The sequence below is a fragment of the Mesorhizobium sp. P2_F8 genome (genome assembly GCF_056403655.1).
Genome location: NZ_JBFUFB010000011.1, coordinates 1 through 57225 on the forward strand (window position 1 = coordinate 1; position 57225 = coordinate 57225).

Genomic DNA, 57225 nt, shown 5'->3' on the forward strand with positions numbered 1-57225 from the left:
GGGGCAGTCGACGTGAGCGTAGTGGCGGTTGGCCGTCTCGTATTCGACATGCGCCGTCGAGATCGTGATGCCGCGCGCCTTCTCCTCAGGTGCCGCGTCGATCTGGTCATAGCGCTTGTATTCGCCAAAATACTTCGTGATCGCCGCCGTCAGCGACGTCTTGCCATGGTCAACGTGACCAATCGTGCCGATGTTCACATGAGGCTTGTTACGCTCGAATTTACCTTTTGCCATAGTCTCTTTCCTTGGACGGCCTGGACCTTCAGTTCAGTCGAATGCGGGGCGATTAGCGACAAAGGCCAAAAAACACAAGCGTCTTTTGGCCGGGTGCCGTCTCACTCAGTCCGAACCATTGATCCGATTGCGGGGATAAGGCGCTGATATAGGAACGGACGAGACAAAATGAAATGGGTGGCAGGCCTGTCGATCGAAGCCGCCACAACGCTGTCTTGCCTGCCCGATGCTGTCCGATTCACCGCCAGGTCATGGCCCATTGCGGTCGTCATCGAGGTCTGATTTCCTCGCCGGATGCATTTCATTCCGACCGCCATCCGCGGCCCCCTGTTCATGATCGTCTCGACCGGATCGTATCTCGTCAACGATACGATGATGAAACTCGCGACATCGGGCCTGCCGTCCTACGAAGTGCTGTTTCTGCGCGGTGCGGCGGCAACGCTCTGGGGTTTCCCGCTGTTGTTCGCGCTGGGCTATGGCAAGCAGATTCCGCTGATCTTCGACAGGCACGTGCTGCGCAGGAACCTGCTCGAGCTGGCGGCGATCCTCTGCTACGTGGTGGCGCTCGCCAACATGCAGATCGCGGATTCGACGGCACTCGGACAGATCACGCCGCTGTTGATGCTGGTCGGCTCCTCGATCCTGTTTGGCGAGCGGATCGGCGGCCAGCGCATGGCGCTGATCGGGCTCGGCTTCATCGGCGCGCTGATGGTGGCGCAACCGACCATGCAAGGCATTTCGGTCTACGCCTTGCTGGCGCTCGGCAACGCGACGCTGTCGGCGGCAAGCGACCTTGCCGGCCGGCGGGTTACAGCAGAGGTGCCGGGGATGATCGTGGCGATCTCCGCCGTCGTGGTGGTGCTGGTCGGCGCCGGCGCCGCGCATCTGGTTTCCGAGCGCTGGGTCATGCCCGAGGCGCGCCATCTGCTGCTGATGGCCGGCGCCGGATTTTTCCTGATCTTCGGCCACTTCTTCATCTTCATGGCCTATCGCGTCGGGCCGACCAGTGCGGTGGCGCCGTTTTACTATTGCTTCACCGTCTGGGCGGTCATTTCGGGCTTGCTGGTGTTCGGGCAATTCCCCAATGCGCTGGCGGTCTGCGGCATCCTGCTGGTTGTGGGCAGCGGACTTGCCATCGTCTCGCTGGACCAGCGCAAGCGCCGACTGACCGTCGTCGCCTAGCCCCAGCCAAGCAGGTCAAGAGGGCGCTCACCCACGTCTTTCCGCGCGCTGTTGCCGAGCCGAAAAAGATCGTCTAATCGGCGAAGACCGTCCAATCCAGGACGCCATGATCAATCAGCCAAGGGAGTTTCCCCATGACGGATTTTGACCAGAACAGGAACTCCGACGCCGAGCACAAGGCCGCCATCCGCAAGTCGCTCATCGGCTGGGCGGTGTTTATTGCGGGAACGCTGATCTTTTTCGCAGCAGCAGACGCAGTGTTGATGCCATAGGCTGGTATCGCGTACCGGCCCGGAGCTGGTCTTTAGCGAAATTCGAAATTTCAGATTCCAGGGCTTAGAGTGGTTCATCGTTCACGGAAACGCAGAACCGCTCTACCTCTTTGTTCCTACGCCCGTCCTCCGCTGAACTGGTGGTAGGCCCACAGCACGACCACCGCGCCGATCACGGCGACGATCAGGCTGTAGATGTTGAGGCCGGTGACGCCCGACGCGCCGAAGGCGCTGAAGATCAGGCCGCCGACAATGGCGCCGACGATCCCGAGCACGATGTCCATCAAAATGCCCTGGCCGCTCTTGTTGACGATCTTGCTGCCCAGGAAGCCGGCGATGACGCCGAGTATGATCCAGCTGATGATTGACATTTTTTCCTCTCCATCCCCCCGCCAGCCAACATTTTCATACGATTGTCAAAAGCTCAAGCCAGCTTGAAATTCCGCCCGCACGCCCCATTGTTGAGGAGGTGTTGGGCTTGTCGTTATGGAGGATCCACTATGGGACTTTTTGACAACGCCGTTCCAGGCGGCAACATCACCAAACCGCTGATGATCGCGCTTGGCGCGCTGCTGGTCGGAAAAATGCTGAGCGGCAGAAGTGCCGAACAACCGGACCAGACCGAGACCCCGGCCCCGACCGGACCCGCTTCCACCGGAACGACCTCCGCCGACGGCGGCCTGCTCGGCGGATTGGGCGGCCTGCTCGACAAGCTCAGGGATGCCGGCCACGGCAATGTCGCCGACTCCTGGGTCGGCACCGGGCAGAACCAGTCGATCAACGCCAATGATCTCGGCGCCGCACTCGGGCCGCAGGTCATTCACGAGATCGCGCAGCGGACGGGGATGGACGAGCAGGAACTGCTCAAGCAGCTATCCACGGCCCTGCCCGGCGTCATCGACAAGCTGACGCCGAACGGCCAGGTGCCACAGCAGCATCAGGTTGCGTCCGCGTTCAACAGCTAGCGCGGGCGCAGACATCTGCACAGTGGAGGAGCGCTGCGCGGCTTGCCGCGCGGTGTTTCGACCCGGAGATCGTGCGGACGGAGGTCTGGAGCGGGTAGCGGGAATCGAACCCGCATATTCAGCTTGGGAGACTTCCAAGAATGTAATGAAATCAACAGGCCGTGTCACTCACCTTGTCAAAAACGGGCAGAATTGTGCGGCGTAGTGTCATCAGAACCTCATGCAAAATGATTGGGGCATACCTCAAACACAGTGGTCTGTCTGGGTGAACACTCCAAGGTCAAACCGTCACCCTGAAAGACCGATTTTTGACCCGGAGCAGACTCTCGCAGGCGAAGGTGCGCATGATCGCTTTGCGCCGCATTTCGGACACTACGACGGTCCCGTCCATTCACCAAAAGCGGACATCGATGGAGCAGAGGCAACAGACAGCTTTGCGCCAAGTCCGGTCGTTCTTGGCGTAATCCCAAGCGAACATTCCATTTTCCGGGCAACGCCAAACTGCCACGTGCGGAGCACCGTCGTCCCGAACTTGTACGCTGTCCTTGCGCGTGATATCGATACTGATGCGTGGACTGCTGATACTTGTCGTATTGGCGCTTGCCGCGACCGATGCAGCGGCGGGCGACGTGTTGTTCGACGCTATAGCTGCCGGCGACAAAGTGGGTGTCGAGCAAGCTGTCGCGAGCGGTGCCGACGTCGATAGTCGGGCGCGCGACCGGGCAACCCTCCTCATCGCTGCAGCCCTTGATAACCAGCCGGAAATCGCCGAATTCCTGCTGAGCAAGGGGGCCGACGTCATGGCCCGGAACTCGGGCGGCTTCACCCCGCTACATGCGGCCGCCTTCTCGGGCAGCCTGCCGATCGCCAGGCTGCTGCTGGAAAAAGGCGCGGTGCTCGACGATACCGCCAACAAGGCGGGTGCTACGCCGTTGTTGGTGGCCGGCGAGGAAAACCACGTTGAACTGGCGGAATTCCTTATTGCGAAAGGTGCCGATGTGAACCATCCCGAGGGTCATGGCTACATGCCGACAACGCGCGCATTCTGGAAGGGCAACACGGATATCATACGACTGTTCAAACGCCATGGTGCTACCTGCCAAGCCAAGATCCTTGGCGAGGCGAACGCGGCGAAGTGCGCAGAGATCCACGATTAACGGAGGATGCAGATGAGCACGATGATCAAGTCACGACTGGTTCGGAATTTGGGGGCGGCTGCCCTAGTCGCGGTAGCTGCGGTCGCCGGCGCGGGATCGGCCTGGGCCGACGATTCGGTAAACACCGGCTATTTCGGCGGTGTGGCGATCATGGGCTACGACACGGTAGCTTACTTCACTGACGGCAAGGCCGTGAAGGGCTCCGAAGAGTTCACCTATGACTGGCTGGGGACACCCTGGCATTTCGCCAGCAAGAAACACCTGGAAATGTTCATGAGCGAACCGGTCAAGTACGCTCCTCAATATGGCGGCTACTGTGCTGCCGAAGTCGTGGGTGGAGGGGTCACGATCAATGTCGATCCGGAAGCATTCAAGATTATCGACGGCAAGCTCTACCTGATCTACGACGTCGGCAATGCGAACGATTTCGCCGCGCATGCAGCTGAAAATATACCGAAAGCCGATGCCAACTGGCCGAAGGTCGCGGCCAATTTGGAGCTCGACAAGTATCACTGAGACGCGTGCATCTACTGAACCACCGCGAAGTGGAACACCTTGCTTGAGTTGACGAAGGAATAGCCGTTGCCGGCGTCGTCGCGGCGTTTGTAGACAGGTCCGCAGTCGGGGCGCCCGAACATATTCTCACTCTGCTCGCACAATAGATCGCCATCGACATAGACGGTCTCGGTGACCAGTCGCGTCGTCGAGCGGAACGCGGCCTTGCCGTCCTTTCCGACCTGCAGGATGGCTGGCTGGAGACCGGGCTCAAGTTGACCTTGCAAGGTATGGCCTAGGACGAGGGCGTTAATCTCGCCTCCCTTCAACTGGTCGTGTTGGTCGGCGGTGAAGCCGAACGGCCATTCGGGCAAGCCCGCCTGCTGCAGCGCGTCAATGATGAGAGCCGAATCCCGGGGGTTACGATATTGGACACCGTTGAGCCGCACTGCCGACAATGAATCGAACCCCGGTGTCGACATGGAACCTAGTCCCTCGGCGATCGCCGCCCTCGCATCCTGCAAGCGGCCGGCGCGGACGTAGGCGGCAGCGAGGGTAATTCTGAAATCTCCGACCGACGGCGCATCGTCTCGCGTGCGTTCGAGCGCCTCGATCGCCTTCTCGTTGCTGCCCTGGACAAGAAAGACCAGACCGGCAATTTGCCGGTTGATGGCCGAAAGGTTGGGATCGAGCCTGAGCGCTGTCTCGACCGCTGCGGCTGCCTCGGCATGATTGCCGGCGAACAGTTGCACGTATCCTAGAGCTATTTGCGTCTCCGCATCGCCAGGGCCGAGTGCGACGGCTCGCTCGGCCGAAGCGATGGCTTCCTGGTAGCGGCGATCCACGACCTGCATGATGCCAAGAATCGCATAAGGCGACGAAAGGTCCGGGTCGAGTTGCAGCGCACGGCTTGCCTTCTCATAGGCGCGCTTGCGCGCGGGCGCGCTCTGCATGATGTCGTTGAACGATTCGCGCCAGATATAGACTGTCGTGCTTGCATCCGCCGCGAAGGCTTCGGCAAAGGCGGGGTCGAGCTCCTCCGCCTTGTCGTAGAGCGGAAGCGACTCCCGCAGCCCGGCCCGTCCTCCGGTGCGTACCGCCTGCTCGGCTCTGAGATAGTAGTCGTACGCCTCTAGATCTTCGGTCGGCGGACGCGCCATCCGCTCGCTTTCCACCGTTGACGGTTGCAAGCCGAGCGCCTTGGCGATCTCCCGGCTCATCTCGTCCTGGACGCCAAACACGCCGGCCATACCGCGATCGAACCGGTTGGCCCACAGATTGTCGCCCGTTGTCGTATCGATGAGCTGGGCATTGAGGCGGATCTGCTCGCCGGTGCGGCGGACGCTCCCCTCGACGACGAAGCGGACGCCAAGGTCGCGCGCGACGTCCGCCAGCGCTGCAGGCTTGCCCTTGTAGGCGAACACCGAGTTGCGCGCGATGACGTCCAGACCGGAAAGCTTGGTGAGGTCGGTGATCAGATCTTCGGTGATGCCGTCAGCGAAATAGTCCTGGCCTGGATCGCCGCCGAGGTTTGCAAACGGTAGCACGGCAACCGATGGCCGCGATGGCACCGAGAACTTCTGCCACGCAAAAATGCCGGCAATCGCGGCAATCGCCAGGACGGCGGCGCCCGCCAGGATCATGACGCGCGGGCGCGGCCGGTGGGGCGCGGCCGTGACCTTTCCCGATGCCGCGGGATCGAGCAAGAGTCGATAGGCGCGAACCGGATCGGCGATATTCTTGAGGCGCTGCTCTCCCAGACTGGCAAAGCCGACGTCCACCTTGTGGACGGCATGATCGAATGCGGTGCCGGAGATGCAGACTCCGCCTGGCTCGGCCATAGCCTCGAGGCGAGCGGCGATGTTAACGCCATCTCCGTAGATATCGTTTTCGTCCACGATGACGTCGCCGAGATTGACGCCGATGCGAAACCGGATCTGCCGGGCATCAGTGGTGCCCTTGTTGCGCTCCGCCATTCGGCGCTGGATCACGGCAGCGCAATGGACGGCGTCGACGACACTGGCGAACTCGACGAGCGCGCCGTCGCCCATGAGCTTGATAATGCGGCCGTGGAATTCCTCGATCGCGGGGTCGACCAGTTCGCGACGGCAACCCTTCAATCGCTCGAGTGTGCCTACCTCGTCCTCGCCCATGAGGCGGCTGTAGCCAACCACATCGGCAGCAAGTATCGCGGTAAGCCTTCGCTCCATACTTGCCTGCGCCCTCCCCGGTCGATCAAGCGGCTTCGCTGCAGCCTATTCTAGTCCCGCGTCGGACGCGAGCGTGCGCTTAGGTCAACAGCGCCGACTTGGCTGAGTGTCCGTTTGGAGACACCGAAATGCGGCGGGAATGACCAGATCGGGTCAGCTCACGACATCGGACCTTGGAGGTGCAACGTCCGCCATCGCTCTTCCCCACACAACAAATGGACGGCCCACGGCGGTCGTCTGAGAACTAGAGGCGGATGGCCGCTTCTGTTTGCTCATTCTGGCAGATGAGCAGAAGGGAGCTTCCACCTATTTCGCGCACGTCAGTGCCGCCTTCTGTCGAGGGTAAGGTTAGCAAGCTGAATATCTGCAGCGGACTTTTAGGAATAACAGCGCAGCACTGACAGGCGCAGTGACACGGCACTATCGATCCTAGGAAAAAGTTTGTATAAATATCAAATGGTTAATGGAGCGGGTAGCGGGAATCGAACCCGCATATTCAGCTTGGAAGGCTGCTGCTCTACCACTGAGCTATACCCGCGCCTTGCACTGAAGTACCGGATTCCCCCGAAAAGCGCCATGCACTTTTCGGTCCGATGCTTTCGCGTTTCAGGGCTTCCGGGCCGGCAGTGGTGGAGAGGGTTGGATTCGAACCAACGTAGGCTAAGCCAACGGATTTACAGTCCGTCCCCTTTAACCACTCGGGCACCTCTCCAGTTCTGCCGCCGGAGCCATGCAACGAGGCATTCACGCCAATCCGGACCCGAGTTAAGTCTTCTCCGAAACCAGCGAAGCGCCTTATGGCGGCAAGGCCATTGGGTGTCAACCGCGCAACCGGCGTTTTTCGATGTTGTTCGCCGGCTGCGGCGACGAGCCATATCCTTGGCCTGAGGAGACGGCTATAGAAGCCGGCCATGAGCGACAAAACCAACACCCCGAAAGACACCCACTACGCGAAGTTGCGGCGCGCCTATCGCGACGAGAAAAGCGGCGGCGCACCGGCGTTCAGGCCCCGGCAGCCGGTTCCGCCCGGCGAACATGCCGCGGACGGCCTTGTGCGGCTCTATGGCCTGCACACGGTGCGGGCGGCACTCGACAATCCGCGCCGCAAGATCAGAAAGATGCTGGTGACGCGCAATGCGGCCGAGCGCCTGGAAATCGCCGATCTCGCCGCCCTGCCTTTCAAGGCGGAACTGGTCGAACCCAGGGATATCGACAAGGTCACCGGCTCGGACGCCGTGCATCAGGGCGTGCTGATCGAGGCCGAACCGCTGAAGCCGAAGCGGCTTGATGCACTTGGCGATGCCAGACTGGTGCTGGTGCTCGACCAGGTCACAGATCCGCACAATGTCGGCGCCATCCTGCGCTCGGCGGTCGCCTTTGGCGCCGGCGCGCTGATCACGACCGCGCGCCACAGCCCGCAGGAAACGGGCGTGCTGGCAAAATCGGCCTCCGGCGCACTGGAGCATATCGACCAGATCGAGGTGAAGAACCTCGCCGACGCGCTCGGCCAGTTGCACGAGGCCGGGTTCCAGACCATCGGGCTCGATTCGGACGGGCCGTCGGAACTCGAAACGAGTTTTGCCGGTGACAGAATAGCGCTGGTGCTCGGCGCCGAGGGCAAGGGCCTGCGCCAGAAGACGCGCGAGACCGTGACGACGCTGGCGCGGCTCGACATGCCCGGCGCCATCCGGTCGCTCAATGTGTCGAACGCTGCGGCGATCAGCCTCTATGCGGCGCGGGCATTCTTGAAGCGCGGCTGAGCCTCACGCCAAACATCTCGAAATGCGAAACGGGCTCCGGCGACAGACGCAGGAGCCCGCTCTTCGACAGTCACGAGTTGGCGGCTTGGGAACGTTGCGCCGCCCTCTCCTGACCTATGCCGCCTTGCCTTTGATTTCGGCTGCGTTGCCGCCAACCTCGAAATTGGCCATCCGCTCCAGGGCCCTGACCAGCGCCGAGTGATCCTCCCTGGCGCCGCCATTGGCGGCGCAGGAATTGAACAGCTGCTGCGTGGTCGAGGTGTTGGGCAGCGACACGCCGAGTGCTTTTGCCCCTTCCAGCGCCAGGTTGAGGTCCTTCTGGTGCAGCTCGATGCGGAAGCCCGGCGCGAAGGTGCGCTTGACCATGCGCTCGCCATGCACTTCGAGAATGCGCGAGGCCGCCAGCCCGCCCATCAGCGCTTGCCTGACCTTGGCCGGGTCGGCACCGGCTTTCGATGCAAAAACAAGTGCTTCGGCGACAGCTTCAATGGTCAGCGCGACAACGATCTGGTTGGCCACCTTGGTGGTCTGGCCGACGCCGTTCGGCCCGACCAGGGTGATGTTCTTGCCCATCTTCTCGAACACAGGCCTGGCGCGCTCGAACGCCTTGTCCTCGCCGCCGACCATGATSGTCAGSSWCGCCGCCTTGGCGCCGACTTCGCCGCCCGARACCGGCGCATCGAGATAGTCGCAGCCCAGCTCATTGATCTTTCTGGCGAACACCTTGGTTTCGATCGGCGAGATCGAGCTCATGTCGATCACCAGCTTGCCCTTGGTCAGGCCGGATGCAACGCCGTTGTCGCCGAACAGCACATCGGCAACCTGTGGTGTATCGGGCACCATCAGGATGATGATATCGACCGCCTTGGCCACCGCGGCATGGCCGGAGACTGACTTCAGTCCCTTGGCGACGAGGTCAGCCGGCGGCTTCGAGCGATGGTCGCTGGCGATGACCGTATAGCCAGCATCCAGCAGATGCCCCGCCATCGGCGCGCCCATGATGCCGAGGCCGATGAAACCGATGGTTTCCATTGTTTTTCTCCGTAGTATATCTTTGTCGAGGCTGCGTTCCCTCGCGCCCCCCTTTGGCCTGCCGGCCATCTCCCCCACGGGTGGGGAGATTGGCAGCTTCAGCGTCGGCAGCTAAGCCGCCGCGCTTCCCTGCCCGGCCAGTTCCCTGAACCAATCCAGCCCGGCCTCTGTGCCGGCCTTCGGCTTGTATTCCGCGCCGACCCAGCCGGAATAGCCGATGCGGTCGATATGCTCGTAGAGGAAGGGATAGTTGATCTCGCCCGTCCCCGGCTCGTGACGGCCGGGATTGTCCGCAAGCTGGATATGCGCGATGCGGCCGAGGTTTGCCTCGATGGCACGGGCGAGATCCCCCTCCATGATCTGCATGTGATAGATGTCATATTGCAGGAACAGGTTCTTCGAACCGATACGGTCGATCAGCGCCAGCGCCTGGTCGGAGTAGTTGAGGAAGAAGCCGGGAATATCGCGGGTGTTGATCGGCTCGATCAGCAGCCGGATGCCGGCCTGCTCCAGCTTTTCCGCCGCAAAGGCGAGGTTTTCGGCAAAGACGTCCTCCAGCACCTTGCGGTCGGCGCCCGCGGGCGCGATGCCGGCAAGGCAATTGACCTGCTCGCAGCCGAGCGCCTGCGCGTAGGTGATCGCCTTGGCGATGCCCTGGCGGAATTCCGGCACGCGATCCGGCAGCACGGCGATGCCGCGCTCGCCCTTGCTCCAGTCGCCCACCGGCAGATTGAACAGCACCTGCGTCAGGCCGTTCTTCTTCAGCCGGGCGGCGACCACCTCGGGCGCGTGATCGTAGGGGCCGATATATTCAACGCCCTTGAAGCCCGCGCGGGCAGCCGCGTCAAAACGGTCGAGGAACTCATGCTCGCCAAAGAGCATCGAAAGATTGGCTGAGAAACGCGGCATTTCTTTTTCTCCTTTTCCGCTGATCTAATCCAGCATCACGATCGCTGTCGGGGCGTCCTCCTGATGTTCGGCAAGGTCCTCGAATTCGGTGATCTTGTCGATCTCGGTGCCCATGGAGATGTTGGTGACACGCTCGAGGATGAATTCGAGCACGACCGGAACCTGGTGTTCCTTCATCAGCCGCTGCGCTTCCTTGAAAGCGGCGGCGAATTCCTCGGGCTTGCGCACCCTGACCGCCTTGCAGCCCATCGCCTCGGCAACGGCAACATGGTCGACGCCATAGCCGGCCTCGGGATCGCCTGAGCGGTTGATGTTCTCGAACGCGAGATTGACCTCGAAATCCATCGAAAAGCCGCGCTGCGCTTGGCGGATCAGCCCGAGATAGGCGTTGTTCACCACGACATGGAGATAGGGCAGCTTGTGCTGCGCACCGACCGCCAGTTCCTCGATCATGAACTGGAAATCATAGTCGCCCGACAGCGCCACGATGGTGCGGTCGGGATCGGCGGCGCGGACGCCAAGGGCTGCCGGCAAGGTCCAGCCGAGCGGGCCGGCCTGGCCGCAATTGATCCAGTTGCGCGGCTTGTAGACATGCAGGAACTGCGCGCCGGCGATCTGCGACAGGCCGATCGTGGTGACATAGGTGACATCGCGGCCGAACGCCTTGTTCATCTCCTCGTAGACACGCTGCGGCTTGAGCGGCACCTGGTCGAAATGCGTCTTGCGCTTCATCGTCTTCTTGCGGCCCTGGCACTCCTTCGCCCAGCCCGACCAATCGCGCAGCTTGCCCGCCGTCTTCCACTCCGTGGCGACGTCGAGCAGCACCTTCAGCGCGGCGCCCGCATCCGAGACGACGCCGAGATCCGGCGCGAAAACACGGCCGATCTGAGTGGGTTCGATGTCGACATGGATGAATTTCTTGCCCTTGGTGTAGACGTCGACCGAGCCGGTGTGGCGGTTGGCCCAGCGGTTGCCGATGCCGAAGACGAAGTCTGCCTCCAGCATCGTCGCATTGCCGTAGCGGTGCGAGGTCTGCAGTCCGCACATGCCGGCCATCAGCCGGTGGTCGTCGGGGATGGCGCCCCAACCCATCAGGGTCGGGATGACCGGCACGCCTGAAATCTCGGCGAATTCGATGAGCAGATCCGATGCATCGGCGTTGATGATGCCGCCGCCGGCGACGATCAGCGGCTTTTCGGCCGCGTTGAGCATCGCCAGCGCCTTTTCGGCCTGCGCGCGCGTCATTGCCGGCTTGAACGGCGTCAACGGCTCGTAGGCATCGATGTCGAACTCGATCTCGGCCAACTGCACGTCGACCGGCAGGTCGATCAGCACCGGCCCCGGCCGCGACGAGCGCATCAGGTGGAATGCCTTCTGCAGCGTCATCGGCACCAGATAGGGCTCCATGACGGTGACCGCCCATTTGGCGACCGGCGCGGCGATGGCGGCGATGTCGACCGCCTGGAAATCCTCCTTGTTCAGCCGCGCACGCGGCGCCTGGCCGGTGATGCACAGGATCGGGATGGAATCCGCCGCGGCTGAATAAAGCCCGGTGATCATGTCGGTGCCGGCCGGGCCCGAGGTGCCGATGCACAGGCCGATATTGCCAGCCTTGGCGCGGGTAAAACCTTCCGCCATATGCGAGGCGCCCTCGACGTGGCGGGCAAGGACATGGCGGATCGTTCCCCTCGCCTTCATCGCCGAATAGAACGGGTTGATCGCCGCGCCCGGCACGCCGAAAGCGCAGGAAATGCCTTCCTTTTCGAGAACGAGAACCGCAGCATCGACAGCGCGCATCCTGGCCATTTTCCGGCCCTCCACAGGGGTTGTCATTGTTGGATGGCTGAGAATGTCACCAAGCCGGCTATTTTTCAATTTTTTCAGAATATTTTTTCATTTATAGGAAACGGCGATTAGCCAATGAATTTGAACGGCTTTTCGTTTTCCACCGATTTCACCGCCTCGCACAATGAAAAACTTTTTCATTGCCTATTGCGCCGAATTGCCGACAATGCGGCCATGGAAACCACCGAGAAACGCCAGCGCGGTCGGCCGCGCGCCTTCAACGGGCCATCCGAGCCGACTTCGGTCCAGTCGCTCGACCGGGCACTGCGCATCCTAGCCATTGTCGCCGAAGGCAGCGGCCTGTCCCTAAGCGAGATATCAGCGCAAAGCGGCCTTGCCGCCTCCACCGCTTACCGCATGCTGACGACACTCGAAAACCACGGCATGGTCGAATTCGACACCAGCGACCAGCTCTGGTCGATCGGCGTCGAGACCTACCGCATGGGCGCGGCGTTCCTGCGCCGCCGCAAGCTGGTCGACCGCGCCCGTATCGTCATGCAGGAGTTGATGGAAAGGACCGGCGAGACCGCCAATCTCGGCGTTGCCGAGGATGATTGCGTGGTCTTTGTCAGCCAGGTCGAGACGCACCAGGCGATCCGCGCCTTCTTCCGGCCGGGGACGCGCAGCCCGTTCCATGCGTCCGGCATCGGCAAGGCAGTGCTGGCGCATCTTGAGCCGGAGCGTGTCGGCACCATCCTGCGCAAGGCTGGACTGCAGCGCTTCACCGACAGGACGCTTTCCGACATTCCCGCCCTTGCCCATGACCTAGCAACGATCAAACGGCGTGGCTGGTCGGTGGACGACGAGGAGCGGCACCCCGGCATGCGTTGCGTGGCAGCCGCCATCTTCAATGAATTCGGCGAGCCGATCGGTGGTGTCTCGGTCTCGGGGCCGACAGTGCGGGTGACGCCGGAGCGGCTGGCCGAGATCGGCCCTTTGGTGCGCGATGCCGCGGCCGAGGTGACCAGGATGATCGGCGGCGCTCTCTCAGCCTGATGCGGCGCGGGAAGACTCAACTCCGCGAGTAGGCCAATCGGGCAAAGAACAGGCAAGCAAGCAGACAGCCGATGGCGAACATGCCCCACACCAGCCCGGCCTGTTCAAGAAAAACCTCGCCGCTTTCGGAATTGTAGCAGCGGCCAAGTTCGTTGAAGCAATCCCGCCACAACCAGTAGCGGTCATGCCACGCGAGCGCGAACAGCAACGCGCCGGCTCCCGTGGCGATCGCGAGAACGGCATAGATTGCTGTCTTCATCGGATCGTTGTCTCGCCGCAATGTCTCGAAATCAAGGCCTCGGTACCCGGCCGGGACCCGATCCCATCCCCCTCCCCCCGAACATCTTGCGAACAGCAAAGAGGGGCGGCGGGGGCGCCCCTCCTGCAGTTGATTGAGACGCCACCCCTCTCAGAGCCGGYAGTAGTGACGGTAGCCGTCGTAGCCGACATAGGTGTCTGAGTCCGGATCGTAGCTTCCGTAGCGGTCGAAGCAGCGGCGGACGTGCCACGAGCCGCCGTCTTCGTCGACATAGACGGTGCGGGGCTGCTGGGCGAGCAGGGTGCCCAGGACAAAGCCGCCAACGCCGGCGGCGATGCCGATGCCGAGGTCGTGGTGATGATGCGAATGCGCGGCCGAGGGCTGGACGGTGCCGACCAGCATGGTGGCGGCGACGGTGGTGGCGATGAGGCCGGAAACGATTGTGCGCGTGAACATGATGATCTCCTTGCTTCGTTGAACGAGGCGATCCATCCGCCTCTTGATCATCTGTCGTGACGGCAAGGAGAAAGGTTCGAAACTTTTTTCGATTTTCCTGGAGCCGCAGAAATCAACCAGTGTGGAGGCCTGCCGGCGCTATGCCTCCGCGTATCGACGGAAGTCTGGACCTTGGTGTCGAGGCCGGGGGCTCAGCGACCTGGCGCATAACGCAAAAAGGGCGGCCGAAGCCGCCCTTTGGGGAATTGGGTCCCTCCATCAAAGGAAAATGATCACCCGGCCATGGTGGTGGTGATGATGATGGTTGTGGTGCCACCACCAATGCTCGAAATGCCTGTAATGATGATGGTGATAATGCATGCCGTGGGCTGACGACGTGCCGACGGTGCCGGCGAGCGCGCCGGTGGCGACGAAAATGGCAACGAGGCCTGACGTGAGAGTGCGCTTGAACATGATGATCTCCTGGATCCTTGATCGAGGCGACCCATTCGCCTCTGACCATCAGTCGGCGCGGTGCGGCAAATGGTTCGAAAGGTTTCGGAGATTTTTCGGCGGCGCCGGAAGGCGAGTGAATAGCGAATAGGGAGTAGCGAGTAGCGAAAGAGCCGCACTCGCCACCTGGACTATTCGCTATTCGCTACTCCCTACCGCTCACCCCATGCCGGTGACATGGCGAAGCCAGAAGGCGAGTGCGATAAAGCCGATGATGGTGGTGACGCCGGTCCAGTCGACATTGGCCTTCTTCACATCGCTGATGATTTTCACCAGCAGCATCCAGACTACCAAGATGATGGGGAGAATGATGACAAACCTGATCATGCGGCACCCCTGCTCGAAGCGATTGCACCTGCCAGATATGTAGGAAGCGATTTGGCGCTTTTCAGGATGCCCCTCCCCGGCGGTCCACTCGATGCCGGGTAACCGAAAATGGAGTTTTGTCTTTACTGGCGCAACAAATATGCTAACCGGAGCGCCGTGCCCTTGTAGCTCAGCTGGTAGAGCAGCGGTTTTGTAAACCGAAGGTCGGCGGTTCGATTCCGTCCGGGGGCACCAGCTTCCCGGCAATATGTCAATTCATTTAATAGTCTCAGAGCCTTAGGCATTTTCAGCGCTTTGGGCCGCCGTTCTTGCCGCAGCACCTCGATCAAGGCCTGCGCCCCATTGGTGGCCCGACTTGTGGCGTGTAGTCCACGTGCCAATGCGGCCCGCCGGTTGCATCTCCTTCCAGGATGACGTGTGCACCCCAATTTTGCAGCGCGCGGTGCACTTCGGCTTGCTCGTGAGGATTTCCATGTGGAATGGAAATATCGCGGGCGCGGTCATCCAGATGGTTGCTAACCGGAGCCCCGCGTCCGCGAGCTCGGTGTATTATCTGTTCGAACGCCTCGGTCGTTTGCGATCGGGTAGCGCGAGGATGTTGAGTGACCCACTCGTCCATCTCGGTAATATGCTGGGCTTGACGATATACCCTCAGGAATTGCGCCCGGTTCGAAAGCCGCCGCTCCGCCATCAATTCGGCTTGGCGGCGGACCGTCCGCACTCCGCCGGTCGCATGTATGGCCATATGGGGAAATTGGCGCTGCAGTTCTCGAACAAGCCCGTCAATGGTCGTCGGCGGCGAGACACGTTCCCATGTTTCGAGGCTCGGCCGTTGAACACCGTGTCGAATATGGCCGCCGCCAAAATCGGGACGAAGCTCAACCGGCGCACGGGTCGACCCGCCATGGAGAAGAGTTCCCGAAATTCTAAGCATTGATGAAATGGCAGCACGGTTTGACTGCTGCTTATCCTAGCATTTTGCGACGGGATCAGCGAGCGGTTTCAGGAATGACCGAGAGCGCTCGCGCTCCAAAATATTCGAATTGCCCCGCTTCTATGCCGCGTTCGCGACCTGGGCGGACGCTTTCACTCTGGTGAACGTGTTGCGCACCCTGACCGATCTGTAGACGTAGGCGACCCAGAGTCCGACCAGGACAAACGAGGTTATGGACGTCGCAAGCGCCTCTCCGGTGACCACTTGCCCAGCCGGGACGCCGAAAACCGTGGAAACCCAGATCGCGTCCAGGATGAATACCACCGGGATTGCTAGCCATTGGGTGAGGAAGAGCTGCTTGAACCTTAGGCTCCGCCTCAGCATGGCAACGAGCACGACCACTTGAAGCACCAGAAATGCCAGCACCAGCCCAACCTCGCCGTAGACCACCATGGGTCCGTTCGGCACCAGCATGAGCTGGTTGTAACCATCGCTCGAGGAACCCAATGTGGCGAGCGTACGCAATGGAGCCATGGCCTGACCAATCGCGAGAAGCATCAGCCACCCTCCAATTCCGACGAGCTCCGCCGGATTCTGGACGGGCTTGTAGGCAGATCGAACCGCAAAGAAGACGGGCACTCCGATCAACAACAGAAGTATTGCCCAATGCCAGATGGAAAACTGCATTCACCCCTCCCCTAGAAATACACTCATGGGTTGTAGCAGATTTCAGATTCGACTCAAGGGGGTTGAGCCGCGGCTTGGTCCAAAAATCGATTCTGCTGCCTGCTCCTGACAATCAGACCGCAATCGCCGCCACCAGAATCCGGTTCTGCCGGCGTATCGCGGCGCGCAATTCCGATATCCTCGCCTCGTCGCGTTTCACGAACTCGATGAACATCATGTTCATGTTGTTGAAGATCAGTTCGCCGAGTGCTGCCCCGTCGATGTCCTGCCGCACCAGGCCGAGCGCCTGCAGGCGGGAGATCAGCGCGCGGATCTGTTCGGTCAGCGAACGGTCGAGCGCGGTGTAGGCCTGGCCGAACGGGCTGTCTGGCAGTTGCGTCGAGATCGCCATTGCCTGCCGCCACATCTCCTTGCTGAGATAGTGCAGCGAGTGTTCGATATAGATGCCGATCAGCGTGTCCAGCGCGTCGCCGACATTGGCCGGCGGCTTGGCGACGACACCTTGCCCGGCATTCAGCACCTCGTTGACTTCGAGCGAGACGATGGCGCCGAGGATGTCGCCCTTGTTCTGGTAGTAATTGTAGATCGTGCCAACCGAGACTTCGGCCTGCTCGGCGATCGCCTCGATCTTGGCGCCTTCATAGCCAGYCTCGCGGAAAAGCTCTGCCGCCGCCTCGATGATGCGCCTTTGGCGATCCGCCTTTTGCCTTGCCCGCAATCCGCTCATATCAGTCTCTTGCCATAAAAACAGAATTGACTCAATTTTAGAATTGGTTCAATTTTTTACAAGAAGCCACAAAGGCAGGGGAGAACACTCGATGTCCGCTGAATCTGCATCCCGGAATCCGCTTTCCATCCTGAAGAGCCACCTGCACGCCGCGTGCGCCGCCACGGCGCTGCTGCTCGGTGCGGGCAGCGTCGCGCAAGGCGCCGATCTCAACGCGCTGATCTGGTGCGATCATGCCGATCCCACACTTCTGCAGCCCTTCGAGGAGGCCAACAACGTCAAGGTCAACGTCAAGGAGTTCGAGGGCACCGGCGCCGGGCTCGCCATCGTCGAGCAGTCGCAGCCAGGCGACTGGGACGTGATGGTGATTGACTCGATCGACGTGCCGCGCGGCGTCGAAAAGGGCCTGTTCGAGCCGCTGCCCGACGACAAGCTGCCCCTGGCGGACATGTTTCCCCAGGTGAAGATGGACGGCTCCACCGTGGTCGGCGGCAAGCGCTACGGCATCACCGAAAAGTTCGGCTACAACACGATCGGCTACAACAAGACCAAGGTCGACCCGGCCGACATGCAGTCGATGGCGGCGCTGACCGGCGACAAATACAAGGGCAAGGTCGCCATCTACGATTATTATCTGCCGGTCATCGGCATGGCCGCACTCGCCATCGGCAAGAAGACGGCTGATCTGACCGAAGCCGACCTGCCCGCCCTCAAGGACGAGCTTCTCAAGATGAAGGCCAATGCCAAGCTGGTCGGCGAGGTGACCGCCAGCCAGACGGCGCTGGCGACCGGCGAGGTTGATATACTGGTTGGCGGCGGCGAATGGGTGACGGCCGGGCTGGCCAAGGAGAACCCGGCGCTGGACTTCTCCATCCCAAAGGAAGGGGCTGTGCTGTGGTCGCAGTCGCTGGCCATGTTCAAGGATTCCAAGAACAAGGACATGGCGCTGAAATTCATCCAGTACATCATGAGCCCGGAGGGCCAGGCGCGGCTTGCCACCTCGTCCTGCTACTGGGGCATGGCGGCGAACACCAAGGCGGCTTTGACCGACGACCAGAAGAAGATCCTGCGCTTCGACGAACAGCCGGGCTTCCTCGCCCGCGCCCAGGCCTACCCGGCGCCGAACGCCGACCTCGACAAGAAGATGCAGGATATGTGGACCGAAATGCTGCAGGCAAAGTGAGCGATCACCGCTGATGACCGCTGCAAACAACGGGCGTGCCTTGCCACGGGCGGGCCGCGCCCTGCCCTGGGCGCTGGTCACGCCGGCGCTCGGCTGGACCCTTTTGTTCTTCGTGCTGCCTTTCATCGCCATGGGGCTGTCCAGCCTGACGGCGCATGAGGGCAGCGGCTTCACGGTGTCCAACTACAGCCAGTTCTTCACCAACCCTTCCTACTGGCAGGCGATGGTGAATTCGCTCGAGGTGACGGCGATCGTCACAGTCGTCTCGGTGTTGCTCGCCTATCCCTTCGCCTGGATCCTGGCCGAACAGGTGCCGGAACGCTGGCAAAGGCTGGCGCTGATGCTGGCCGTGCTGCCATTCTGGACCTCCTATGTCGTGCGCTCCTATTCCTGGCTGCTGGTACTGGCGCAGAACGGCGTCATCAACCGGGCACTGACGGGCATCGGCGTGGTCGCCGAACCCCTGCAACTCGCCAACACACGTTTCGCCACCGTCACGGGCTTCGTGCATTTCTTCGTCATGCTTTTGACGCTGACGATCTTCGCCAACCTGAAGCAGTTGTGCCCGAGCTATCGCAAGGCGGCCGCCGATCTCGGCGCCGGGCCGGTGCGCACCTTCCTGCATGTCATCCTGCCGCTGACCTTGCCCGGCATCATGGTCGGCGCCTTCCTCACCTTCGTGCTGTGCATCGGTGACTACATCACGCCGCAGATCCTCGGCGGCAACAACGAGCTTCTGATGCCGCAGCTGGTGATGATGCAGATCGGCCGGCGCGGCGACTTTCCGCTGGCGTCGGCGCTGTCGATCATCCTCATGGCGGTGGTCACCATCGCCTATCTTGCCTGCGCCCGCTGGCTCAAGATCGAGCGGGCGTGAGATGCGCAGGATTGTCCGCATCGTATCCTGGCTCTATGCGCTAGCCGTCTACGGCTTCATCTTCCTGCCTGTGGTCGTGCTGGTCCTGTTCTCGCTCCAGTCGACCTCCTTTCCGATCCCGCCCTTCACCGGCCCGTCGCTGCGCTGGTACGACGCGGTTCTCTCGGACACACGGCTGACCTCGGCGCTGGTCAATTCGCTGCTGGTTGCCTCGATCTCGTCGCTGGCCGCCGTCACGCTCGGCTTCCTTTCCGCCTGGAGCTTCGCCCGCTTCGTCCTGCCCGGCTCCGGCCTGCTGCGCGGACTGATCACCCTACCCCTGACGGTCAGCTATCTCATCATCGGCATGGGGCTGCTGGTGCTGTTCAACTGGGCCGGCGTGCCGAAATCATTGCTTGCCGCCGGCATCGGCCATGTCGTGATCAACCTGCCGCTGTGCTTTGCCATCATCTATAGCCAGATGGGCGACCACCAGATCAACATCGAACGGGCGGCGCGCGACCTCGGCGCGCCGGAATGGAAGGTGCTGCTCCTGATCACCGTGCCGGTCATGGCGCCTGCCATATTCGCCGGCTTCTTCCTGTCGATGACCTTCTCCTGGGACGAGTTCGTCATCTCCTTCCTTTTGACCCGCTTCGACACGACCTTGCCCGTGGAAATCTGGAACCTGCTGCGCTCCGGCCTCAATCCCAAGACCAACGCCGTCGGCTCGCTGGTCTTTGCCGTCTCCATTGTGCTGGTCGTGCTGTTCGAACTGACATTGCTGCGCCGGAGAAAAGCATGACCGCGCCTTTGGTCGACATAGACTCGGTCTCGCATCGCTTCGGCCAACAGACGGTGCTCAAGAGCGTTTCGCTCAAGATCGAACCGGGCAGCTACACCATCCTGCTCGGACCGTCAGGCTCGGGCAAGACGACGCTGCTGTCCATTCTCGGCGGCTTCGTCACCCCGAGCGAAGGCAAGGTTTTCATCCGCGGCGTGGACTGCACCTCGGTGCCGCCGGCAAAACGCCCGACGACGACGGTGTTCCAGGATTACGCGCTGTTCCCGCATATGAGCGTCGGCAGCAATGTCGGCTTCGGCCTGCGCATGCAGGGCGTCGATGGCTCGACGCGGGCCGCACGGGCGCGCAAGGCGCTGGCGCTGGTCGGCCTCGCCTCTTCTTTCGACAAGAAACCGCACCAGCTCTCCGGCGGCCAGCGGCAGCGCGTGGCGCTGGCGCGTGCGCTGGTGATCGAACCGGCGGTGCTTTTACTCGACGAGCCGCTTGGCGCGCTCGATCTGAAATTGCGGCGCCAGATGCAGGACGAGCTGAAGGCGATCCAGAAGCGCGTCGGCACCGCCTTCATCCATGTTACGCACGACCAGGAAGAGGCGATGGCGCTCGCCGACCACTGCGTGGTGATGAATGACGGGCGCATCGAGGACGAAGGGCCACCTGAACGTGTCTACGCCAGGCCGGCGACGCGCTTTTCCGCCACCTTCATGGGCGAAAGCACGATCCTGGCTGGCACCGTCACGGAGGCCAGTGACAGGACCAGCACTGTCGCGACGCCGGTCGGGCAGGTTTCGTTGCCGAGCGCGTTGCCGGTGGGCTCGGCTGTCGGGCTCGCCATACGACCGGAGCACCTCGTCCTCGGCGCGGCCGGCGGCGGTGTCAGGCTTGGTAGCGCCGAGGTCAGCGACGTCGTCTTCCAGGGGAGCTTCAAGCGCGTGCTGGCGGTTTCCGTCGAAGACCCTTCGCTGCAGTTCATCGCCAGGCTCCCGGCATGGGCGGCAGTCCAGCCGGGCGACACGGTTGCGGTTTCGTGCGATACCGACCAGATCATCCTGTTGATGGACTGAACATGGGCACGCTTCCGGTCATCGGAGCTCCGGACTGGTACGAGACCATCCGCATGAGCGATGGCGTGACGCTGATCCATGAGCCGTGGATCAAGCCGTTCTTCCGCTGCAACATGTGGCATGTGCGCGGCCGCGACCGTGATCTCCTGTTCGATACCGGCCTCGGCCATTTCAGCCTCAGGCGCCATGTACCGCTGGTGACGGAGCGCAAGCTGACCTGCGTCGCCAGCCACACGCATTTCGATCATATCGGGTGCCATCACGAATTTCCCGACCGCTGCGTGCACGCCGCCGAGGCGGAAATCCTCGCCGATCCGCGCAACGAATGGACGGCTGCCGGCACCTACGCGACCGACGAGATGTTCGACGGGATGCCGCAAGGTTGGAACACGGCGAACTACCACGTCCCGCCTGCCCCGGCCGACCGCCTGCTCGCGCATGGCGATGTCGTCGATCTCGGCGACCGTGCCTTCGAGGTGATCCACACGCCCGGCCATTCGCCCGGCGGCATCGCGCTCCACGAGAAGAAGACCGGTATCATGCTTTCAGGCGACATCATCTATGACGGCCCGCTGATCGACGACGTCTACCACTCGGATATTTCCGACTACATGGCGACGCTGCTCGGCATGCGCGACCTCGATGTCGCGGTCGTGCATGGCGGCCATTTTCCGAGCTTCGGCAAGGTGCGTTACCGCCAGCTTGTCGACGAATATCTGGCGCAGAAGCGGCAGGCCGGCTGCCATCTGCGACGGCCTTAGCAAGCGAGTTAGCGCATCAATTCGAAATGTCGCGGAAACGACTGATGCAGCAGCATCAGCATCGTCTTCCTCAGCACATCGGAATTGCCCGCCGGGGGATTGAGATGATCCCAGATCCATGCCCCATGGACGAGATAGTTGAGGCTTTCAGCCAATGTATCGGGGTCGACATCGGTGTAGCCGCCGCTGCGCTTGATTTCGATGAGCAGGTCGCGCGCCTCGGCATTGTAGCTGAGATCGCTGGGCAGGCCGATCTCGTTATAGATCTGCATGCTCTTGCGGTCGCTGGAGAACACGACAAAGACCGAGACCCATTTTGGATGCTGCCGCGCGAATCTTTGCGCGCATTCGACCGCGCCCATCAGCCGCTCGACCGGCGATAGGCCGGGCACGCGCACCAGCGTCGCCCACAATTCATCGTACTGATCGCTGAGATACTGCAGCACGGCGCGAAACAGGTTCTCCTTGCTGCGAAAGTGGAAAACCACCAGTGCGTTGGAGGATCCGACATGCTCGGCGATGCGCTGCATAGTGACGCTCGCCAGGCCTTCGTCGGCGATGAGATCGATGGTGGCGTCGATGATGCGCTGGATGCTGGCTTCGCCGCGCTCGCGCCGGCGATCCCTGGGGGCCGGCTCGAGCCGGCCGTCGCCAGCCTCGGCGACCATTGCCTTCGCGACTGCCTTGCGTTGCGCCATTTTCTGTCCAGCCTTTCAAACCTCGCGGCGGAGCTTTCCAGCCCCGCGCGCCGGCTCACCATAACCGAAGCCGGAGATCAAGCACCAGCGCGGCAAGGGCCACATGGCTATCACAGCGACGGTCGCGTTTCGGTGTTTGCGTACCATTTTCCCTGAGCCGTCTCATAGGCCAGCGCCGCCCGGAAGACATCGGCGTCGCAATAGGTGCGGCCGACAATCTGGATCCCGGTCGGCACGCCATTTGTCGCGCGGCCCGACGGCATGGACAGAACCGGGCAACGGCTCAGCATGTTGAACGGTGTCGTCATCACCCAGCCAAGCGAAGGGTTCACCTGCTTTCCGTTGATCTCGACCGTGTCCCTGGTGTGGTCGAACTCCGCCGCCACAGAGGGAAGCGCATTGGTCGGGCAGATCAGCACATCATATGTCTCCAGCAACGGTCCGAGCGTCTGGTACATCCTGGCCGCCACGTCGAGGGTAGCGACAAAATCCGTGGCCTTCGACTTTTGCCCATCTTCGGCAAATTGCCGTGCATAGCTGGTCATATCCCCACCGTGCTGCTTGAGCAGTTGCGCCAGCGAAGCGCCGAAGAGGTGCTCCAGATAGGCAATGCCGGCCTTGAGCACCTCGTCGCCCCAGCCCAGATCGACCTCCTCTACGGTGGCGCCAAGTGAGCGGAACACGTCGCAGGCAGCGAGTGTGTTTTTGCGCACCTCGGCATCCACTTCGAAGGAGCCGAGGTCCATCGAGAGAGCAATCTTCCAGCCCTTGATTGGCTTGTAGTCGAGTGGCAGGCGCAATTTCGGACGCAGCGTGGCGATGTCGAGCGGACTTGGTCCCGCCATGACATTCTGCAACAGGATCGCATCCCCGACGTTTCGCGCCAGCGGGCCGGTGTGGCAATAGAAGTCGAGATTGAACGGCGGCTCGTCCGGGTTGCGCCCATAGGGCGGCTTGAAGCCGACGAGACCGCAAGCGGACGCCGGAATGCGGATCGAGCCTGCAATGTCCGAACCGGTGGCGATCGCCGATGTGCCCGAGGCCAGCGTTGCCGCCGCRCCGCCGGACGAACCACCCGGCGTGAAGTCCGGGTTCCACGGATTGCGCGTGACGCCCCACCGCCTCGACCAGGTATAGCCGGCGCAGCTAAATTCGGGCGTTGCCGTGCGTGCATGGACGATGCCTCCGGCCTTGATGATGCGCTCGTTCATCGTCGAAGTGTGGCCGCCAATGGCGTCCTTCGACAGCAGCGAGCCGTGCGATGTCGGCTTACCCTTGATGTAGCTCTCGTCCTTGATGCCGATCGGCAGGCCCTCGAGCGCGCCGGTCCTGGCCCCCCTGGCGTATTTCGCCTCAGCTTTTTTGGCCAGCTCCATCGCCTCGTCGAAATGCGTGAAGGTGAAGCAGTTGATCGCCGCTTTCGTCACCTCGGCGCGGTCGATGGTCGCCTGCATCAATTCGACGGGCGAGAGTTTCTTCGCCTTGAACAGCCGCAGCGCCTCGCTGGCCGGCATGTAGCAAAGGTCGAGATCGGTCATGGGAAGTCTCCTGCGATCGCCGGATCGCCTTTGGCATGGACGGGAGGTGGCCGCGCCGCGATATCGCGGCGCGAGGAACCCGGGTCGGGCTATTTCTGGAGATCGGTCCAGATTTTCGTGTAGAGCGCCTGCACATCAGGCGGACAGGCCGGCATGAATTGTCCCTTGGCAGCGAATTCGGCCGGAACGTTCACTTCCGGCGCGTTCTTCATGTCGTCCGGCATGAAGGCTTCTGAGCCTTTGATGCCGTTCGAATAGCGCGCGAAGGCCGAGATCAGTGCGGCGTTCTGCGGGTCCATGATGAAGTTCTGGAAGAGCTTGGCGTTCTCGACGTTCCTGGCGTCCTTGAGGACGGCGACGTTGTCCATCCAGATCGGGTAGCCCTCCTTGGGATACCCATAGACGATCTTGTCGTTTTGCAGCCGCTGGCGGAGCGAAATGCCGTTCCAGTTGACGCCGGCGGCAACGTCGCCCTTGCCGAGGCCGTCGACGGCGCCATAGTCGAAGGACAGCCATTTCGCCTTGGCCTCGACCAGCTTGTCGCGCACCTTCTTCAGCACGACCTTGTCGTCAGTGCAGTATTGGCCGCCTTCGTAGGCGATGGCGAGGAACATGACGTCACCCATTTCGGGAACGACATTGATCTTGCCGACGAGTTCGGGCGGCGGATCGAGGAAGATCGCGGACGTGTTCACGTCACCCGAATAGACCGACTTGTTGACCGACACGCCTGTCGAGCCCCACTGCCACGGAACGGTGTATTTGCGACCCGGATCGAAGGGGACATCGATCCATTTGGGATCGACGTTCTTGAAATTCTCCATCTGGTCCGGGCGCGATTCAAACAGCAGCCCCTCGCTGATCCAGATCGGAACGACGCTTGCCGAAGGCACGACGATGTCGAAACCGGCACCCCCCTGGCGGATCTTGGCGAGTGCTGTGTCGTTGGAATCGAAGTCGGTGACGGTGACCTTGACCTTGTAGGTCTCCTCGAATTTCTTGATGAGATCGGGGTTGGTGTAATTGCCCCAATTGTAGATGTTGAGCTCACCCTCGGCGCGAGCGGCACCCGTCACGGCCAGCAGCGACAGCCCGATCGCCGTCGCGGTCAGTTTCCAGTTCATGCTCCATGCTCCCATTGTTGGGACCGTCGGGCGTTACCGCCTCAGGTCCGTTTCCTGCTGATGAAAAAGAAAGCCGTGACGATGCCGATCGACAGCACGAGGAAAGCCGTCGAGATCGCATTGACTTCCGGCGTGACGGTACGCCGGAGCTGGCCGAGCATGTAGGTGGGCAGCGTGTCCTGGCCGCCCGATTTGACGAATTCGGTTATGACGACGTCATCCAGCGAGACGACGAAGGCGAGCATCAGTCCGGCGAGAATGCCCGGCCAGAGCAACGGCAAGGTCACGTGCAGGAATGTCTTCCACTTCGTTGCGTAGAGATCGGCCGCCGCGGTCTCGAGTGCCAGGTCCATGCTTTCAAGCCGCGCCCGGATCGGCAGATAGGCGAACGGGATGCAGAAGGCGGTGTGCGCGGCGACGAGGTAGCCGAGCCCGGAATACCCAGTCCAGATCTTGATGCGCGAGAACACGATCAGCAGCGCCACCGCGGTGACGATCTCCGGCACCATCAGCGGCTGGTTGATGAAGGCGTATTTGAGGGTCAGCCCCGGATATGGTTTGGTCCTGGTCGTCGCCAGCGCCGCCATCGTGGCGGTGATCGTCGCCAGTATGGCGGCGACAGCGGCGATCTGGAACGAGCGGATCGACGCCTCGATGACCAGCCCATTGTTCCAGGCGATGTGAAACCAGCGCAGCGAAAAGCCTTTCCAGATCACAATGGAATCATTGTCGTTGAAGGCGTAGACCACGAGCGTGGCGATCGGCAGGTAAAGCAGGAAGAAACACAGCATCGCCACGCTGACGAAGCCGTTCTGCCGCCGGACGTCGAAGCGATTAGCCATGGGCGCCATCCGACCTGGTCGTGTTGCGGACATAGAACAGCAGCGCCACCATGACGATCGCCATCAAGGTGATCGACAGCGCCGCACCGAGGGGCCAGTTTCTGCCCTGGCCAAACTGCAGCTCGATCAGGTTGCCAATCATCAGATTGGTGCCGCCGCCGAGCACCCTTGGCGTCACATAGGCGCCGAGCGAGGGGATGAAGACGAGGATCGAGCCGGCGACGATGCCTGGCGTGACCAGCGGGACGATGATGCGCCTCAGCACCTGGGACCGCGTCGCGTAGAGGTCGTAGCCCGCCTCGACCAGGCGGAAGTCGATCTTCTCCATGCTGGCGTATAGCGGCAGCACCATCAGCGGCAGGAACACGTAGACCATGCCGGCCAGGACGGCGAAATTGGTGTACATAAGCTGCACTGGATGGTCGGTGATCCCAAGCAGTTGCAGCACCGAATTGATGATGCCGTCATTGCGCAGCACCTGTTGCATGGCGAAGGTGCGGATCAGAAGGTTGGTCCAGAACGGGATGGTGATCAGGAATAGCCAGATGTCGCGCCGATGATCCGGCCGTGTGGCAATGAAATAGGCGGTGGGGAAGCCGAGGATCAAGGTCAGCACAGTGGTTGCCAGCGACAGCGACACCGAGCGCCAGAAGATCGACAGATAGGCGGTGGCCAACGACAGCGTATCGTCGAAGACGTCACGCTCGAACAGCACGCTCACCCAGGCATCGGTCGAGAACTGCCATTTCACATCGCCGTAATTGCCTGGCGTCAGGAAGGAATAGACGACCACGATCAGCAGCGGCCCCAGGGCCGCGACGAACACGATCAGCAGCGCCGGGGTGGAAAGCAGCCAGCGTGACCTGATATCGTCACGTTCAGCCTTTTCGGCTACCTCTATCGCGGTCGCCATGGCCCTAGTCCTTCAGCACTTGGGCAGCGTCGTCGCCGATCGATATGCCGACCTTGTCGCCGTTTTCGAAGCCGCAGCTGGCGCTGCGCGAGTTCTGCTGGCGCACCATGAAGACGTTGCCTTCATCCAGCCGGACATGGATGTGCGTGTCGGTGCCGAAATAGACGATGGTCTCGATCGTGCCGGTCAAGTCGCCGCGGCCTTTGACGAGCTTGGCATGCTCAGGCCGGACCATCAGCGTTGCGTTTCCGCCTGCGCGGAAATCCGCGGCGGCGGTCGCGCAGATCTTCGCACCCGAGCGCAAGGCAATCCGCGCCCGGCCATCGCCTGCACTTTCGACCATGCCGGTCAGGAAGTTGGTCTCGCCGATAAAGTCGGCGACGAACCGTTCCGCCGGGTGGTCATAGACGTCCCAGGGCGTGCCGACCTGTAGGATGTTTCCCGCCGACATCACCGCGATGCGGTCCGACATCGTCAGCGCTTCCTCCTGGTCATGGGTGACGAAGATGAAGGTGATGCCGGTCTCGTGCTGTAGCCGCTTCAGCTCGATCTGCATTTCCTTGCGCAGCTTGTAGTCGAGCGCCGACAAGGGTTCGTCGAGCAGCAGCACTTTCGGCTGCGGTGCGAGCGCCCTGGCGAGCGCCACACGCTGCTGCTGGCCGCCGGAGATCTGGCTGGTGCGGCGCGCGCTGAGCGCTTCCATCTTGACCAGCTTCAACATCGCGTCGACGCGCGCCTTGATCTCGGCCTTCGGCTTGCCCAGCATCTCCAGGCCAAAGCCGATATTCTCGGCCACCGTCATGTGCGGAAACAGCGCATAGGACTGGAAGACGGTGTTGACCGGCCGCTTGAACGGCGGCAGCGGCGCGATGTCCTGGCCGTAGAGCAGGATTTCGCCGGCGGTTGGAAAGTCGAAGCCGGCGATCAGCCGCAGCAACGTCGTCTTTCCGCAGCCCGACGGGCCGAGCAGTGTGAAGAATTCATTTTCGCGGATCGCGACGGAGACGTTGTCGAGTGCTCTGACCTGGTCCTGACCGGTTCCCCGAAAGATCCTGGTGACGCCCTTCGCCTCAACGGCGGGCCGTATGGCTGTCAAGATATTCCCCTCTCCTCCGTGGTCATTCACCAGCGCAAACCGGCTGACCAACTTGATCCTCACCACTAGGGATAACTATGACTAAACATACAGTCAATATCTTTTTGTGACCACGAGCAGGGCATCAACCGTTGAGGATGCGGCCGATGCGTCGGTGAACCCATCATGATATGCTCGGGACGAGGCCGTTGATGAATTTGGGGCAAGTCGTGGCGTGACCGCCGCGGCCTGCAGGGTTGGATCAAGCTCATGCGCCTGTTTCTGGCGGCCGTGCTGCTGATGACCATGGCGCTCTTCTCCGCTGCGCGCGGCGAGGAGCGCATCGCTTTGGTTGTCGCCAATCCGGTCTATGAGGGCGCGTCGGCCATCGACAACGCCGAGATGAGCGCAGAGCTCGTTGCAACAACCCTGCGGTCTCTCGGCTTCACCGTCCAGCAAGTGGCTGACGGCGACCGCGCCGAAGTGGCGCACGCCATGTATGGCTTCGCCAAGTCTCTGAGTGCCGCCGATTCCGTCGGCATCTTCTACTATGTCGGCCATACGGCCCAGGCCAATGGCAGGAGCTATCTGCTGACGCGCGGCACGCGAATCGATTCGAAGGAAGCGATCGACCAGACGGCGCTGCCTCTCGATCTGTTCATGCAGGCGCTCGAGGCCACACCGACTTTGAAGGTGGTTGTGCTGGACAATCCTGGCGACGGGCACGACCCCACTCCGGGCGTGATGCAAGGTCTGGCGGAGGTTGACCCGCCCTCTCACGCCATCGTCGCCCTCTCGGCCAAGCCGGGAAGCGTCGCGCTGAAGGAAGCCACACCCGTCACGGTGTTTGCCGATGCGCTGACGGCCGCGCTGACCAGGCGAGGTGTGGGTATACGCACCGTCCTCGCCTCGGTCAGGCAATCCGTTTTCGACAGGACAGTCGGTACTCAATGGCCGTGGGTGGCCTATGGCCGTTCGGCAGACACAAATTTTGTGCTGACGCCGGACGAGCCGGCCACCGCCGCGCCGGCACCGACCGAGGCGCCGCCTGAGGCGACCGCGCCAGAGCCCGCACCGGCGCCGCCGATGAGCGCAGGCGGTAGCGGCTATGACAGCCCGGCCAGTGGCTACGATTTGCCAAGCGGCGGCTCGGCGATCGACGGTAGTGAGTACGGCTCAGGCGGCTACGATGGCAGCATCCAGGAGCCGCCCGCGATGGATGTCGCGCCGGGGTCCGGCAGTCCCGACGCAGGGACGGGAAACAGCACCGACGAAGCCGCTCAATATGAGGAATACAAGCGGCAGGAGCTGCAGCGTCAACAATATGAGGAGCAGGCCCGACAGAAGTACGAGGAGCAGGCCCGACAGAAGTACGAGGAGCAGCGAAAGTATCAGGAGGACGCGGCCAAGGCGGCAGCCGCGGCGCAGAACAATCTCGGCGATACCTATCCGGGTGACGGCGGAGCCGCCGGCATGGAACCCAGCCCGCCTTCCGACGCGCCATCGACCATGACGCCACCTGCCCCGTTGCCTGACACGGCGACATCCGAAGAGCCTCCGGCGTTGCCGCCTGTCCCGTCGCCAGCGCCCGCCCCACCGCCTGTCATAAAGCCGCTTTACCCGTTACCCGATTTGCCGACGGCCGAAGCGCCTTCCGTGCCGCCGTTGGAGGCGCCTCCCGACGCCGTTCCTCCACCGGCGGACAACAATGCGGTTGAGGTCGTGCGCCATCCGACCATCGACGCGCCCGACGAGGTCGTGGCAGGAGAGACCGTGACGGTGTCGATCGCACTGACCGAGGAGCAATTGACGCCCGAGGTGAAAGTGAAGGCGGCGCCCGGCTCGTCGGTGACGGCCGACGGTGCACTTTCAATGACGATGCCGGCGGGAACCGATTCCTGGCCCATCGACATCGATCTCTTCGCCTCCGGCTTCGACCTCGCCGATGGCGGCAAATGGAGCCGGCAAACGACGCTCTACCGCGAAGGCGACAGCGATTTCATCCGCTTCGAACTCAAGGCGCGGCCCATTGCAAAAGACAGCAAGCCCGCCCAGTTCATCGCCCGCATCTACAGCGCCGGACGGTACCTCGGATCGGCATCGCGACCCGTCACTGTTCGTCGAAAGACGCCCGTCGAGGCCGGCGCCCAGGACACGACAGCCAATCGCGCTGCCGCACCTGCCATGCTCATGCTCGCCTCTGCCCCTCCGGAGCCGGCGCTGACCGGCAGCGTCCAACTTGGCAATGCCGGTCCCGACGACGTCCCCGATCTCGATGTCACCATCCTTTATGACGATCCGAGCGGACTGGGTCCTGGCCAGATCATCATCCATTCGCCGCATCTGGCCGGCCCGGTGACCGACACCTTCTCGACGCCACCGCAAATGGCGGCATGGCTGGATTCTGAATACCGGCGGCTGCTGCAGCTCGGGTTGAGCTTGCGCGGCGCGGCGTCGTTGCAGCAGCCGGCCGCAACCAGCGACCCGGATGCGCAAAAGCGCTTTGTCACACTGGCCGCCGAGGGTTTTGGCGACGTGCTCTACCGCGATTATGTGCCCGCGGCGTTCAAGGATGTGTTCTGGTCGCTGCGCGACAAGGGCGAACTGCATTCGATCCAGGTCACCTCCAACAGCCCCACGCTGCCGTGGGAGCTGATCCGCCCGCAAAGTGCCGACGGTGCAACCCGCGACGGCTTCCTCGGCATGAGGTACCGGCTGGCCCGCTGGGCGCCGCGCAGCACCTCCTCGCAGGTCGACAATCCACTCGACCGCATGGCTTTCACCGGCGTCGCGGCCGTCGCTCCCTCCTATATCGACAAGCAGTCGCTGCCATTCCAGGAGGTCGAAATCGACGCGTTGAGCAAGCTCGCCGGCTATCGCCGCTTCGATGGCGATTTCGTCTCTTTCGAAAAACTGGTCGGTGAGGTCTCGACCGGCTTCATCCATTTTTCCGGCCACGGCGAGGTCAACCAGCCGAGTAGCGGCCGGCCAGTGTTTGCTATCGACCTGGTCGACCAGTCGCTCGATCCCGATACCTGGCGTGCGCTGGTCAGCGCCGCGCATGGCAAGGGCAATCCGTTCTATTTCTTCAACGCCTGCGACACGGGCAAGTCCCAGCTGCTCGGCGGCTTCGTGCAGGGCTGGGGCCCGGCGGTGCTGGCCGGTGGTGCGTCGGGCTTCATCGGCGGCATGTGGCCGTTGACCGACCGCGCGGCCGCAGCCTTCTCAAGTGACTTCTATGGCGGCATCAGCGCGCGGCTCAAGGACGGACCGGTTTACCTCGCCGAGATGTTGCAAGTGGTTCGCAAGCGCTTCTATGAAACCGGCGACCCGACCTATCTTGCCTATACATTCTACGGCAACGCCAATTTGCAGGTGGTGGCGCAGTGAGCGGCCGACTTTTGCGTCACGTCCTGGTCGCGGCGATCTGCTGGCGAAACCACTCGAACGTCCGCTCGATGCCTTCCCGGTAGCCGACTTTCGCTTCCCAACCGGGAAGGACATGCATCGCCAAAGTCAGGTCCGGACATCGGTTGGTTGGATCCTGGGGAACCGGAGGCTGGTGCTCGATGCGGCTGCCAGGAACAAGCGAGCTGACGAACTCAGCGATGCGCAGAACCGAAACCTCTTGATTGTTGCCGATGTTGAGCGGACCGCGGTGCGAGATGCTGTCGCGCCAGAACAAACGTTCCAGTCCCTCGACGATGTCGTCGACATAACCCCAGCTGCGCGATTGGGAGCCGTCGCCGTAAACCGTCAGGACCCCTGTCGTCAGAGCCTGGATGACAAAGTTCGAAATGGCGCGGCCGTCGTCCATCCGGGTTCGCGGCCCATAGGTGTTGAAGATCCTGACGACACGAACATCAAGACCGCTGACCCGCTGCTGCTCGAACAGCAATGCCTCGGTGCAGCGCTTGCTTTCATCATAGGCGGCCCTGGGACCTGTGCAGTCCACCGATCCCCTGTAACTTTCGGATTGCGGGGAAACCTGGGGATCGCCGTAAATCTCCGAGGTCGAGGCAAAGCAGAAACGACCGCCGGGCTTGAGCAGCGTCAGAAGATTGAGCGCACCACCTATGTTGGCCTTGATCGTGCGTATCGGCTCGCGCATGTACCATATCGGCGAAGCGGGCGACGCGAGATGGATGATCTCGTCAAAGAGCTGACTGGATGAAAAGCTTTCGGCGTCGGCAACCTGGAGGCTGAAACGCGGGTCGGTGACATGCGCAATGTTGTCTCGCGTGCCGGTCCATAGATTGTCGACGACGACCAGTCTTTCCAGATCGCTTCGCCGCAGCAGACGGTCGATCAGATGTGAGCCCAAGAAACCGCAGCCACCTGAAACCAACACGCTGCGCGACATGGAAAATTCCCGCTCCAGACACCCGGCCAGTCAACGCGCCGCAGGGCTTGTTTCCCAAGAACATCGGATAGCTGCTACCGCTACCGACCCAAAGTTCATCCGCCAATCAAGGTTCTCATCTACGTCGCGAAGGGCCGCAGGCGCAACGAGCAAGCTTTGTCGCACGCCACCGACGCGCGCGGGCCACCGGCCTCGGCTCAGGGAGAAACAACAATATGTCTTCGGGAGTTACAGCGCCCGTTGCGGGCATGGCGTTCCGGCTGCGTCGCCGCAGCGCGACGCCGTAGGCTGAGGCCGGAAGCTCATCTCTTCGGACTGGCGCACCAGTGCGGCGAAGACAAGAGCGAAACTTCCCAGCATCAGGAAGACGATGATAAGGCGTGCTACCGGCAATATGTCGGCCTCGACTGGCTAGGCCCCCGCCACCATCCACTGTCGGCTAACATGACCGATGCGGCTTTACGATAGTTTAACCCTCGTCTTAACCATCACATTCGCGTTGCCTTTGACATGATGCGCGAACTGCATGTCCGCATTTCGCCGTTTTGCGATCGCCTCGCCGGCCGGAACAACGGCTCTCTTTGCAGACGTACCCTGCCCATGCTACCCCGGCGCTGGCGCGGCCCCGGTAACCGGCTGCCGCCAATCGGTCGTCATCGGGGAGCCATGAGCCAAACCGCCAGCCGCATCGCCTTCGTCTCGTCTGACACCGCTGACGCCAAGACGGCGCTGGAAAGCCTGTCGGCGCGCTATGGACAGTCCTCCATCGAGGATGCCGGGATCGTCGTCGCCCTTGGCGGCGACGGCTTCCTGCTGCAGACCCTTCGCGACACGATGGGGACGGGCAAGAAGGTCTACGGCATGAACCGTGGCACCATCGGTTTCCTGATGAACGAATATCGCTCCGGTGGACTTACCGAGCGTCTCGCGGCCGCCGTCGCCGAAACGATCCGCCCGCTGGAGATGCTGGCGGTGACCTCGGAAGGCGAAACGGTTTCGGCGCTGGCGATCAACGAGGTGGCGCTTTGGCGCCAATCCTATCAGACGGCCAAGATCCGCATCACCGTCGACGAGCAGGTACGCCTCGAGGAACTGAGTTGCGACGGAGTGATGATCGCGACGCCTGCCGGGTCCACCGCCTACAATCTTTCCGCGCATGGGCCGATCCTGCCGCTAGACGCGCCGCTGCTGGCGCTAACCCCGGTCAGCCCGTTTCGCCCGCGCCGCTGGCGCGGCGCACTGCTCTCCAACAAGGCGACCGTGCGCTTCGACATCCTCGAGCCGGAAAAGCGGCCGGTGAACGCCGCCGCCGACCATACCGAGGTCAAGGCGGTGACCTCGGTCACGGTGCGGGAATCACCAACCGCGACGGCAACGTTGCTGTTCGATCCCAATCATTCCTGGAACGAACGCATTCTCGCCGAGCAGTTCCGCTATTGAGCTAGCGCAGTGATCAACGCCTCGATTAAGCATCGCGATTAAGGTTACAACTTCACAATCGTGCCATTCCCGCCCGTTTCTGTTGACAAATCGTGGGCTTGCGCCTAATCGCAATACCGATCTTGCAGGCGCGTGGCGCTTGCCGCGACACACATGCTGTTGCGCTTCCCCGAACCAGCCAAAGACAACAACACTTGTCCTCAGACACCACGACCGCTCCAGAAGCGTTGACCTTTTCAGACCTAGGCCTGTCGCCGAAGGTCCTTTCCGCAGTCACCGATGCCGGCTACACCCAGCCGACGCCGATCCAGGCCGGCGCCATCCCGCACGCGCTTCTCGGCAAGGACGTGCTGGGCATCGCCCAGACCGGCACCGGCAAGACGGCATCCTTCGTGCTGCCCATGCTCACAAGGCTGGAAAAGGGCCGCGCACGCGCCCGCATGCCGCGCACCCTCATTCTCGAGCCGACGCGTGAACTCGCCGCGCAGGTCGAGGAAAACTTCGTCAAATACGGCAAGAACCACAAGCTCAACATCGCGCTCTTGATCGGCGGCGTCTCGTTCGACGAACAGGACAAGAAGCTTGAGCGCGGCGCCGACGTGCTGATCGCCACGCCCGGCCGCCTGCTCGACCATCGCGAGCGCGGCAAGCTGCTGCTCAACGGCGTCGAGATCCTCGTCATCGACGAAGCGGACCGGATGCTCGACATGGGCTTCATCCCCGACATCGAGCGCATCTGCGAGATGATCCCGTTCACCAGGCAGACGCTGTTCTTCTCGGCGACGATGCCACCGGAAATCACCAAGCTCACCGAGAAATTCCTGCACGCGCCAGTGCGCGTCGAGGTCTCGAAGGCTGCGTCGGCCGCCACCAACATCATCCAGCGCCTGGTCAAATCCGGCTCCAAGCCGTGGGACAAGCGCGAGACGCTGCGCAACCTGATCAAGGCCGAGGACGCGGAACTGAAGAACGCCATCATCTTCTGCAACCGTAAGGTCGAGGTGTCGGAGCTGTTCCGCTCGCTGCTGAAGTATGATTTCGATGCCGGCGCGCTGCATGGCGACATGGACCAGCGTGCGCGCATGCAGATGCTGGCCAATTTCCGCGATGGCAAGCTGCGCTATCTCGTTGCTTCCGACGTCGCCGCACGTGGCCTCGACATCCCCGACGTCAGCCACGTCTTCAACTACGACGTGCCGATCCATGCCGAAGACTATGTCCATCGTATCGGCCGCACCGGCCGCGCCGGGCGCTCGGGCAAATCCTTCACCATCGCGACCAAGTCGGACACCAAGTATATCGACGCCATCGAGCGGCTGATCGGCAACAAGATCGAATGGCACGATGGCGACCTGTCGACAGTGGTCGCCAGCGAAGGCGGCGAGGACGATGCTCCGCGCCGTGGCAAAGGCGCGCCGCGCCGTGCCGGCCGCAAGGACGACGATCGCAAGGACAGGGGCGAGCGCAAGAGGGGCGGCGAACGCCGCTCCAAACACAGCGAGGAAGACGCCCCGGCCGTCATTGCGCAGCAGCACGAACGGCCCGACGTGGCAGAGGCCGCAGTCACCGACATCGGCGAACGCCGCGCGCGCAAGGATGCGATCCGCTCGGAAAACACCGAGCGCAAATCATCCGATCGCAACGAACCGCGCGCTCCGGAACGTGGTGACACCAGGCCGCAGCGCGACAGCAACCGCCCTGCCCGCCACCGCCAGGAAGACAACGACGCCACTGTGGGCTTCGGCGACGACATGCCGGCCTTCATGCGGATCGTCGCCAAGGTCTGATCCCCAAGAGCCGCGCGTCCCGAGGATGCGCGGCAACCGCAAAACCGGCTCGATCTGCCCGGTCACTCCTGACATGGGAACCTTCAAACAGCCCGTCGATGCTACAGGCCTTTGAGTTCCAGGCGGGATGCCAATAAATCCAGAAACGCGCGAACCTTGGCCGAAGATGACCGGCCTTCCTGCCACAAGGCATGGATCGGCACCAACGCCGGCTCGAATTCCGTCAAAACCAGCTCGACGCGACCATCGTCCACCAGATGTCTTATCTGCCAAAGCGGCGAGAAGCCCAAACCCAGTCCGTGGACTGCGGCGGCATAGACCGAGGTCATCAGATTGGAGCGAAAGGCGCCCGAGACCTTCACGGCCCGGGGTTTCCCGTCGACCTGAAACGTCCATTCACCTGGGCGCTCGTTGACGGTTCTAACGATGCAGCTGTGCTCACTCAGTTCGAAGGGATGGGTCGGCCGGCCGCACCGCGCAAAATAGGAAGGCGCGCCGAATACAACGCGCCGCAACGCTCCCAGGCGTTTGGCTTTCAAGCTGGAATCCGGCAAGTCGCCGATGCGTATTGCCAGATCGAGACCTTCAGCACCAAGATCGGCAAATCCATCGGAAAGTTGAAGATCGACCTCGACCCGGGGAAACGTCCGCATGTATTCGGCGATGACAGGCATCAGGACGTTCGGCCCAAACAGAACCGGCGCCCCGATGCGCAGGACGCCCGATGGTTCCGATCGTTGATTGATCGCTTGAAGACTTGCGTCGTTTATCTCGTCGACCGCGGGTTTGATCCGGTTGAAAAAGGCTGCCCCGACTTCACTCGGTGTCGAGCGACGCGTTGTTCTGTGGACCAACTCGACCCCGACTGATTCCTCCAACGCCGCCAAGGATCGGCTGACCGACTGCAGCGAGCGATTCAGCCGGCGTGCAGCAGCCGTCAGACTTCCAAGCTCGACGATCGCGATGAAAGCCTCGAAATCGTCTATCCGGCTCATGCATTCTCCCGATTATCGACATAATCTATCACAGTTCAGGATAATTGTAACGCCGTTTGCGACATCGTACTTCTCTGCAAGTTGTCCCGCGAGGACAGGCTTGATGGAAGGGAGTTGTCATGCAAGCACCCAATCCAACCGTACTGGTTGTTGGCGCCAGCGGCCGATTTGCCGGATTGGTCGTGCCCGAACTTGTGCGCCGCAATGCCACGGTTCGCGCGCTCGTCCGTGATCCGGCGAACGCCGAGAAGGCCCGAATGCTAGGGGCATCCGAGGTCGCCACTGGCGATTTACGCAATCGCCGGAGCCTCGAAAGCGCTGTCGAGGGCGTTGCCGGGGTCTTCCATATTGGACCGGCCTTTGCCCCCGATGAAGCCGCCATGGGGGTTGCCATGGTTGAAGCCGCTGCGCAGGCGGGCGTTCAGAAATTCGTCTTCTCGTCGGTGATCCAGCCGACCAATACGAAACTGAAAAACCATGCGAGCAAGGTGCCAGTCGAGAACGCCCTGTACTCGACGACGATGGAATATACGATCCTGCACCCTGCCAATTTCATGCAGAATATCGCAGCGGCCTGGCCGTCGGTCGTTGAGCACGGTGTTTTCTCGGAACCGTTTCCAAAGACAGCGAAGGTGGCGCGTGTCGATTACCGCGATGTTGCTGAAGTGGCAGCGATCGCCTTGACCGAAGCGCGACTGTCCTATGCGACGATCGAGCTCTGCGCGGATATGCACAGCCGGGAAGAGATCGCGTCAATGATGGGAGAGGAACTTGGCCGCCCGGTCATCGCGGGCGAGCCGACATTTGCCGAGTGGGCTGCGAATGTCCGCCTCCCCTACAGCGACCTCCAGATGCAATCGTTGGCCAGGGTATATGGCCACTACGCCCTCCATGGCCTTGGCGGGAACAGTCTGACATTGCGCGCCGCTCTGGGCCGCGAACCGCATTCGTTGCGCACCTTCATTCGCAACCTGGCCCTGCAAACGGCACACGCCACCTGATCGCGCTCAGCCGCGCATGCGTCCACTTTCTGAACAGGAGATACTTGATGCGAGCGTCATCGGACAAAGTTCTGAAATCGAGGAAACTGCCGCCCTCCTACAATGCGCTGGTAATGCCATTCGTTCTTTCCATCTTGATGTCGAGCATTGTTTCGGCAGTATCGACGCTGATCAATGCGGGCTGGACAACCGGTTTCGTGGCGACCTGGCCGTATGCATGGGGAGCATCATGGCTTGTGGCGTTTCCGAGTCTGCTACTGGTCTTGCCGATCGTGCGCCGGATCGTGGCGGCAATTGTCGACCAGCCGACCTCGTCCTGATGGCGTCGCCAGGGTCTGATCCCCAACCGCTTTCGAGGGCAAGCCAGCCATCGGCCTGCCCTGATGGTAAGCTCCTAGCGGTTCATCGTTTCACGGAAACGCCGGACCGCTCCAAATCTTGCTTTGACGCAATTACCTGAGGGAAAGCGCGATGCGCTTTCCCTGGAAAACCGTCTCACCCTTTTCCGGGAATTGCCTCTTTGTTTGGACGCAATTCCGGACGGAAAACCGTCTCACATTTTTCCGGGAATTGCTCCTAGCCTAGCTCGCCCGTTACATCGGGCCAGGCATCATCTTGGTCGGTTTCTCCAGCATCGGAAACTCGGCCTTGTTGCATTTCACCTTCGGGTTCGTCGGACTGAACAGGCCGTTCGGATTGTCCACGAACCAGGCGTGAAGATCGTAGTGGACGAACTCCCTCGGGATGAGCGGATAGTGTCCCTCCATCGGGCCCATGAAGGTTTGGCCAAACAGCTTCGGCGGCGCTTTGATGTCCGGTGTCAGTGGCACCAGCCATTCCGCCCCGACCAGGCGCAGGCCTTTTCTCGTCGGTTCGTAGATCAGCACATTGGGGTGCATCGGATCGAGTTTTTGGCCGACACTTGGGACGTTGACGAAATGGATGCCCATGGCGCCTTTCGGGTAATCCATCGTGCCGGGTATCTTTTCTCCGCTGTAGTAGACGCAGCCGACCGTCGACAGATAGAGGTCGCGGACGGCGGCGGTGTAGTCCTCATATTTGGCAAGCGACTTCTTCAAGGCATCTATGTCGGCCTTGCCGGCATCCTCGGCCTGAGCCGTGGCGACGCCCAACCATGCGCCTACAAGACTGGTTAAAGCGAGGACGCCGCAGCGCCCAAGGCTGGCTGTTCTTGTCATGCATTCCTCCCAGATTTCCTGAATCTGGCCGTGCAAGACCGAGGCGGGAAAAAATGCTGATTGCGCGGCCAGTTGTATCCGCCTCATCCCCTCCGGAACAGGGTCGATGCTATTCCTTTCCGTGGCTGCGGGAAACTAGTTAGTTAGAACTAGCTAATTCTCTGAGCGCCAATCTGCGCCGGCATCCGCTCAAACAAAAACGGCCCCATATATGGGGCCGTTTTGCATTCGCTTGCCGGACAGATCAGGTGAGCGGCGACAGCTGGATCTCGACGCGGCGGTTCTGGGCGCGGCCTTCGGCCGTCGCATTGGATGCGATCGGCCGTGTCTTGCCGAAACCGGTGACGGCGAAGCGGCGCTGATCGACACCCTGACCGGACAGGTAGTTGGCAACCGCCAGCGCGCGCCGCTGCGACAGATCGAAATTGTGCTGGTCGCCACCGGTCGAATCGGTGTGGCCGAAAACGTCGACCGTGGTCTGCTTGAACTTCTTCAGCACCAGCGCGACCGAATTCAGCACCTGGTAGAAGCCGGGCTTCACAGCATCCTGATCCGTGTTGAAGGTGATGTCGGACGGCATGTTGAGGATGATCTGGTCGCCGCTGCGGGTGACGCTGACACCGGTGCCCTGAAGCTGCCGGCGCAGTTCGGCCTCGTTCTGGTCCATGGTGGCACCGATGGCGCCGCCGGCAAGCGCGCCGATACCCGCGCCGATCAGTGCGTTGCGGCGGTCGTTGCCGCCGGCCAGCAGGCCCAGGCTGGCACCTGCCAGGGCGCCAAGACCGGCACCCGCGGCTGTGTTGGAAATCTTCTGGTCGCCCGTGTATGGATCAGTGGTGGTGCATGCGCTCACAAGCAAAGCCGTCGCCACAACGACGAGCACAGTCTTTTTCATAGGATCGTCCCTCTCCAGGTCACGCCACTGCGATGGCGCCAAATCAGCCCTTCCCGCGACTTGTAACATGAAATGCGGCGAAAAGCGGAACGGCAAAAGCTACCGCAACGGCTTTTCCCCGACGCCGATTGGCCGGGTCGCCCCCATAGCGGGCTACCAGAGATTCTTGCCGTCGATGACGACCACTTCGACCTTGTCGAGATCGAAATCATCGAAGAGCCGCGAATTGACACTGATCTTGGGATTGTCGAAATCCGGCTCGCCAGTCGACCAATCCGGCGTCTCCGTGAAGGTGCCGCAGCCGCATGTGGCGCAAAAACCGTGCTTGACGGTTTTTGATCCCCATTGGTAGACGGAAACGTTCTCAGGCGGGCTGGTGAGCTTGAATTGCGACGGGACGTAATACGCCCAGAGCGAGCCGCGTTTCGAGCAGAACGAGCAGGTGCATTGCGTCACCGTCTGCGGCGCCTGCGAAACCTCGAATGTCGTCCCCTTGCAATGACAGCTTGCCTTGATGGTCATCAACGAACTCCTCCTGTCGCCCACCGCCTCGTGCGGCAAAGGCAGCATAAAGAGGCGCTCCTGACAACTCTCTGTCAGCAGAGGCGCCAGACGGCGCGCCGTCTGAACCTTCCATTCTAAATCCAGACCAGAAGGCCTAGAAGGACGACGGCGGCACGAACAGGCAGATGGTCTTGCCGGCATCGAGCCCGGCTTCATGGGCGCACCAATGGAATTCGCCGTCGGGCGAATCCTTGATTCGTCTGTCGCTGTAGGCCAACACCTCCCCGGTGTCCTTGATCACATAACCTTCCGGGCGCTCGCTGATCGAGGTTTGCGACACCTCGTGGCAATCGTAATTGGCGCAGCAGGCGAACGGATAGCTCCAGCCTTGCGGCTTCGCCGCGGTCGGCTTGGCATCATGTGCCAACGCCGGGGACGACAGCATTGCTATCATTGGAATTGCAAGCAGGGATAACAGAAGTCGGCCGGCCGGTCGAACGGCTTTGGCCGATCTGGGTGTGGCAGACATGGAAACGTTCCTTTCAAACGAGCCATCAAGCGTTTCGCTTGCCCGTTCCCTGAACGTCTCTTCCCAGCGGCCGGATCGTCAGCTAGCAGATATGCCGCGCCCAGCCATAAATGCTTTTGTCTCCCCTCAATGCGGTGATGGTGAGCGCAAATGTGAGTCGGCGCAAGAAATTGCTACGTGGCAGACCGACGCCTATTCGTCGACAGATCCGGCAATCACGTGCTCTTGATATTGCGGCAGGTCGTCGGTGATGGTGAACCAGCCCGCCTTGGAGCCCACGAAGATATGGGCGGACGGGCGGATCGACGGATCGTCGGCAAGGGTTCCCATCGCCACGTGGACGAAAGCCCCTTCGCGAACCAGCGAATAGAGCAATGAGCCGCACAGCCCGCAATGCGCATCATGGCCGCTTTGATCGCCGAAGATCAGCAGCTTGTCCTCGCCCCCGCTCAAGGCAAATTTTTCGCGCTCGATACCGGCGAACGGCTTGAAGGCGGAACCCGTGGTTCGTCGGCAATTGGAACAGTGGCAGTTGGCCGCGTAAACAAACTCGTCCCGAACGGCGTATTGCACAGCGCCGCACAGACATTTTCCGACAAGCTTGCGAGCCATCGTCCTATCCAGGTCTATGTGGGCCCGCGGTACTGGCCACAATTTTCGGGATCATGCAGCCGGGATTAATCCAGATCCGCCACCGCTTCACCCGCACCGCCCTCGATGCGCTGCGACAAGGAGGCCTCCATGAAATCGTCGAGGTCGCCATCGAGCACGCTCGACGGGCTGGTGCTCTCGACGCCGGTGCGGAGATCCTTCACCAACTGGTAGGGCTGCAGCACATAGGAGCGGATCTGGTGACCCCAGCCGATATCGCTCTTTGACGCTTCGGTGGCGTTGGCAACCGCCTCGCGCTTCTTCAGCTCTTCCTCGTAGAGGCGCGAGCGCAGCATCTCCCACGCCTTGGCCTTGTTCTTGTGCTGCGACCGTTCGGCCTGGCAGGCGACCGCGATGCCGGTGGCAAGGTGGGTGATGCGCACCGCCGAATCGGTGGTGTTGACGTGCTGGCCGCCCGAGCCGGACGATCGGTAGGTGTCGATGCGGACATCGGATTCGGACACGTCGATCTCGATCGTGTCGTCGATGACCGGATAGACCCAGATGCTGGCGAACGATGTGTGACGGCGCGCATTGCTGTCATAGGGCGAAATACGCACCAGGCGATGAACGCCCGATTCCGTTTTCAGCCAGCCATAGGCGTTGTGGCCCTTGATCAGCAGCGTGGCGGACTTGATGCCGGCCTCTTCGCCGTCATGCACTTCCAGCACCTCGACCTTGAACCGGCGCCGCTCGGCCCAGCGCGTGTACATGCGCAAAAGCATCGAGGCCCAGTCCTGGCTTTCGGTGCCGCCTGCGCCGGCATGGACTTCGAGGTAGGTATCATTGGCGTCGGCCTCGCCCGACAGCAGCGTCTCGACCTGGCGGGCTTTCGCTTCGCCCTGCATCGAACGGAGCGCGGCTTCTGCCTCGGCGATGACGCCCTCGTCGCCCTCTTCCTCACCGAGTTCGATCAGCCCGATATTGTCATCCAGCGCCTGCGTCAGGCCTTTCACCGAGGCGATACCTTCCTCAAGGCCCTGCCGTTCGCGCATCAGCTTCTGCGCTTCCAGCGGTTCGTTCCAGAGGCTGGCGTCCTCGGCGCGCACGTTGAGGTATTCAAGCCGCTTTATGGCCTGATCCCAGTCAAAGATGCCTCCTCAGCAGGGTAATCGCCTGCCTGATCTCGTCGACAATATTCTGCGTTTCCGCGCGCATGGCTGGCTGTTCTGTCCTGTTTGATGAAATCGGTCGGCGCGATACATAGGGAGGCCGCCGCCGGCTGTAAAGCAAAATGGGCCGGCGCAAGGCCAGCCCATCCGCTCATGAAAATCGTCAGTAGAGGCCGCCGCCGCCGGACTGGATGGCCTGGTTGGCCTGCGGCGATAGTGCACCGCCGGTGGCATTAGAGCCGTCGGCGCCCATGCCGATCACCCAATAGCTGTCGGCAGGCCCGGTACCCGGCTTGAAGGCTTCGATGATGGTGCCGGGATCGCCCGAAGCGGCACGCATGCCGGTCTTGCGATTGATGGCGATCAGGTTCATGCCTTCCGGCACCTTGAAGTCGACATTGGGCGTGCCATCCAGCGCCACCCGCATGAAGTCCTTGAAGATAGGTGCCGCGAGACCACCACCGGTAGCGCCATGGCCAAGGCCGCGCGGCGTGTCGTAGCCCATGTAGAGGCCAACGACGAGGTTGGGCGTAAAACCGATGAACCAGGCGTCCTTTTCGTCGTTCGTCGTCCCGGTCTTGCCGGCGATGTGGCGGCCGAGTTCGCCGATGGTGGCGCCGGTGCCGCGCTGCACGACACCTTCCATCATCGAGGTGATCTGATAGGCGGTCATCGGATCGAGCACCTGCTCGGAATTGTCGACCAGTTCCGGTTCCGGCTGGTTCTGCCATTCGGGCGCATTGCAGCCCTGGCAGCCACGTTCGTCCTGCTTGAACACCGTCTTGCCGTAGCGGTCCTGGATGCGGTCGATCAGCGACGGCTTGATCGACTTGCCGCCGTTGGCCATGATCGAATAGGCCGACACCATGCGCATCACGGTCGTTTCGCCGGAGCCCAGCGCCATCGGCAGATACGGCGCCAGATGATCGTAGACACCAAAGCGCTCGGCGTATTCGACGACCAGCTTCATGCCCATATCGTTGGCAAGCCGTACCGTCATCAGGTTGCGCGACTTCTCGATGCCGGAGCGCAACGTCGCCGGACCAGCAACGGTGCCGTCATAGTTCTTTGGCGTCCAGGTCGTGTTGCCGCTCTGGATGGTGATCGGCCCGTCCATGATCACCGAGGCCGGCGTATAGCCATTGTCGAGCGCGGCCGAATAGACGATCGGCTTGAACGAGGAGCCTGGCTGGCGCATGGCTTGCGTCGCGCGATTGAATTCGGACTGCGCGTAGGAGAAACCACCGACCATGGCCAGCACGCGGCCGGTATGCGGATCCATGGCGATCAGGCCGCCCTCCACCTCGGGAACCTGGCGCAGGCTGTAGGCGCCATCGGCGCCATCGTTCTTCTGCACGAAGATGACGTCGCCCGGCTTCAATACGTCCGCCGGCGACTTGGCCTTGACGGTCTTGCCGTCGACCAGATGACGCATGGCGAAACCCATGTCGTCCTTGCTGACGGTGCCTTCGACGCGTTCCTTGACGATCTCGCCCGACGCCTGGCGCGCCGGCTGAAGGCCGATCGACAGGCCGGTCTCCGAACTGTCTAGCACTACGGCCAGCGACCATTCGGGGACATCCTCCAGCCCCTTGACGTTGCCCAGCGGCACGCCCCAGTCGCCGGACACGTCGATGGTCGTCACCGGTCCGCGATAACCGCGCAGCGTGTCGTATTTCATCAACCCGTTCTGCATCGCCTTGCGGGCAATCAGCTGAACCTTCGGATCAAGCGTCGTGCGGACGGAAAGGCCGCCTTCATAAAGCGCATTCTCACCGTAACGGGCGATGATCTGGCGGCGCACCTCCTCGGTGAAGTATTCGCCGGCGAAAAGATAGGTGCCGTTGCGGCGCGGCGTCACGCCCAGCGGCTCGGCCTTGGCCTTGGCGCCTTCCTCACGCGTCACGTAGCCATTCTCGACCATCTGGTCGATGACCCAGTTGCGGCGCTCCAGCGCGCGATCGGCATGCTTGAAGGGATGGTAGTTGTTCGGCCCCTTCGGCAGCGAAGCCAAATAGGCGGCCTCGGCCACGGTCAGCTCGTTGACCGACTTGTCGAAATAGGTCAGCGCCGCACCGGCGACGCCATAGGCGCCGAAGCCGAAGAAGATTTCGTTGAGGTAGAGTTCGAGAATACGATCCTTGGGGTAGGCCTGCTCGATGCGGAAGGCGAGGATCATCTCCTTGATCTTGCGCTCATAGGTCTGGTCCGAGGACAACAGGAAGTTCTTCGCCACCTGCTGGGTGATCGTCGAGGCGCCGACCTGGCGCTTGCCTGAGCCAAAATTCTGCAGGTTGACGATGATGGCGCGGCCAAGGCCGGTCACGTCGATGCCGGGGTGGTTGTAGAAGTTCTTGTCTTCGGCGGACAGGAAGGCTGCCTTGACGCGATCCGGTATGGCCTGGATCGGCAGGTACAGGCGCCGCTCACGGGCATATTCGGCCATCAGCGCGCCGTCCGACGCATGGATGCGGGTGGTCACCGGCGGCTCGTATTTGGCCAGCACCTCGTAGTCGGGCAGGTCCTTCGACAAATGGCCGATGTAGATCGCAACGCCCGCCGCGACCAGAAGGGCCAGCGTCGTGCCGATGCCGAAAAAATAGCCAATGAGACGAATCATACCCGCTCCAGTCCTTGGTTCGGGAATTTCCTAAACGAAGCCGCCTTCCGCGCAAGCTTTCGAGCCGGTCCCAATCCGCAATCGAAAACTCATGTCGCCACCATGTGGACAAAATACGGCAATGCCTGAATTCGTGACCGCAGGCCGTAAATAAAGGCAACAGCTGTTGTCGCCGCGCAACGCTGCCCCTGGTTGTGGGCGACGCCGAGCATGTCAGCCCCCGGTTCCGGCTCCGGTCTTGGCTGACGCGAATAGCGCGACGGCATTGGTTATACTCTGAGCCGCCTTGCCGCGCCAGTCGGCGTTGAGCAGCTGCGCCTCGTCCTTGGCATTCGAGAGATAACCCAGTTCGACCAGCACGGATGGCACGTCTGGTGCTTTCAGCACCTTGAACCCCGCCGAACGCTGCGGATTGTTGATGAGGCCGACGCTGGTCGAAAGCTGGCCGACCAACGTGTGGGCGAAGCTCATCGAGAAATTGTGCGTTTCGCGGCGGATCAGGTCGATCAGGATATCGGTGACTTCCTTGCTGTCGTTCTTGATTTCCATGCCGGCGAACTGGTCGGAGAGATTTTCGCGGTCGGCAAGCGCCTGCGCCTCGGGATCCGAAGCCTTGTCGGAAACGGTGTAGACGGTGGCTCCGCGAATGCCCTTGACGCTGATTGTGTCGGCATGAATGGAAATCAGCAGATCGGCCTCGTGCTGCCGGGCAATGCGTACGCGATCATCCAACCGCAGGAACTCGTCGGTATCGCGCGTCATGAACACATCGTAGTTACCGACGGCCGCCAGCTTGTCGCGCAACTCGGTGGCGAAGGCGAGCGTGACGTTCTTCTCGATGGTGCCGTTCAAGCCCTCGGCGCCGCCGTCGATGCCGCCATGGCCCGGATCGATGACGACAGTGAAGCGATGGCCCGGATTGGACACCGGTCCGGTGCCGACCCGCGCTCCCTTGTCGGTCGAGACCGTCGATCCGGTGGTCAGCGCCTGATTGGCAAGTGCCGCGTCGAACTCGCGAGCGGAGGCTGCCGAGATGTCGATGGCGATGCGGTAGCCGGTTCCGTCCTCGTTCTTGAGCACATCGAGCTTGTCGACGGCGAACGGTCCCTTGCCGGTGAGGATCAGCCGCGAAACGCCCTCGCCGAGCGCGCCAAGGCGCACGCCCCTGACCAGGCCGCGCGCCTTCAAGTCCTTGGCGTCAATGGCGAATCGCGTATTCGCAAGATCGATGACAAGACGATTGGGACCGCGCAGCAGGAACCATTTGACATCGGGTTCGCGGTCGAAATCCATGACGATGCGCATCTTGGTGGCATCGCCCGCCATCTTGTAGCCTTTTGCCACCAGCGGTGCGTCGGCGGCATTGGCAACGGAGGACGAGGCGGAAGAGATCGCCAGCAACAGCAAGAGGCAGAAGGCACCGATGATCCGGCCGCCAACACGACATCCCTTGTCTGTGGAGTCTGCCAGTCCCATCTGTCTTCCAGTCGCTCCCGGTTTGGCGCCAGGCGCCCGTCGTTTCGTCGAAGTGCCGGTTAGGCCGCGAACTCGATTAACGATTGGTATCCAGAGAAGGTTAACCAAGCCTTTTCATGCAAGGGTCGGAGCCTGTTCTTACGTTACGGAACTGCTTTTTGCCGGCATCGGAAATCGGGGTTGCCTTCCACCCCGCCAAATCATAAAAGCGATACTGGATCACTGCAATCCTGGAACCGCCCTCCTCCGCAGCTTCCTGCTACAGGGTTAGATGAAAGGCGGCTCCTTTCGCTTCACGCGAAAAGGGTTCAGGTGATCGCGACGAAATTTCGCAGGTGTGCGCCCGTGGCGGGGGAATCGCCTGCGTGAGGAAAACGGCCGGGTTTGTTCCCGCGCCGGCTCTGTATGAGCAAACAAGCTGGTCCGGTTCGTCCGGGCTTTGGTTCAAAAGGTTCTGCTGGTGACGATGGCTTCAAGCGCAATCATGGAAAGGTCCGCATCAAACCGCGCCATTATGGCTGCGGGCGGCACCGCCATGGCGCTCAAGCGGCGGCCGGCGGACGTTAAATTATCCGGCACCCACACTCCAGACACGCAGCAGCGGGCTTTGCCTCGCAAGCTGCGGCTGACGGCTGCCGGGGGGAAACGAAATAATGCCCAACAAAATGCTGATAGACGCCTCCCACCCGGAGGAAACACGCGTTGTCGTCGTTCGCGGTAACCGTATCGAAGAATTCGACTTTGAATCCCAGGACAAGAAGCAGCTCAAAGGAAACATCTACCTAGCCCGCGTAACGCGCGTAGAGCCCTCCCTTCAGGCAGCCTTTGTCGAATATGGCGGCAACCGTCACGGTTTCCTCGCCTTCAGTGAAATACACCCCGACTACTACCAGATTCCGGTCGCCGACCGTCAGGCACTGCTGCGCGCCGAAGCGCAGGAGGCCGAAGACGAGGAGGACGAGGATGGCGACGGCGATGATCGCCAGAGCCGCGATCGCGGGCGGCGCGGACGCCGGCGCGGTGGCAAGAGCCGCGACCGTGGTGAACATAGGCGCGACGCAGGCGCGGCCGGCGAGAGCGAAGGCTCCGGCGAGGCAAGCGAAGGCGGCGACAATGGCGATGTCGTTGTCGAGGAGATCTCTCACACTTCCGAGATCATCGAACACGCGGCCGATGCGTCCGAACATGTTGATACGTCCGAACATGCCGATACTTCCGAACATGCCGATGCGTCCGGGCATGACGAAGGTTCTGCCGAGCAAGACGAAACCGAAACGCGCGACGGCGGCCCGACGTCGATCGCCGCCTCGGTCGAAGCCGATGTGATTTCCGAAGCCGTTCCGCAAGCGGAAGGCAGCGAAGCGCCCTCAGGCGACAATGATCGCGGCATGCTCGAGGAGGTGCAATCCTCGCACCCGGACGACCACGAGGTCGAATCGGTCGGCGCCGAGGATGCGTTGGAAGAAGTGCGCAACCGCCGCAAGCCTGTACGCCGCCAGTACAAGATCCAGGAAGTGATCAAGCGCCGCCAGATCCTGCTGGTGCAGGTCGTCAAGGAAGAGCGCGGCAACAAGGGTGCTGCCCTCACCACCTACCTGTCGCTTGCCGGCCGCTATTCGGTGCTGATGCCGAACACGGCGCGCGGCGGCGGCATTTCGCGCAAGATCACCAGCGCGGTCGACCGCAAGCGCCTCAAGGAGGTCGTTGCCGATCTCGAAGTGCCGCAGGGCATGGGCGTCATCCTGCGCACCGCCGGCGAGAGCCGCACCAAGGCCGAGATCAAGCGCGACTACGAATATCTGATGCGGCTTTGGGAAAATGTCCGCAGTCTCACCTTGCAATCGACGGCCCCTGCGCTCGTCTATGAGGAAGGCAGCCTGATCAAGCGCTCGGTCCGCGACCTCTACAACAAGGATATCGACGAGATTCTTGTCTCCGGCGAGGAAGGCTACCGCGAAGCCAAGGACTTCATGCGCATGCTGATGCCGAGCCACGCCAAGGTGGTTCAGCCGTTCCGCGACACGACGCCGATCTTCGTGCGCAATGGCATCGAGGCGCAGCTCGACCGCATGCTGCAGCCGCAAGTGACGCTGAAGAGCGGCGGCTACATCATCATCAACCAGACCGAGGCGCTGGTCGCCATCGACGTCAATTCGGGCCGTTCCACCAAGGAGCACTCGATCGAGGACACGGCACTCCACACCAACCTGGAAGCGGCCGAGGAAGTCGCCCGCCAGCTCAGGCTGCGCGATCTCGCCGGCCTGATCGTCATCGACTTCATCGACATGGAGGAGAACCGCAACAACCGCTCCGTCGAAAAGCGGTTGAAGGATCACCTCAAGAACGACCGTGCGCGCATCCAGGTCGGCCGCATCTCGCATTTCGGCCTGATGGAGATGTCACGCCAGCGCATCCGCGCCAGCGTGCTGGAATCGACCATGAAGCCCTGCCCGCATTGCGGCGGCACGGGCCATGTGCGGTCCGATTCGTCGGTCGCGCTGATGGTGGTGCGGGCGATCGAGGAATTCCTGCTCAAGGATTCGCGTAGCCACATCACGGTGCGGACGCCGGCGGCGACCGCGCTCTACGTGCTCAACCACAAGCGCGGCACGCTGGTGGAACTGGAAAGCCGCTTTGGCCTGACCATCACCGTCGAGGCCGACGATTCGGTTGGCGCGCAGCACTATGCGATCTTCCGCGGCGCGCTGGCGGAAAAGCCGGAAGGCTTTGTCGAGGTGCGTAGCCTGCCGGCCTATGTCGAACCGGATGAGCCCGAGGACGAGATCGTCGTCATCGAGGAAGACGACGAGGCGCCGGTACAGGCTGAGCAGCCACGCCAGCAGCAGCCGCAGCAACAACAGCCACGGCCTGCCGCCGGTGGCGAAGAAGGCGAAGGCCGCGACCGCAAGCGCCGCAAGCGCCGGCGGCGTCGTGGCGGCAAGGACCGCGACCGCGAACACGGCGCACCTGCGGACGGGTCTTCCGTCTCCGCACCGGCCGCTGAGTTCTCCGGCTCGGCAGCCACTGCCAGCGACAGCGACGCGGAAACAGATGACGACGCTCCTCTCGGCGTTGCCGAAACGTCCGAGACGGTTGAGGCTTCGGATGAAGGCCAAGGCAAGAAGCGCCGGCGTGGCAAGCGCGGCGGCAAGCGCAATCGTCGCGAAGACGGTGAAGGCGAGGCCGAGGCAAGCACTGGCGAAACGGTCGAAGCACTCGACAGTGAAGTGGCGGAAAGCGTGACGGTCTCCAGTGAGCCGGTAGTTGCCGAACCGGCCGAAGAGCCAGTGGCGCTTGCTCCGGCCAATGACGACGCGCCGAGCACGGAAAAGCCGAAGAAGCCACGTCGTGCCGCCAAGCCGAAGAAGGCCGCGGTCGAGGTCGTCGCCGAGGAGCCAGCTGCTGCCGGAGCGGTCGCAGAGGTACTGGCCGAGACGCCGGCCACGGCGTCCGACGAGGCAGCGGCAGCGACTGTCGAGGAGGCGCCGAAGGTCCGCCCGTCACGGCGCAAGCCGGCGGCAGTGGATGCGCCGGTCGTGCCGGTGGTGTCTTCGACGGTTGCCGACGAACCGGCGGCCAAGACCGAGGACAAGCCGAAGCGCGCCGGATGGTGGCAGCGGAAGGGGTTTTTCTAAGCCTTTCAGCCGCTTGACTTGATTTCTTGACAAAAAGAATCCCGCGCCAGTCGGAAGACGGCGCGGGATTTTTCATATCTGGCGTTCCGGCTGGCCGCGAAGTTTCGTTGACGGATCGAAACCGAAGTGCCTTCTGACCTTACGCCACGACGAAATCGGCGTTGGTCAGCGCCAGGTTGGCGGCCAGTGTGGCGAAATGGGTCGAGCCGCCAGCGGCACTGCCGTTGCTGTCATAGGTGAGCCAGCCGGTGTCGGTCTCGTAGATGATGTGATCGTTGCCATCGCCGGCAAGGCCGGTGGTGTTCTTGACGAAATGGTCCGCTGTCAGCGTGCCGTTGCCGCCAAGCGCGGCAAAGATGGCATTCTCGACCCGGATGGTGTCGTCGACCACCGAGAAGTCGGTGATGCGGTCGACATTGGTCGAGGCATTGAGCGCAGTGGTGAAGACGAAGATGTCCTGGCCGGTGCTGCCGGACATCGTGTCGTTGCCGCCCCTGCCGTCCAGCACGTTGTTGCCGGAATTGCCGGTCAGCGTGTTGGCCAGGCTGTTGCCGGTGGCGTTGATCGAGGCCGCACTGCGCAGTGCGACGTTCTCGATGTTGCCCGTGAAGTGATTGCCATCGCCAAGGTTGATCGAGATATAGCCATTGACGATATCGGTGCCGTCGGCGCCGGCGGTGCTTTCACTGACGATATCGCCGACGTTGTCGACGAAGTAGGTGTCGTTGCCTGCCCCGCCTTGCATGGTGTCGGCACCTTCCTTGCCATCCAGCGTGTCGTTGCCGCCAAGGCCGATCAGCGTGTTGGCACCCGAATTGCCGGTCAGCGCGTTGGCCAGGCTGTTGCCGGTGGCGTTGATCGAGGCTGCACTGCGCAGTGCGACATTCTCGATATTGCCCGTGAAGTGGTTGCCATCGCTAAGGCTGATCGAGATGTAGCTGTTGACGATATCGTTGCCATTGGCGCCGGCGGTGCTTTCACTGACGATATCGCCGGCATTGTCGACGAAGTAGGTGTCGTTGCCGATGCCGCCTTGCATCGTATCGGCGCCCTCCTTGCCGTCCAGCGTATCGCTGCCGTCAAGTCCGATCAGCGTGTTGGCGCCAGAATTGCCGGTGATGACATTGGCGAAGGAATTGCCGGTGCCGTTGATGTTCGCCGATCCAGTCAACGTCAGGTTTTCCAGTTCCTGGCCGGAGAGATTGAAAGAGATGGAGCTGTTGACCGTATCGGTGCCCTGACCATTAACCTCGATCACATGATCCCCGGCATTGTCGACGATGTAGGTGTCGTTGCCTTGCGCTCCGCTCATCGTGTCGGCGCCGCCGAGCCCGTCGATGACGTTGTTGCCGGAGTTGCCGGTGATCACATTGGCGATCGAGTTGCCGGTGCCATTGACATTGCCGCTGCCGATCAGCGTCAGTTTCTCCAACTCCTGGCCCGAGAGGTTGAAGGAGATGGTGCTGTTGACTGTATCGATGCCCTGACCATTCACCTCGACCACATGGTCTCCGGCATTGTCAACGAAGTAGGTGTCGTCGCCGGTACCGCCGCTCATCAGATCGGCGCCGGCATCGCCGCTGATCGTATCATTGCCGTCAAGGCCCGACAGTGTGTCGTTGGCGTCGCCGCCATTGATGTGGTCGGCGAAGACATTGCTGCCTTGCCAGATGTCATCGGCGGCGGTGCCGACAAAGACGGTCGGGTCGAAGATCGCGGCGCGGACCCAAGAGCCGCCGTCGCCGCCATCATAGGAGTCCCAGGTGAACACGAGGCGGCCATCGGCCAGCGCCGTGATTGCCGGGTAAAACTGGCTGTTCGCTGCCGTCGAATTGACGATGAAGTCGCTGCCGGCCGCTGAACCGTCGGCGTTGTAGACGCGGGCGCGGATGCAGCTGCTATCGCCGTCGCCGGCATCATAGGAATACCAGGTGGCCACAAAGCGGCCGTCGGCCAGCGCCGTGATTGCGGGGCTAAGCTGGGCGTCGGTTATCGTCGAATTGACGATGAAGTCGTTGCCAACCGCCGAACCGTTGGCGTTGTAGAGACGGGCGTGGATGCCGCTATCGTCGCCGGTGTCGTAGGACTGCCAGATGGCCACGAAGCGGCCATCGGCCAGCGCCGTGATGTCGGGGGCACTATGGACACTATAGCTGTTGGTTATCGTCGAATTGACTATGAATTCGTTGCCGGCCGCAGAACCGTCGGCGTTGTAGACGCGGGCACGGATGCCGTTGGCGCTACCGTCGCCACTGTCGTAGGACTGCCAGGTGACCACGAAGCGGCCATCGGCCAGCGCCGTGATCGCGGGGACAAACTCGGTGTATGTTGCTGTCGTCGAATTGACGATGAAGTCGTTGCCGGCCGCTGAACCGTCGGCGTTATAGAGGCGGGCGTAGATGTAACTGCCGCGGATGCTACTGCCCTCGCCGAGGTCATAGGACTCCCAGGTGGCCACGAAGCGGCCATCGGCCAGCGCCGTGATATCGGGGGAATTCCCGCCACTCGTTGCCGCCGAATTGACGATGAAGTCGTTGCCGGCCGCAGTACCGTCGGCGTTGTAGATTCGGGCGCGGATGCAATTGCCGATGCCGTCGCCGTGATCTTCTGACTGCCAGGTGGCCACAAAGCGGCCGCCGTCCAGCGCCGTGATTGCAGGGCTATACTGATCGCCCGTTGCTGTCGAATTGACGATGAAGTCGTTGCCGGCCGCTGAACCGTCGGCGTTGTAGAGGCGGGCACGGATGCACAAGCCATCGCCATCGCCGGGGTCATAGGACATCCAGGTGCCTACGAAGCGGCCGTCGGACAGCGCCGTGATCGCGGGGCCAAACTGACTGCCCATTGTCGTCGAATTGACGATGAAGTCCTGTCCGATACGTCCAATGGGCATGACTCGTTCTCTTTCGCTGCAGGCAGGGTTTAAAATGGCCAGCCGCCAGCATGGCATTGGCTGCACCTAAAGGTTGCATCAGAGTATCCCGTCCTGGTCAAGGACTGATGGTACTTCTGACCTTACACCACGACGAAATCGGCGTTGGTCAGCGCCAGGTTTGCGGCCAGTGTAGCGAAATGGGTTGAGCCGCCGGCGGCACTGCCATTGCTGTCATAGTAGAGCCAGCCGGTGTCGGTCTCGTAGATGATGTGGTCGCTGCCGTCACCGGCAAGGCCGGTGGTGTTCTTGACGAACTGGTCCGCCGTCAGCGTGCCGTTGCCGCCAAGCGCGGCAAAGATGGCGTTGTCGACCCGGATGGTGTCATCGGCAACCGAGAAGTCGGTGATGCGGTCGACATTGGTCGAGGCATTGAGCGCCGTGGTGAAGACGAAGATGTCCTGGCCGGTGCTGCCGGACATCGTGTCGTTGCCGCCCCTGCCGTCCAGCACGTTGTTACCGGAATTGCCGGTCAGCGTATTGGCCAGGCTGTTGCCGGTGGCGTTGATCGAGGCCGCGCTGCGCAGTGCGACGTTCTCGATGTTGCCCGTGAAGTGGTTGCCATCGCCAAGGTTGATCGAGATGTAGCCATTGACGGTGTCGGTGCCGTTGGCGCCGGCGGTGCTCTCACTGACGATATCGCCGGCATTGTCGACATAGTAGCCATCATTGCCCTGAGCACCTCTCATCGTGTCGGCGCCACCTTTGCCGTCTAGCTGATTGTTTCCGGAATTACCGGTCAGCGTGTTGGCCAGGCTGTTGCCGGTGGCGTTGATCGAGGCCGCACCGAGCAGCGCGACGTTCTCGATATTGCCCGTGAAATGGTTGCCGTCGCCAAGGTTGATCGAGATAAAGCCATTGACGGTGTCGGTGCCGTTGGCGCCGGCGGTGCTCTCACTGACGATATCGCCCGCATTGTCGACATAGTAGCTGTCGTTGCCCTGAGCGCCTCTCATCGTGTCGGCGCCACCCATGCCATCCAGCACATTGTTGCCGGAATTGCCGGTCAGCGTGTTGGCCAGGCTGTTGCCGGTGGCGTTGATCGCGACCGCACCGAGCAGCGCGACATTCTCGATATTGCCCTTGAAGTGGGCGGCATCGCCAAGGCTGATCGAGATGTAGCCATTGACGATATCGGTGCCGTTGGCGCCGGCAGTACTCTCATCGACGATATCCCCGGCATTGTCGACGTAGTAGGTGTCGTCGCCGAGGCCGCCTTGCATGGTGTCGGCGCCGCCCTTGCCATCCAGCGTGTCGTTGCCACCAAGCCCGATTAGCGTATTGATGCCTGAATTGCCTGACATGATGTTGGCAATCGAGTTGCCGGTGCCGTTGATATCACCCGTGCCCGTCAGCGTCAGGTTTTCCAGTTCCTGGCCGGAGAGATTGAAGGACACGGTACTGTTGACTGTATCGGTGCCCTCGCCATTGGCCTCAGTGACATGATCGCCGGCATTGTCGACCCAGTAGGTATCGTTGCCGATGCCGCCTTTCATTGTATCGGCGCCGGCACCACCGTTGAGGACGTCGTTGCCCGCATCGCCGCTGATCGTATCATTGCCGCCAAGACCCGACAGCGTGTCGGCGCCGTCGCCGCCGTTGATGTGGTCGGCGAAGACATTGCTGCCTTGCCAGACGTCATCTGCGGAGGTGCCGACAAAGATGGTAGGATCGAAGATTTGAGCACGAATGCAGCCGCTGCTGCCATCACCACTGTCTAATGACTGCCAAGTGACCAAGAAGCGGCCATCGGCCAGTGGCGTGATCGCTGGGGTGTACTGATCACTGCTTGCCGTCAAATTGACGATGAAGTCGCTGCCGGCCGCTATGCCGTCGGCATTGTAGACGCGGGCGCGGATACAGGTGCCAGAGCCGTCGCCGGTGTCATCGGACTGCCAAGCGGCCACGAAACGGCCATCGGCCAACGCCGTAATTGCTGGGTTAACCTGATAGCCCGTTGTTGTCGAATTGACGATGAAGTCGCTCCCGGCCGCACTGCCGTCGACATTGTAGATTCGGGCGCGGATGCAGGCGCCGCTGCCGTCGCCAATGTCATCGGACACCCAAGAGGCCAAGAAGCGGCCATCCGCCAGCGTCGTGGTTACTTGGGCATTCTGATAGCCCGTTGTCGTCGAGTTGACGATGAAGTCGTTGCCGGCCGCACTGCCGTCGACATTGTAGATTCGGGCGCGGATACAGGAACCAGAGCCGTCGCCGATATCAAAGGAAGTCCAAGTGGCCACGAAGCGGCCATCGGCCAGCGCTGTGATCTCTGGTTCGACCTGATAGTCGTGCGTTGCCGTCGAATTGACGACGAAGTCGCTCCCGGCCGCGCTGCCGTCGACATTGTAGATTCGGGCGCGGACGCAGGCGCCGATGTCGGTATCAGTGTCAGTTGACTCCCAAGTGACCACAAAGCGTCCGTCACCCAGCACCGTGATCGCTGGGTTAAGCTGATTGCCCGCCGCTGTCGAATTGACGATGAAGTCGTTGCCGACCGCATTGCCGTCGACATTGTAGATCCGTCCGCGGATGCAGAGGCCATCGCCATCGCCGGTGTCATAAGACTGCCAGGTGGCCACGAAGCGGCCATCGGCCAGCCCCGCGATCGCTGGGGCATTCTGATAGCCCGTTGCCGTCGAATTGACGATGAAGTCGCTGCCTATCGCCTTGCCGTCGACACTGTAAATTCGTCCGCGGATGCAGATGCTATCGCCGTCGCCGGTGTCATAAGACTGCCAGGTGGCCACGAAGCGGCCATCGGCCAGTTCCGTGATCGCTGGGCTAACCTGACCGCCGGTTGCCGTCGAATTGACGATGAATTCCTGTCCTACGCGTCCGATGGGCATGACTCGTTCTCTTTCGCTGCAGACAGGGTTTGAAACAGAAGACTGCGTCAGGGGACCCGTCTTGTTCAAGGACTGGTGCTACCCATTTGCAGTCGCCACCAACAAGAACGGACGACATTACTGTAGTCAAGGCAGTTTTTGCAGATTTACCCGGTGGGCATGAAGTTTATCGGTCGAGCGGCGTTTCCGTGAACAATAGACCGCTCTACGGCGCGAAGATCGACCAGTTCATCATCCTGGCCAGCTTTTCCAGCGCGATCGAGCCCAGCTTGGAATTGCCGTTGGCGTTGAGGCCGGGCGACCAGACGGCGAGCGAGGCTATGCCCGGCACGATGCCCAGTATGCCGCCGCCGACGCCGCTCTTGCCGGGAATGCCGACGCGGAAGGCAAAGTCGCCCGAGCCGTCATAATGGCCGCAGGTCAGCATCATGGCGCCGATGCGGCGCGCCCGCTCGGCCGACACCACGCTATGTCCGGTCGCCGGATTCTTGCCGCCATTGGCGAGGAAGCGGCCGGCGAGCGCCAATTGCCGGCAGCTCATGGCGATGGCGCAGTGGTGGAAATAGACACCCAGCGCCAGCTCCGGCGCATGGTTGAGATTGCCGAAGGATTTCATGTAGTTGGCAAGCGCGAAGTTGCGATAGCCGGTGGCGCGTTCGGAGGCCGCGACCTCGCGGTCGATGATGATGGTCTCGTCGTCGGCCAGGAACTGGATGAAGCGCAGGATTTCGCCGATCGCCTCGCGCGGCTGGTGGCCGGCAAGCAGGATATCGGAAACGACGATGGCGCCGGCATTGATGAACGGATTACGCGGAATGCCGTTCTCATGTTCGAGCTGGACGATCGAGTTGAACGGATTGCCTGACGGCTCGCGTCCGACCCGCTGCCACAGCGCATCGCCGACGTTGCCGAGCGCCAGCGTCAAGGTGAACACTTTCGAGATGCTCTGGATCGAAAAGGCCTGATCGGCGTCACCCGCCATCAGCACGCGGCCGTCATTGGTGACGGCGGCAATGCCGAACTTCTTGGGGTCGACCTTGCCGAGCTGCGGGATGTAGGTGGCAACAGCGCCGCGATCGGTGCGTTCGGCCATTTCGGCGGCGACTTCGGCGAGCGCCTGTTCGAGTTCGGGCATGGTGCTACCTCAACCAGCGTTCAATGCGCGCCATCGCCTCGACCATCTCGTCGTGGCTGCCGGCATAGGAGAAACGCATCGTGCGGTGCCCCGCCTGGGTGTCGAAGTCGCGGCCGGGCGTCGCCGCGACATGCGCCTGCGCCAACATCTTTCGTGCGAAGGCCATGCTGTCGTTGGTGTGCCTGGTGACATCGCAAAAGGCATAGAAGGCGCCGTCCATCGGTGCCGCCAGCGGAAAGCCGAGTTCCGGCAGGCGTTTCATCAAGAGCTCGCGATTCCAGGCGTAGCGGCCTTTCACCGCTTCCAG

The 57225-nt window shown here is 61.9% G+C and carries 50 protein-coding genes and 3 tRNA genes (1 of these 53 only partly in view); 19 read left to right on the forward strand and 34 right to left on the reverse strand.

Going from position 1 to position 57225, the window contains the following annotated elements; all coding sequences use genetic code 11:
• Positions 1 to 234, reverse strand: a 234-nt coding sequence (locus AC1DZP_RS25040; protein WP_477306090.1) for a GTP-binding protein, incomplete at its 3' end; no start/stop codon positions are given.
• A gap of 294 nt (positions 235 to 528) precedes the next feature.
• Here AC1DZP_RS25040 and AC1DZP_RS25045 point away from each other — a divergent pair.
• Positions 529 to 1416 carry a DMT family transporter gene (locus AC1DZP_RS25045; protein WP_477306092.1) on the forward strand — a complete coding sequence of 296 codons (888 nt, stop codon included), beginning with the start codon at positions 529 to 531 and terminating at the stop codon, positions 1414 to 1416.
• Between the two features lie 134 nt (positions 1417 to 1550).
• The gene (locus tag AC1DZP_RS25050) at positions 1551 to 1688 is read left to right on the forward strand and encodes a hypothetical protein (protein WP_477306094.1); all 138 of its coding nucleotides are present in this window, start codon (positions 1551 to 1553) and stop codon (positions 1686 to 1688) included.
• 116 nt (positions 1689 to 1804) lie between these two features.
• On the opposite strand, the gene AC1DZP_RS25055 is transcribed toward AC1DZP_RS25050, so the two are convergent.
• Positions 1805 to 2059 carry a GlsB/YeaQ/YmgE family stress response membrane protein gene (locus tag AC1DZP_RS25055; protein ID WP_095091667.1) on the reverse strand — a complete coding sequence of 85 codons (255 nt, stop codon included), beginning with the start codon at positions 2057 to 2059 and terminating at the stop codon, positions 1805 to 1807.
• Positions 2060 to 2188: 129 nt separating this feature from the next.
• Here AC1DZP_RS25055 and AC1DZP_RS25060 point away from each other — a divergent pair, with 129 nt between their 5' ends.
• The 3 genes from AC1DZP_RS25060 (at position 2189) to AC1DZP_RS25070 (ending at position 4326) form a co-directional block, all read left to right on the forward strand.
• Entirely contained in the window at positions 2189 to 2653 is a 465-nt protein-coding gene (locus AC1DZP_RS25060) for a YidB family protein (protein ID WP_457152121.1), read from the forward strand.
• Between the two features lie 566 nt (positions 2654 to 3219).
• The gene (locus AC1DZP_RS25065) at positions 3220 to 3810 is read left to right on the forward strand and encodes an ankyrin repeat domain-containing protein (RefSeq protein WP_477306096.1); all 591 of its coding nucleotides are present in this window, start codon (positions 3220 to 3222) and stop codon (positions 3808 to 3810) included.
• A gap of 12 nt (positions 3811 to 3822) precedes the next feature.
• Complete coding sequence (locus AC1DZP_RS25070; protein WP_477306098.1) at positions 3823 to 4326, forward strand: YHS domain-containing (seleno)protein; 504 nt, start codon at positions 3823 to 3825, stop codon at positions 4324 to 4326.
• A gap of 11 nt (positions 4327 to 4337) precedes the next feature.
• Here the strand turns inward: AC1DZP_RS25070 and AC1DZP_RS25075 are convergent, their stop codons facing one another.
• From AC1DZP_RS25075 to AC1DZP_RS25085, 3 genes are all read right to left on the reverse strand, one after another.
• Positions 4338 to 6515: a tetratricopeptide repeat protein gene (locus AC1DZP_RS25075; protein WP_477306100.1), complete on the reverse strand. Its 2178-nt coding sequence runs from the start codon at positions 6513 to 6515 to the stop codon at positions 4338 to 4340.
• Between the two features lie 464 nt (positions 6516 to 6979).
• A tRNA-Gly gene (locus AC1DZP_RS25080) sits at positions 6980 to 7053 on the reverse strand.
• Positions 7054 to 7142: 89 nt separating this feature from the next.
• Positions 7143 to 7227, reverse strand: a tRNA-Tyr gene (locus AC1DZP_RS25085).
• A gap of 199 nt (positions 7228 to 7426) precedes the next feature.
• On the opposite strand from AC1DZP_RS25085, the gene AC1DZP_RS25090 reads away from it, so the two are divergent.
• Complete coding sequence (locus tag AC1DZP_RS25090; protein WP_477306102.1) at positions 7427 to 8275, forward strand: TrmH family RNA methyltransferase; 849 nt, start codon at positions 7427 to 7429, stop codon at positions 8273 to 8275.
• A 114-nt stretch (positions 8276 to 8389) separates the two neighbouring features.
• Here the strand turns inward: AC1DZP_RS25090 and AC1DZP_RS25095 are convergent, their stop codons facing one another.
• From AC1DZP_RS25095 to gcl, 3 genes are all read right to left on the reverse strand, one after another.
• Complete coding sequence (locus AC1DZP_RS25095) at positions 8390 to 9307, reverse strand: 2-hydroxy-3-oxopropionate reductase (RefSeq protein WP_477306104.1); 918 nt, start codon at positions 9305 to 9307, stop codon at positions 8390 to 8392.
• Positions 9308 to 9418: 111 nt separating this feature from the next.
• Complete coding sequence (otnI, locus tag AC1DZP_RS25100; protein ID WP_477306106.1) at positions 9419 to 10216, reverse strand: 2-oxo-tetronate isomerase; 798 nt, start codon at positions 10214 to 10216, stop codon at positions 9419 to 9421.
• Positions 10217 to 10240: 24 nt separating this feature from the next.
• Positions 10241 to 12022: a glyoxylate carboligase gene (gene gcl, locus AC1DZP_RS25105; RefSeq protein WP_095091669.1), complete on the reverse strand. Its 1782-nt coding sequence runs from the start codon at positions 12020 to 12022 to the stop codon at positions 10241 to 10243.
• Positions 12023 to 12235: 213 nt separating this feature from the next.
• Here gcl and bhcR point away from each other — a divergent pair, with 213 nt between their 5' ends.
• The gene (gene bhcR, locus AC1DZP_RS25110) at positions 12236 to 13057 is read left to right on the forward strand and encodes an HTH-type transcriptional regulator BhcR (RefSeq protein WP_477306420.1); all 822 of its coding nucleotides are present in this window, start codon (positions 12236 to 12238) and stop codon (positions 13055 to 13057) included.
• Between the two features lie 16 nt (positions 13058 to 13073).
• Here bhcR and AC1DZP_RS25115 read toward each other — a convergent pair whose 3' ends face one another.
• The 4 genes from AC1DZP_RS25115 to AC1DZP_RS25130 all read right to left on the reverse strand — a co-directional run bounded on the left by AC1DZP_RS25115 (position 13074) and on the right by AC1DZP_RS25130 (position 14591).
• Positions 13074 to 13316, reverse strand: a complete 243-nt coding sequence (locus AC1DZP_RS25115) for a hypothetical protein (RefSeq protein ID WP_457152127.1) — start codon at positions 13314 to 13316, stop codon at positions 13074 to 13076.
• A gap of 150 nt (positions 13317 to 13466) precedes the next feature.
• Positions 13467 to 13772, reverse strand: coding sequence for a BA14K family protein (locus AC1DZP_RS25120; protein WP_477306109.1), 306 nt, complete (start codon positions 13770 to 13772; stop codon positions 13467 to 13469).
• Between the two features lie 258 nt (positions 13773 to 14030).
• Positions 14031 to 14225: a hypothetical protein gene (locus AC1DZP_RS25125; RefSeq protein WP_457152129.1), complete on the reverse strand. Its 195-nt coding sequence runs from the start codon at positions 14223 to 14225 to the stop codon at positions 14031 to 14033.
• A 198-nt stretch (positions 14226 to 14423) separates the two neighbouring features.
• Positions 14424 to 14591: a hypothetical protein gene (locus AC1DZP_RS25130; protein ID WP_095090676.1), complete on the reverse strand. Its 168-nt coding sequence runs from the start codon at positions 14589 to 14591 to the stop codon at positions 14424 to 14426.
• A gap of 158 nt (positions 14592 to 14749) precedes the next feature.
• Here AC1DZP_RS25130 and AC1DZP_RS25135 point away from each other — a divergent pair.
• Positions 14750 to 14825: transfer RNA gene (locus tag AC1DZP_RS25135), tRNA-Thr, on the forward strand.
• Between the two features lie 820 nt (positions 14826 to 15645).
• On the opposite strand, the gene AC1DZP_RS25140 is transcribed toward AC1DZP_RS25135, so the two are convergent.
• Positions 15646 to 16212 (reverse strand): DUF2569 family protein, encoded by a 567-nt coding sequence (locus AC1DZP_RS25140; protein ID WP_477306111.1) that lies wholly within the window; start codon positions 16210 to 16212, stop codon positions 15646 to 15648.
• 112 nt (positions 16213 to 16324) lie between these two features.
• Positions 16325 to 16939, reverse strand: coding sequence for a TetR/AcrR family transcriptional regulator (locus AC1DZP_RS25145; RefSeq protein ID WP_477306113.1), 615 nt, complete (start codon positions 16937 to 16939; stop codon positions 16325 to 16327).
• 91 nt (positions 16940 to 17030) lie between these two features.
• Here AC1DZP_RS25145 and AC1DZP_RS25150 point away from each other — a divergent pair, with 91 nt between their 5' ends.
• From AC1DZP_RS25150 to AC1DZP_RS25170, 5 genes are read left to right on the forward strand one after another with little or no spacing between them, the layout of a single operon-like run.
• Positions 17031 to 18122 carry a polyamine ABC transporter substrate-binding protein gene (locus tag AC1DZP_RS25150; protein WP_477306115.1) on the forward strand — a complete coding sequence of 364 codons (1092 nt, stop codon included), beginning with the start codon at positions 17031 to 17033 and terminating at the stop codon, positions 18120 to 18122.
• 13 nt (positions 18123 to 18135) lie between these two features.
• Positions 18136 to 18999 (forward strand): ABC transporter permease, encoded by an 864-nt coding sequence (locus AC1DZP_RS25155; protein WP_477306117.1) that lies wholly within the window; start codon positions 18136 to 18138, stop codon positions 18997 to 18999.
• Between the two features lies 1 nt (position 19000).
• The gene (locus AC1DZP_RS25160; RefSeq protein ID WP_477306119.1) at positions 19001 to 19783 is read left to right on the forward strand and encodes an ABC transporter permease; all 783 of its coding nucleotides are present in this window, start codon (positions 19001 to 19003) and stop codon (positions 19781 to 19783) included.
• The gene (locus AC1DZP_RS25165; protein WP_477306121.1) at positions 19780 to 20844 is read left to right on the forward strand and encodes an ABC transporter ATP-binding protein; all 1065 of its coding nucleotides are present in this window, start codon (positions 19780 to 19782) and stop codon (positions 20842 to 20844) included. Before AC1DZP_RS25160 ends, AC1DZP_RS25165 begins: the two co-directional genes overlap by 4 nt.
• A gap of 2 nt (positions 20845 to 20846) precedes the next feature.
• Positions 20847 to 21605, forward strand: a complete 759-nt coding sequence (locus AC1DZP_RS25170; protein ID WP_477306123.1) for an MBL fold metallo-hydrolase — start codon at positions 20847 to 20849, stop codon at positions 21603 to 21605.
• A gap of 8 nt (positions 21606 to 21613) precedes the next feature.
• On the opposite strand, the gene AC1DZP_RS25175 is transcribed toward AC1DZP_RS25170, so the two are convergent.
• The 6 genes from AC1DZP_RS25175 to AC1DZP_RS25200 form a co-directional block, all read right to left on the reverse strand.
• Complete coding sequence (locus tag AC1DZP_RS25175) at positions 21614 to 22303, reverse strand: TetR/AcrR family transcriptional regulator (RefSeq protein ID WP_477306125.1); 690 nt, start codon at positions 22301 to 22303, stop codon at positions 21614 to 21616.
• A 110-nt stretch (positions 22304 to 22413) separates the two neighbouring features.
• Entirely contained in the window at positions 22414 to 23841 is a 1428-nt protein-coding gene (locus AC1DZP_RS25180) for an amidase (protein WP_477306127.1), read from the reverse strand.
• An 89-nt stretch (positions 23842 to 23930) separates the two neighbouring features.
• Positions 23931 to 24965, reverse strand: coding sequence for an extracellular solute-binding protein (locus tag AC1DZP_RS25185; protein WP_477306129.1), 1035 nt, complete (start codon positions 24963 to 24965; stop codon positions 23931 to 23933).
• Between the two features lie 41 nt (positions 24966 to 25006).
• Positions 25007 to 25807, reverse strand: coding sequence for an ABC transporter permease (locus AC1DZP_RS25190; RefSeq protein WP_477228484.1), 801 nt, complete (start codon positions 25805 to 25807; stop codon positions 25007 to 25009).
• Positions 25800 to 26720 (reverse strand): ABC transporter permease, encoded by a 921-nt coding sequence (locus AC1DZP_RS25195; RefSeq protein ID WP_095090687.1) that lies wholly within the window; start codon positions 26718 to 26720, stop codon positions 25800 to 25802. The genes AC1DZP_RS25190 and AC1DZP_RS25195 overlap by 8 nt, the downstream gene beginning before the upstream one ends.
• Before the next feature lie 4 nt (positions 26721 to 26724).
• Positions 26725 to 27816 carry an ABC transporter ATP-binding protein gene (locus tag AC1DZP_RS25200; protein WP_477306131.1) on the reverse strand — a complete coding sequence of 364 codons (1092 nt, stop codon included), beginning with the start codon at positions 27814 to 27816 and terminating at the stop codon, positions 26725 to 26727.
• Positions 27817 to 28065: 249 nt separating this feature from the next.
• Between AC1DZP_RS25200 and AC1DZP_RS25205 the strand changes: the two genes are divergently transcribed.
• Positions 28066 to 31185, forward strand: coding sequence for a caspase family protein (locus AC1DZP_RS25205; RefSeq protein ID WP_477306133.1), 3120 nt, complete (start codon positions 28066 to 28068; stop codon positions 31183 to 31185).
• Between the two features lie 16 nt (positions 31186 to 31201).
• Here the strand turns inward: AC1DZP_RS25205 and AC1DZP_RS25210 are convergent, their stop codons facing one another.
• Positions 31202 to 32158 carry an NAD-dependent epimerase/dehydratase family protein gene (locus AC1DZP_RS25210; RefSeq protein WP_477306135.1) on the reverse strand — a complete coding sequence of 319 codons (957 nt, stop codon included), beginning with the start codon at positions 32156 to 32158 and terminating at the stop codon, positions 31202 to 31204.
• A gap of 666 nt (positions 32159 to 32824) precedes the next feature.
• Here AC1DZP_RS25210 and AC1DZP_RS25215 point away from each other — a divergent pair.
• Together AC1DZP_RS25215 and AC1DZP_RS25220 are read left to right on the forward strand one after the other, a co-directional pair.
• Positions 32825 to 33598, forward strand: coding sequence for an NAD kinase (locus tag AC1DZP_RS25215; RefSeq protein WP_095090691.1), 774 nt, complete (start codon positions 32825 to 32827; stop codon positions 33596 to 33598).
• Positions 33599 to 33792: 194 nt separating this feature from the next.
• Positions 33793 to 35385, forward strand: coding sequence for a DEAD/DEAH box helicase (locus AC1DZP_RS25220; RefSeq protein WP_477306137.1), 1593 nt, complete (start codon positions 33793 to 33795; stop codon positions 35383 to 35385).
• A gap of 101 nt (positions 35386 to 35486) precedes the next feature.
• Here the strand turns inward: AC1DZP_RS25220 and AC1DZP_RS25225 are convergent, their stop codons facing one another.
• Positions 35487 to 36380: a LysR family transcriptional regulator gene (locus AC1DZP_RS25225; protein ID WP_477306139.1), complete on the reverse strand. Its 894-nt coding sequence runs from the start codon at positions 36378 to 36380 to the stop codon at positions 35487 to 35489.
• A 119-nt stretch (positions 36381 to 36499) separates the two neighbouring features.
• Between AC1DZP_RS25225 and AC1DZP_RS25230 the strand changes: the two genes are divergently transcribed.
• Both AC1DZP_RS25230 and AC1DZP_RS25235 read left to right on the forward strand, forming a co-directional pair.
• Positions 36500 to 37381 carry an NmrA/HSCARG family protein gene (locus AC1DZP_RS25230; RefSeq protein WP_477306141.1) on the forward strand — a complete coding sequence of 294 codons (882 nt, stop codon included), beginning with the start codon at positions 36500 to 36502 and terminating at the stop codon, positions 37379 to 37381.
• A gap of 47 nt (positions 37382 to 37428) precedes the next feature.
• Positions 37429 to 37701, forward strand: a complete 273-nt coding sequence (locus tag AC1DZP_RS25235) for a DUF2798 domain-containing protein (RefSeq protein WP_457154898.1) — start codon at positions 37429 to 37431, stop codon at positions 37699 to 37701.
• 273 nt (positions 37702 to 37974) lie between these two features.
• Here AC1DZP_RS25235 and AC1DZP_RS25240 read toward each other — a convergent pair whose 3' ends face one another.
• The 8 genes from AC1DZP_RS25240 to AC1DZP_RS25275 form a co-directional block, all read right to left on the reverse strand.
• A complete protein-coding gene (locus AC1DZP_RS25240) occupies positions 37975 to 38580 on the reverse strand; it encodes a hypothetical protein (protein WP_095091673.1) in 606 nt (201 codons plus the stop codon).
• A gap of 244 nt (positions 38581 to 38824) precedes the next feature.
• On the reverse strand, positions 38825 to 39475 hold the full coding sequence (locus AC1DZP_RS25245) for a YiaD family glycine zipper/OmpA-like lipoprotein (RefSeq protein WP_095090696.1): 651 nt from the start codon (positions 39473 to 39475) through the stop codon (positions 38825 to 38827).
• A gap of 153 nt (positions 39476 to 39628) precedes the next feature.
• The gene (locus AC1DZP_RS25250; protein ID WP_095091674.1) at positions 39629 to 39997 is read right to left on the reverse strand and encodes a GFA family protein; all 369 of its coding nucleotides are present in this window, start codon (positions 39995 to 39997) and stop codon (positions 39629 to 39631) included.
• A 136-nt stretch (positions 39998 to 40133) separates the two neighbouring features.
• A complete protein-coding gene (locus AC1DZP_RS25255; RefSeq protein WP_477306143.1) occupies positions 40134 to 40508 on the reverse strand; it encodes a hypothetical protein in 375 nt (124 codons plus the stop codon).
• A gap of 192 nt (positions 40509 to 40700) precedes the next feature.
• Positions 40701 to 41120 (reverse strand): GFA family protein, encoded by a 420-nt coding sequence (locus AC1DZP_RS25260; RefSeq protein ID WP_477306145.1) that lies wholly within the window; start codon positions 41118 to 41120, stop codon positions 40701 to 40703.
• A gap of 65 nt (positions 41121 to 41185) precedes the next feature.
• Positions 41186 to 42317, reverse strand: a protein-coding gene (gene prfB, locus AC1DZP_RS25265) for a peptide chain release factor 2 (RefSeq protein WP_477306147.1) whose coding sequence is annotated in 2 segments (ribosomal slippage) — positions 41186 to 42250 and positions 42252 to 42317 — 1131 coding nt in all. Because the reading frame shifts where the segments join, the coding sequence is not laid out codon by codon here.
• Positions 42318 to 42434: 117 nt separating this feature from the next.
• The gene (locus AC1DZP_RS25270; RefSeq protein ID WP_477228494.1) at positions 42435 to 44891 is read right to left on the reverse strand and encodes a penicillin-binding protein 1A; all 2457 of its coding nucleotides are present in this window, start codon (positions 44889 to 44891) and stop codon (positions 42435 to 42437) included.
• 213 nt (positions 44892 to 45104) lie between these two features.
• Positions 45105 to 46367, reverse strand: coding sequence for an N-acetylmuramoyl-L-alanine amidase (locus AC1DZP_RS25275; RefSeq protein WP_477306149.1), 1263 nt, complete (start codon positions 46365 to 46367; stop codon positions 45105 to 45107).
• A 653-nt stretch (positions 46368 to 47020) separates the two neighbouring features.
• Between AC1DZP_RS25275 and AC1DZP_RS25280 the strand changes: the two genes are divergently transcribed.
• Positions 47021 to 50002: an Rne/Rng family ribonuclease gene (locus AC1DZP_RS25280; RefSeq protein WP_477306151.1), complete on the forward strand. Its 2982-nt coding sequence runs from the start codon at positions 47021 to 47023 to the stop codon at positions 50000 to 50002.
• Positions 50003 to 50141: 139 nt separating this feature from the next.
• Here the strand turns inward: AC1DZP_RS25280 and AC1DZP_RS25285 are convergent, their stop codons facing one another.
• From AC1DZP_RS25285 to AC1DZP_RS25300, 4 genes are all read right to left on the reverse strand, one after another.
• Positions 50142 to 52895, reverse strand: coding sequence for a beta strand repeat-containing protein (locus AC1DZP_RS25285; protein ID WP_477306153.1), 2754 nt, complete (start codon positions 52893 to 52895; stop codon positions 50142 to 50144).
• A 122-nt stretch (positions 52896 to 53017) separates the two neighbouring features.
• Positions 53018 to 55783, reverse strand: a complete 2766-nt coding sequence (locus AC1DZP_RS25290; RefSeq protein ID WP_477306155.1) for a beta strand repeat-containing protein — start codon at positions 55781 to 55783, stop codon at positions 53018 to 53020.
• Positions 55784 to 55988: 205 nt separating this feature from the next.
• On the reverse strand, positions 55989 to 56918 hold the full coding sequence (locus AC1DZP_RS25295) for a glutaminase (RefSeq protein WP_477306156.1): 930 nt from the start codon (positions 56916 to 56918) through the stop codon (positions 55989 to 55991).
• 4 nt (positions 56919 to 56922) lie between these two features.
• Positions 56923 to 57225, reverse strand: the end of a protein-coding gene (locus tag AC1DZP_RS25300; protein WP_477306158.1) for a pyridoxal phosphate-dependent aminotransferase. Its footprint extends 846 nt past the window's final position; the window shows 303 of its 1149 coding nt (coding positions 847-1149); its start codon lies off the right edge, out of view; its stop codon occupies positions 56923 to 56925.

Excerpts from the sequence above, each read along its gene's own strand:
- AC1DZP_RS25065 (WP_477306096.1), top strand. The coding sequence starts at position 3,220 with ATGCGTGGACTGCTGATACTTGTCGTATTGGCGCTTGCCGCGACCGAT.
- AC1DZP_RS25255 (WP_477306143.1), bottom strand. The coding sequence starts at position 40,508 with ATGTCTGCCACACCCAGATCGGCCAAAGCCGTTCGACCGGCCGGCCGA.
- AC1DZP_RS25205 (WP_477306133.1), top strand. The coding sequence starts at position 28,066 with ATGCGCCTGTTTCTGGCGGCCGTGCTGCTGATGACCATGGCGCTCTTC.
- AC1DZP_RS25050 (WP_477306094.1), top strand. The coding sequence starts at position 1,551 with ATGACGGATTTTGACCAGAACAGGAACTCCGACGCCGAGCACAAGGCC.
- AC1DZP_RS25285 (WP_477306153.1), bottom strand. The coding sequence starts at position 52,895 with ATGCCCATTGGACGTATCGGACAGGACTTCATCGTCAATTCGACGACA.
- AC1DZP_RS25190 (WP_477228484.1), bottom strand. The coding sequence starts at position 25,807 with ATGGCTAATCGCTTCGACGTCCGGCGGCAGAACGGCTTCGTCAGCGTG.
- AC1DZP_RS25150 (WP_477306115.1), top strand. The coding sequence starts at position 17,031 with ATGTCCGCTGAATCTGCATCCCGGAATCCGCTTTCCATCCTGAAGAGC.
- AC1DZP_RS25230 (WP_477306141.1), top strand. The coding sequence starts at position 36,500 with ATGCAAGCACCCAATCCAACCGTACTGGTTGTTGGCGCCAGCGGCCGA.
- AC1DZP_RS25240 (WP_095091673.1), bottom strand. The coding sequence starts at position 38,580 with ATGACAAGAACAGCCAGCCTTGGGCGCTGCGGCGTCCTCGCTTTAACC.
- AC1DZP_RS25250 (WP_095091674.1), bottom strand. The coding sequence starts at position 39,997 with ATGACCATCAAGGCAAGCTGTCATTGCAAGGGGACGACATTCGAGGTT.
- bhcR (WP_477306420.1), top strand. The coding sequence starts at position 12,236 with ATGGAAACCACCGAGAAACGCCAGCGCGGTCGGCCGCGCGCCTTCAAC.
- AC1DZP_RS25245 (WP_095090696.1), bottom strand. The coding sequence starts at position 39,475 with ATGAAAAAGACTGTGCTCGTCGTTGTGGCGACGGCTTTGCTTGTGAGC.
- gcl (WP_095091669.1), bottom strand. The coding sequence starts at position 12,022 with ATGGCCAGGATGCGCGCTGTCGATGCTGCGGTTCTCGTTCTCGAAAAG.
- AC1DZP_RS25280 (WP_477306151.1), top strand. The coding sequence starts at position 47,021 with ATGCCCAACAAAATGCTGATAGACGCCTCCCACCCGGAGGAAACACGC.
- AC1DZP_RS25070 (WP_477306098.1), top strand. The coding sequence starts at position 3,823 with ATGAGCACGATGATCAAGTCACGACTGGTTCGGAATTTGGGGGCGGCT.
- AC1DZP_RS25295 (WP_477306156.1), bottom strand. The coding sequence starts at position 56,918 with ATGCCCGAACTCGAACAGGCGCTCGCCGAAGTCGCCGCCGAAATGGCC.
- AC1DZP_RS25090 (WP_477306102.1), top strand. The coding sequence starts at position 7,427 with ATGAGCGACAAAACCAACACCCCGAAAGACACCCACTACGCGAAGTTG.
- otnI (WP_477306106.1), bottom strand. The coding sequence starts at position 10,216 with ATGCCGCGTTTCTCAGCCAATCTTTCGATGCTCTTTGGCGAGCATGAG.
- AC1DZP_RS25165 (WP_477306121.1), top strand. The coding sequence starts at position 19,780 with ATGACCGCGCCTTTGGTCGACATAGACTCGGTCTCGCATCGCTTCGGC.
- AC1DZP_RS25115 (WP_457152127.1), bottom strand. The coding sequence starts at position 13,316 with ATGAAGACAGCAATCTATGCCGTTCTCGCGATCGCCACGGGAGCCGGC.
- AC1DZP_RS25195 (WP_095090687.1), bottom strand. The coding sequence starts at position 26,720 with ATGGCGACCGCGATAGAGGTAGCCGAAAAGGCTGAACGTGACGATATC.
- AC1DZP_RS25235 (WP_457154898.1), top strand. The coding sequence starts at position 37,429 with ATGCGAGCGTCATCGGACAAAGTTCTGAAATCGAGGAAACTGCCGCCC.
- AC1DZP_RS25215 (WP_095090691.1), top strand. The coding sequence starts at position 32,825 with ATGAGCCAAACCGCCAGCCGCATCGCCTTCGTCTCGTCTGACACCGCT.
- AC1DZP_RS25125 (WP_457152129.1), bottom strand. The coding sequence starts at position 14,225 with ATGTTCAAGCGCACTCTCACGTCAGGCCTCGTTGCCATTTTCGTCGCC.
- AC1DZP_RS25140 (WP_477306111.1), bottom strand. The coding sequence starts at position 16,212 with ATGCAGTTTTCCATCTGGCATTGGGCAATACTTCTGTTGTTGATCGGA.
- AC1DZP_RS25185 (WP_477306129.1), bottom strand. The coding sequence starts at position 24,965 with ATGAACTGGAAACTGACCGCGACGGCGATCGGGCTGTCGCTGCTGGCC.
- AC1DZP_RS25290 (WP_477306155.1), bottom strand. The coding sequence starts at position 55,783 with ATGCCCATCGGACGCGTAGGACAGGAATTCATCGTCAATTCGACGGCA.
- AC1DZP_RS25055 (WP_095091667.1), bottom strand. The coding sequence starts at position 2,059 with ATGTCAATCATCAGCTGGATCATACTCGGCGTCATCGCCGGCTTCCTG.
- AC1DZP_RS25160 (WP_477306119.1), top strand. The coding sequence starts at position 19,001 with ATGCGCAGGATTGTCCGCATCGTATCCTGGCTCTATGCGCTAGCCGTC.
- AC1DZP_RS25260 (WP_477306145.1), bottom strand. The coding sequence starts at position 41,120 with ATGGCTCGCAAGCTTGTCGGAAAATGTCTGTGCGGCGCTGTGCAATAC.
- AC1DZP_RS25045 (WP_477306092.1), top strand. The coding sequence starts at position 529 with ATGCATTTCATTCCGACCGCCATCCGCGGCCCCCTGTTCATGATCGTC.
- AC1DZP_RS25225 (WP_477306139.1), bottom strand. The coding sequence starts at position 36,380 with ATGAGCCGGATAGACGATTTCGAGGCTTTCATCGCGATCGTCGAGCTT.
- AC1DZP_RS25210 (WP_477306135.1), bottom strand. The coding sequence starts at position 32,158 with ATGTCGCGCAGCGTGTTGGTTTCAGGTGGCTGCGGTTTCTTGGGCTCA.
- AC1DZP_RS25130 (WP_095090676.1), bottom strand. The coding sequence starts at position 14,591 with ATGATCAGGTTTGTCATCATTCTCCCCATCATCTTGGTAGTCTGGATG.
- AC1DZP_RS25275 (WP_477306149.1), bottom strand. The coding sequence starts at position 46,367 with ATGGGACTGGCAGACTCCACAGACAAGGGATGTCGTGTTGGCGGCCGG.
- AC1DZP_RS25170 (WP_477306123.1), top strand. The coding sequence starts at position 20,847 with ATGGGCACGCTTCCGGTCATCGGAGCTCCGGACTGGTACGAGACCATC.
- AC1DZP_RS25060 (WP_457152121.1), top strand. The coding sequence starts at position 2,189 with ATGGGACTTTTTGACAACGCCGTTCCAGGCGGCAACATCACCAAACCG.
- AC1DZP_RS25155 (WP_477306117.1), top strand. The coding sequence starts at position 18,136 with ATGACCGCTGCAAACAACGGGCGTGCCTTGCCACGGGCGGGCCGCGCC.
- AC1DZP_RS25270 (WP_477228494.1), bottom strand. The coding sequence starts at position 44,891 with ATGATTCGTCTCATTGGCTATTTTTTCGGCATCGGCACGACGCTGGCC.
- AC1DZP_RS25075 (WP_477306100.1), bottom strand. The coding sequence starts at position 6,515 with ATGGAGCGAAGGCTTACCGCGATACTTGCTGCCGATGTGGTTGGCTAC.
- AC1DZP_RS25175 (WP_477306125.1), bottom strand. The coding sequence starts at position 22,303 with ATGGCGCAACGCAAGGCAGTCGCGAAGGCAATGGTCGCCGAGGCTGGC.